Here is a 55,993-nt window from a genome sequence, read left to right on the forward strand (position 1 = left end):
CAATACCACGGCACCACCTTGGGAAAACCCCGCGATAAAGATGCGCGAGGCGTCTATTCCGCTGGCCTTCTGCTCTTCGATCAAATCAAAGACCCGTTGCGCGGACGTTTCCAACTGCTCGCGGCTGATCGCGCGCGCCGGGCTCATGGCCAATATGTCGTACCAACTCGGCATTTCGTAGCCGCCATTGATGGTGACAGCACGGGTCGGAGCTTGAGGCAATACGAAGCGGGTAGTCAGCAGGCTTTCCTGCAGCGCTTCGGCCACCGGCAAAAAGTCGTAGCGGTCGGCGCCCAGCCCGTGCAGCCAGATAACGCAGGCGTCTGCGGGCTTGACGGGTTGAAGAATCAAGGGCTCGGTCATGGGTGCTCCATATTTGTGCATGCGCTTTCATTTAAGTGCGAGGTTGGAGTGCGCAATGGGTTGATTAGTTAAAAAGATGTCGCAAGGCTGAAAGTTTTGCTATTGACCTGTCGCTGAATCGCTTTGGCGAGCGGTCTGGTACGGGCTTTGCTATAGGGATACCTGTGCAACCAATCTTATGCCTGGCGGTAACACTATCAGTGTACGGCTGGTCGTGGGATAGCAAAGAATCCGGTGATGGATGTTCGCCAAGGGCCGCTACGGGCTTCGCGAACGTGAAAGGGCTACCGCCCGTTCGGCCGATTGGTGAGAAGGGAGTTATCCATGATGTGGATTTTCTCCTACTAGACTCATAGCGACGGTCCTGCATCGGTTGACCCTAAAAAAAGCCAACACGGGTCAACAACGCCTCATAAGGGTGCGACAGGGCTCAAGCTCCGACACAACAAGAGCAAAACTGGAGGTTTGAATGAAGATGTTGAAATCCACCCTGGCCATCGTGACTGCAGCCGCAGTGCTCGGTGTCAGTGGGTTCGCTCAGGCGGGTGCAACCCTGGATGCAGTGCAGAAGAAAGGTTTCGTACAGTGTGGCGTGAGTGACGGTCTGCCGGGTTTCTCGGTTCCGGACTCTACCGGCAAGATTGTGGGTATCGATGCTGACTTCTGCCGCGCTGTGGCTGCTGCCGTATTCGGCGACGCGACCAAGGTCAAATTCAGCCAGTTGAATGCCAAGGAGCGTTTCACTGCTCTGCAATCCGGCGAAATCGACGTGCTGTCGCGCAACTCCACCATGACCAGTTCCCGTGACGCGGGCATGGGCCTGAAGTTTCCTGGCTTCATCACTTATTACGACGGCGTAGGCTTCCTGGCCAACAGCAAGCTGGGCGTGAAAAGTGCCAAGGAACTGGATGGCGCGACCATCTGTATTCAAGCCGGTACCACCACCGAGCTGAACGTGTCCGACTACTTCCGCGCCAATGGCCTGAAGTACACCCCGATCACCTTCGACACCTCCGATGAAAGCGCCAAGTCGCTGGAATCCGGTCGTTGCGACGTACTGACCTCCGACAAGTCCCAGTTGTACGCACAGCGCAGCAAACTGGCCTCGCCAAAAGACTACGTCGTTCTGCCGGAAACCATTTCCAAAGAGCCTTTGGGTCCGGTCGTGCGTAATGGCGACGATGAGTGGCTGGCAATCGTGCGCTGGACGGGTTACGCCATGCTCAACGCTGAAGAAGCCGGTATCACTTCGAAAAACGTCGAGGCTGAAGCCAAATCGACCAAGAACCCGGACGTCGCCCGTCTGCTGGGCGCTGATGGTGAATACGGCAAGGATCTGAAACTGCCGAAAGACTGGGTGGTTAAAATCGTCAAGCAAGTCGGTAACTACGGCGAAGTCTTCGATAGAAACCTCGGCAAGAGTACTGCGCTGGAAATCGACCGTGGCTTGAACGCCCTGTGGACCAACGGCGGCATTCAATACGCACCACCAGTGCGCTGATGGTTCTATCACCCGGTGGGCCAACCACCGGGTGATGTTCTGTTCCATTATTTCCGGGGCACTTCATGCAAAATTCAATCGGCGCACCAAAGCAGAGGCTCAGTCTCAGCGATCCGCGAGTGCGTGCGTGGCTGTTTCAGATCATCACGGTTATCGCCGTGGTCTCGATGGGCTGGTATCTGTTCGATAACACCCAGACCAACCTTCAGCACCGGGGCATTACCTCCGGCTTCAGCTTTCTGGAGCGCAGTGCCGGGTTCGGCATCGCTCAACACCTGATCGACTACACCGAATCGGACAGCTATGCCCGGGTGTTTGTCATCGGCTTGCTCAACACGTTGTTGGTGACCTTCATCGGCGTGATCCTGGCGACGATTCTCGGGTTCATCGTCGGTGTGTCACGGCTGTCGAAGAACTGGATCATCAGCAAGCTGGCGACGGTTTACGTGGAAGTCTTCCGTAACATTCCGCCACTGCTGCAAATCCTGTTCTGGTACTTCGCGGTGTTCCTGAGCATGCCGGGGCCGCGCAACAGCCATAACTTCGGCGATACCTTCTTCGTCAGCAGCCGTGGCCTTAACATGCCGGCGGCATTGATGGCGGACGGTTTCTGGCCGTTTGTGGCCAGCATCGTCGTGGCCATCGTCGCGATCGTGCTGATGAGCCGCTGGGCCACCAAACGTTTCGAAGCGACCGGCGTACCGTTTCACAAGTTCTGGGCAGGGCTGGCGCTGTTTCTGGTGATCCCTGCGCTGTGCGCATTGATCTTCGGTGCGCCAGTGCACTGGGAAATGCCGAAGCTGCAAGGCTTCAACTTCGTGGGTGGCTGGGTGCTGATCCCGGAACTGCTGGCATTGACTCTGGCCCTGACGGTGTACACCGCGGCGTTCATTGCCGAGATCGTGCGTTCGGGCATCAAGTCGGTCAGTCATGGCCAGACCGAAGCGGCGCACTCGTTGGGTTTGCGCAACGGTCCGACCCTGCGCAAGGTGATCATCCCGCAAGCTCTGCGGGTGATCATTCCGCCGTTGACCAGCCAATACCTGAACCTGGCGAAGAACTCCTCGCTGGCGGCCGGTATCGGTTATCCGGAGATGGTGTCGTTGTTTGCCGGTACGGTGCTGAACCAGACCGGGCAGGCGATCGAAGTCATTGCCATCACCATGAGCGTGTACCTGGCGATCAGTATCAGCATTTCCCTGCTGATGAACTGGTACAACAAGCGCATTGCGCTGATCGAGCGGTAAGGAAGAGCGCATGACCACTCATACTTTCAAACCCGACATGCCACCACCGAGCAGCAGCATCGGTATCGTGGCGTGGATGCGGGCGCACATGTTCTCCAGCTGGATCAACACCCTGCTGACGCTGTTCGCGTTCTATCTGATTTACCTGATCGTTCCCCCTATCTTGAGCTGGGCGATTCTCGACGCCAACTGGGTCGGTACCACCCGCGCCGATTGCACCAAGGAGGGCGCCTGCTGGGTGTTCATCCAGCAGCGCTTCGGTCAGTTCATGTATGGCTACTACCCGACGGACTTGCGCTGGCGCGTGGACCTGACCGTGTGGCTGGCGGTGATTGGCGTGGCACCGTTGTTCATCGCACGGGTTCCACGCAAGGCAGTTTACGGCCTGAGCTTTCTGGTGCTCTATCCGATCATTGCCTACTTTCTGCTGCACGGTGGCTTATTCGGTCTGAGCACCGTGGCGAGCAGCCAGTGGGGCGGCCTGATGCTGACCCTGGTAATTGCTACCGTCGGTATCGTCGGCGCACTGCCGCTGGGTATCGTTCTGGCCTTGGGCCGTCGTTCGAACATGCCGGCGATTCGTGTGGTCTGCGTGACCTTCATCGAATTCTGGCGCGGCGTGCCGTTGATCACGGTACTGTTCATGTCTTCGGTGATGTTGCCGTTGTTCCTGCCTGAAGGCATGAACTTCGACAAACTGCTGCGGGCGCTGATCGGCGTGATCCTGTTCCAGTCGGCCTACATCGCTGAAGTGGTGCGTGGCGGTCTGCAAGCGATCCCCAAAGGTCAGTACGAAGCGGCGGCAGCGATGGGCCTCGGTTACTGGCGCAGCATGGGCCTGGTGATTCTGCCGCAAGCCCTGAAGCTGGTGATCCCTGGCATCGTCAACACCTTCATTGCGCTGTTCAAGGACACGAGCCTGGTGATCATCATCGGCCTGTTCGACCTGCTCAACAGCGTCAAGCAAGCCGCCGCCGACCCGAAATGGCTGGGCATGGCCACTGAAGGCTATGTGTTCGCGGCCCTGGTGTTCTGGATTTTCTGTTTTGGTATGTCCCGCTATTCCATGCATTTGGAACGCAAGCTGGACACTGGCCACAAGCGCTAAAGCAGTACCTAATTTAGGAAGTTCTCTGATGAGCGAAGCAATCAAAAAGACAGTGAGCCCCGAAGGCATTATTCAGATGCAGGGCGTGAACAAGTGGTACGGCCAGTTCCACGTGTTGAAAGACATCAACCTGAACGTCAAGCAAGGCGAGCGTATCGTTTTGTGCGGCCCGTCGGGTTCCGGCAAATCCACCACCATCCGTTGCCTCAACCGTCTGGAAGAGCACCAGCAGGGCCGCATCGTGGTCGATGGCGTGGAACTGACCAACGACCTCAAGCAGATCGAAGCGATCCGCCGTGAAGTCGGCATGGTGTTCCAGCACTTCAACCTGTTCCCGCACCTGACCATCCTGCAGAACTGCACCCTGGCGCCGATGTGGGTACGCAAGATGCCCAAGCGCAAGGCCGAAGAAATCGCCATGCATTACCTGGAACGCGTACGCATTCCGGAGCAGGCGAACAAATACCCGGGGCAACTGTCGGGCGGTCAGCAACAGCGTGTGGCCATTGCCCGTGCCCTGTGCATGAAACCGAAAATCATGCTGTTCGACGAACCGACTTCGGCACTCGACCCAGAGATGGTGAAAGAGGTTCTGGACACCATGATCGGCCTGGCCGAAGACGGCATGACCATGCTCTGCGTGACCCACGAAATGGGCTTCGCCCGTACCGTGGCCAACCGCGTGATCTTCATGGACAAGGGTGAGATCGTCGAACAGGCTGCGCCGAATGACTTCTTCGACAACCCGCAGAACGAGCGTACGAAGCTGTTCTTGAGCCAGATTCTGCATTGATTGGCGCCAGGCAGTGAAATAAACCCGGACTATGTTCCGGGTTTATTTTTGTCTGGGTTATTGCGTCAGGACGGTTTCTTGTTCTGGATAACGTGTCGCCAACAGCTGCTTTAAATCGGCGCCCTCGCTGAGCGCGTGCACCTCGGCCATCAGGTGTGGGTGACGGTCAAGCAAGCGCATCAGCGTAAACAGCGGCTGAGGCGGGGCTAACTCGCCGCGCTCATAGCGGGAAAAAGCATTGTGCCCACCACCGGAGAGTAGCTTCACCGCTTCTTTCTGTGTGAGGTGCAATTTGCGGCGGATACGTTTTATCTCGGACCCCATGATTTGAAAGCAGTCTTCCAGCAGCTTGTCGCCTGTATCGACATATCGCTGGGCGCTGTCTGTGGTGTCATCGAAGATGATTTCACCGCACACCTTGCACTCCCACCCAGCAAGATCAGGCACCAGTCGCGACATTTGTTTGTAATTGACGGTGAGACTGCGATCGACGAAGTGATGCATGCCGTCGTGGGCGCCACAGCTCATGCATTGCCGTATGTTCATTGGTTTTTCTCCTTAAAGGAGATCACTGGGGCGCCACCGCCAGGGCAGTAGGTCACTTTAATGTAAATCTCCTGATCATTAAGTTGCGTGTGGTAGACGTCCTGCCAGGTTCGGTGATCCAAATAAGTGGTCATGGATTTGTAGAGCATCCTTCTCTCCAATGCATAAATGACCTTTTGCATGCTCTGGTAAGTGAGTCCCATGCTCCGGCCTGTCTCCAACGCTTTGTTAGTAAAAGCGTGGACCCCCATCCTGGCAACCTCCGCCTTGACCACCGCCAAGTCGTAGTGAGGTGTGTTCTTTTCCATAAGACACTTCAACTCCGAGATGAAAATTACCCTTAAAGGGTAATTTTAACAATCGAAAATCCCGCTCCGTTTCCTGCCTTCTAACCCTAGGCGGTTGTCCTTTCGGACGAAGCTGACTAGCATGTCAGAAAATTCATCCTATGATTGGATGAAAGGGCGAATTCCATGTCAGACATTTCTCCATTAATTAAACGATCCTTGGTCGATCAGGCCCTGGACCAGTTACGCCTGCGCATCAATCAAGGTGTCTGGACGGTCGGCCAGCGCTTGCCCACCGAGCCGGAACTGGCGACTGAGCTGGGCATCAGCCGCAACACCGTGCGTGAAGCCATGCGTGTGTTGGCGTTTTCCGGGTTGATCGAGATTCGTCAGGGCGACGGCAGTTATCTGCGAGCGGTGGTCGATCCGCTGGACACCCTGAAGGCGCTGTCCCGTTGCTCTCAGGAACAGGCTCGGGAAACCCGGCACATTCTGGAAGTCGAAGCCATTGGTCTGGCGGCGCTACGCCGTACCGATGAAGACCTGGTGGCATTGCGCGAAGCGCTAGGCGTCAGCGGCAGTCACTACCATGGCGATCTGGACACCTACATTGCTTGCGATCTGGTGTTCCACCGTCGACTGGTGGATGCGGCGCACAACCCGACCCTCAGCGAGCTGTATCGCTACTTCTCCAGCATCGTCGGTGCGCACTTGCGTCAGACCCTGAACGTCACTCCCCGCCGCCAAGCGGTGTTCGACCTGCATATCGAACTGCTCGATGCTGTGGAACAACGCGACCCGGAGCGGGCCAAAGCCCTGACGAGGCAGTTGATCAATGAACCTTGAAACCGAGGGCGCCATGTCCAGCCAGCAGGCCAGCAACAGCAACATCACTGAGCTAAAACGCACGGCGGAGCTCGAAGAGTTGCTGATCGACGCTGAGGCCGATGATGCAGAGGTCCAGCAAAGTCATCCGATTCTGAGGCGGCCATGGCTGTTGTTGCTCGGCCTGATTCTGGTGGCGTTGAACCTGCGTCCAGCGCTGTCGAGCATGGCGCCGATGCTCAGCGAAATCTCTAAGACGCTGGGGCTATCGGCTGCCCAGGCCGGTTTGCTGACGACCTTGCCGGTACTTTGCCTCGGGTTGTTCGCGCCATTGGCGCCGGTGCTGGCGCGCCGTTTTGGTGCCGAACGGGTGGTGTTGGGGGTTCTTCTGATGCTGGCCGGCGGGATCATTTTGCGCAGTTCGTTCGGCGAGGTCGGCCTGTTCGCCGGTAGCGTGCTGGCCGGCGCCAGCATCGGGGTGATCGGCGTATTGTTGCCCGGTATCGTCAAACGCGACTTCCCGAAACAGGCCGGCACCATGACCGGCGTCTACACCATGGCGCTGTGCCTGGGCGCGGCCATGGCGGCTGGCGCGACCGTGCCGTTGAGCGAACATTTCGACAAAAGCTGGGCCCTGGGTCTTGGCTTCTGGGTGGTTCCAGCGTTGGTCGCGGCGATTTTCTGGCTGCCGCAAGTCGGTCAGAAACACGGCGCGCATCACGTTGCCTATCGAGTCCGAGGCCTGTTGCGCGATCCGCTGGCCTGGCAAGTGACCTTGTACATGGGCCTGCAATCTTCTTTGGCCTACATCGTGTTCGGTTGGCTACCGTCGATCCTGATCGGGCGGGGGCTGACACCGACGCAGGCCGGTCTGGTGCTCTCGGGCTCGGTGATTGTCCAGTTGATCAGCTCGCTGGCAGCGCCATGGCTGGCGACCCGTGGCAAGGATCAGCGACTGGCGATCGTGATCGTGATGGCAATGACGCTCGGCGGTTTGTTCGGTTGCCTCTATGCACCGATCGATGGCCTGTGGGGTTGGGCGATCCTGCTGGGGTTGGGGCAGGGCGCTACGTTCAGCCTGGCCTTGACCCTGATCGTGCTGCGCTCGCGCGATGCTCATGTCGCGGCCAACCTGTCGAGCATGGCCCAAGGCTTCGGATACACCCTGGCGTCCATGGGCCCGTTCGCGGTCGGTGTGGTGCATGACTGGACCGGCGGCTGGAGCGCCTTGGGCTGGATTTTCGGCGTGATCGGCCTCGGCGCGATCATCGCCGGACTCGGTGCCGGGCGTTCGCTATACGTTCAGGTTCAAAGCGAGAAAGTCTGACACTGTCGCACTGTCGGTATTCGGGCCACGAATGCCGATAGTGTTCCGCGCATTTGTTGACTATCGTGCAGGCAATCTTTCGTAGCGCATTTTGCGCATCTATTTGCACATCCAGAGGGAGCCTGTCCATGAGTGATGCCCACAACGCCTTGATCACCCGCTTCTACCAAGCTTTCCAGCGACTGGATGCCGAAGCCATGAGCGCCTGCTACACCGACGACGTGGTGTTCAGTGATCCGGCGTTCGGCGAGCTGCGCGGGCGCGATGCCGGCGACATGTGGCGCATGCTCACCACCCGGGCCAAGGATTTCTCCCTGACCTTCGATAACGTGCGCAGCGATGAGCGCACCGGCGGTGCCCATTGGGTGGCGACGTACCTGTTCAGCCAGACCGGCAATATCGTGGTCAACGACATTCAGGCGCGTTTCGTGTTTCGCGACGGCAAAATCTGTGAGCACCACGACAGTTTTGATCTGTGGCGCTGGTCCCGTCAGGCGCTGGGCTTCAAAGGGCTGTTGTTGGGCTGGACCCCGGTGGTGAGAAACGCCGTTCGGGCCCAGGCGTTGAAGGGGCTGAAGGCATTCCAGGCCAGTCGCTGATAAGATCGCGGCTTGTTTTCTTTCAAGCCTTGATCGTCACGTGAGCACCTCGAGCGAATCTTCCGTCATTGCCGCCGAACCGTCGGTGCCCGCCAGCAAACCCTGGTTCGTCTACCTCGTTCGCGCGGCCAACGGTTCGCTCTATTGCGGGATCAGTGATGATCCGGTCCGCCGCTTCGCCACCCACCAAAGTGGCAAAGGCGCGCGCTTCTTCCTGTCCAGTCCGGCCGTGGCATTGGTCTACACCGAAGCCTGCCGCGATAAAAGCGAAGCACTGCGCCAGGAACGCTTGATCAAAAAACTCAAGAAAAGCGCCAAGGAATGTCTGGTGGCGAGCGCGGCTGCGGGCTTATCAATCTGACTGATAAGCGCCCATCAGGCAGATGGGTAGGCTGCTTGCCGATTGCGCGCTAAGCTGCGGGTTCCTTATCCGAGCGGCGGAGCCGAGCATGTCCGAGTTGATTCTGCATCATTACCCGACGTCCCCTTTCGCTGAAAAAGCCCGCTTGCTGCTGGGCTTCAAGGGGCTGTCCTGGCGTTCTGTGATGATCTCGCCGGTGATGCCCAAACCCGATCTGACGGCCCTGACCGGCGGCTACCGCAAGACGCCGGTCTTGCAGATCGGTGCTGATGTCTATTGCGACACCGCGTTGATCGCTCGTCGTCTGGAGCAGGAAAAGGCTTCACCGGCGTTTTTCCCGGAAGGCCAGGAAATGGTCACGGCGACCTTCGCAGCGTGGGCCGATTCGGTGGTGTTCCAGCATGCGGTCAGCCTGGTGTTCCAGCCAGAGTCGGTGGCGGTGCGCTTCGGCAAATTATCGCCGGAAGCGATCAAGGCATTCCTGGCCGATCGCGTCGGCTTGTTCAGCGGTGGCAGCGCCATACGGCCGTCTGCCGAACAGGCTCGGCATCAATGGCCAACGATCATGGCGCGTCTGGAGCAGCAGCTTCAGCGCGAACAAGGGGACTTCCTGTTCGGCGAGCCGTCGATTGCCGACTTCGCCCTGGCTCACTCGCTGTGGTTCCTCAAGGCGACGCACGTGACGTCACCGTTGGTGGAGGCTTATCCGGCCGTTTCGGCATGGTTTGGCCGTGTGATGGGCTTTGGTCATGGCGCGTTCAGCGAGATGACGGCCGAGCAAGCGCTAGAGATTGCCCGCAATGCCACACCGGCCGCGTTACCAGATGAGCAGTTTGATGAGCCGAACGGATTCGAGGTCGGCCAGCAGGTGGTGATTGCAGCGACCGATTACGGGGTTGATCCGGTGGCGGGTGAGTTGCTGTTTGCGGGCAGCGAAGAATTGATTCTGCGTCGTGAAGACAAACGGGCCGGCGTCGTGCATGTGCACTTTCCGCGGTTCGGGTTTCGCATCGACGCGCAGTAACCTGACATCGCGGATGATTGGGTTTGTTTCGACCTGTGGCGAGGGAGCTTGCTCCCGCTGGGCTGCGTAGCAGGCCCAACTATCTTGTGAGCGCTGCGCACTCAAGCGGGAGCAAGCTCCCTCGCCACAAGGATTGTGTGAAGCTGATGGTTATTTCAACGCAGCGAGAACCTGGTCCGGGTCATACCCGCGGATCAACGTTCCATTCACATCGATCAACGGAATCCCGCGTCCCCCCAGCGCCTCATAAGCTTTGCGCGCCACGGCATCCTTCTCGATATCGAACTCCTTGTACGGAATGCCCTTCTGGTCGAGAAAGCGCCGGGTCAGCTTGCAGTAGCCGCACCAATCGGTGGCATAGAGCACGACGTTGGCCTTGGCCTGGGTCTGCTCGGACACCACTTGGGAGGGGTGAAGCACCCGCTCGATCTTTCCCCAGTTCTGGTAAACAACGACCACCAGCAGGATCAGCAGGCATTTCTTCAACACGCCGCCGAGCATCAGTTGCGTCGCTTGAGCTGGTCGGTCAATTGGGTCGGCAGGCCCTTGATGATCAGCGTGCCGGCTTCTTCGTCATATTCGATCTTCGAGCCGAGCAGGTGCGCTTCGAAGCTGATGGACAAGCCCTCGGCGCGGCCGGTGAAGCGGCGGAACTGGTTCAGGGTGCGCTTATCCGCCGGAATCTCGGGAGACAGGCCGTAATCCTTGTTGCGGATGTGATCGTAGAACGCCTTCGGGCGTTCTTCGTCGATCAGCTCCGAGAGTTCTTCCAGGCCCATCGGTTCGCCGAGTTTGGCCTGACTGCTGGCGTAATCCACCAGGGTCTTGGTCTTTTCGCGGGCAGACTCTTCCGGCAGGTCTTCGCTTTCGACGAAGTCACTGAAGGCCTTGAGCAGGGTGCGGGTTTCGCCGGGGCCGTCGACGCCTTCCTGGCAGCCGATGAAGTCGCGGAAGTACTCCGAAACCTTCTTGCCGTTCTTGCCTTTGATGAACGAGATGTATTGCTTGGACTGCTTGTTATTCTGCCACTCGGAGACGTTGATCCGCGCTGCCAGGTGCAGTTGGCCCAGATCCAGGTGCCGGGACGGGGTCACGTCCAGTTGATCGGTCACGGCCACGCCTTCGCTGTGGTGCAGCAGGGCGATGGCCAGGTAATCGGTCATGCCTTGCTGGTAATGCGCGAACAGCACATGACCACCGACCGAGAGGTTGGATTCTTCCATCAGCTTTTGCAGATGTTCTACCGCAACACGGCTGAAGGCCGTGAAATCCTTACCGCCATCGAGGTACTCCTTCAGCCAGCCGCTGAACGGAAACGCGCCGGACTCTGGATGGAACAGTCCCCAGGCTTTGCCCTGTTTGGCGTTATAGCTTTCGTTCAGGTCGGCGAGCATGTTCTCGATGGCCGCGGATTCAGCCAGTTCAGAGTCGCGTGCGTGAAGAACTGCGGGTGTGCCGTCGGGTTTTTTGTCGATCAGGTGGACGATGCAATGACGGATCGGCATGGGCTTCTCGGCTGGTTGAAGAGAGGAGGGCGTGCTCCCCCGAAAAAGCGCCCAGTGTACCGCAATCTCTGGTTTTGGCGCTGTAACCACGCCGTAGCGTGTCCCCGTAGGAGCTGCCGAAGGCTGCGATCCTTTGACTTTGATTTTAAAAACAAGATCAAAAGATCGCAGCCTTCGACAGCTCCTGCGGGGAGGGTGAAGGGCAAATCCGGGGCGCGCGGCGGTCCTTATGCAGTTTTTTCCTGTTTTAGAGCAATAAAGCTGACCAAATGGCTAGCAAGAAGCGGATATTTCCCCGTCTCTGTGCTAGTTTTGCCCGGTCTTACGCGAAGTCACTGCGTTAAGCGTGCATTCAGCATTTGTCAGGTCGAACCAAACCCTGATTTCGGTATCTATAACCCCGACTCTTCGTGGTTATGCCCGAGGGTGCCAGATCCAGAAGATCGGGCTCGATGGCTGACACTGCACTCTGCAATCCATATGAATTTGATAGGGAAGGAACACTACATGGCTCTTACTAAAGACCAACTGATCGCCGACATCGCTGAAGCTATCGACGCGCCAAAAACCACCGCGCGTAACGCTCTGGACCAACTGGGCCAAATCGTTGCCGATCAGCTGGAAAACGGCGGCGAAATCACTCTGCCAGGTATCGGCAAGCTGAAAGTGACCTCGCGTCCTGCCCGCACTGGCCGTAACCCTTCGACTGGCGCAGCCATCGAAATCCCGGCCAAGAATGTTATCAAGCTGGTTGTGGCCAAAGGCCTGACCGACGCTGTTAACAAGTAAGATTTATTAAAAAAACCGTGCTCCGGAGCAATCCGGGCACGGTTTTTTTGTGCCATAAATTCTTCAAACACCACTGATCCTTGTGGGAGCGGCGGTGCGACGATTCGACTTGCCCGCGATGGCGGCGTGTCAGTCGCCTTCTTTGACGCCTGACACACTGCCTTCGCGGGCAAGCCCGCTCCCACAGGGATTTCAGCGCTCAGACATTTGGCTTGTCAGCAGTTAATCAGCTTTTACGCGCCCAACGTTCGCGCCAGACCTGCTGCTCGCTTTTAGTCTGGAACGTCCAGGCGACAAAGCGGCTCTGCTTCTGCCCTTGGGACATTTCCACGACCTGGCTTTCCAGTACGCCGGCCTTTTTCAGCGCCGTCTGGATCGCCGGCAGGTTTGAGGCTTTTGAGACCAGGGTGCTGAACCAAAGCACTTTGTGTTGAAAGTGCGCGCTCTCGGCGATCAGTTGCGTTACAAACCGTGCTTCGCCACCTTCACACCACAGTTCGGCCGATTGACCGCCAAAGTTCAGTACCGGCAGTTTGCGTTTTGGGTCGGCGCGACCCAGCGCGCGCCATTTACGCTCGCTGCCCTTGGTTGCCTCGTCCATCGAGGCGTGGAACGGCGGGTTGCACATGGTCAGGTCAAAGCGTTCGCCGGGCTCGAGCAGGCCCAGCAGAATGTGCTTGGGGTTGCTTTGCTGGCGTAGCTGGATGGCTTTGTTCAACCCGTTGGACTGCACGATGGCTTTGGCGGAGGCCACCGCCGTCGGGTCGATTTCCGAGCCGAGGAAGTGCCAGCGATAGTCGCTGTAGCCGATCAGCGGATAGACGCAGTTGGCGCCCATGCCGATATCGAGCACCTTGACCGGCGCGCCGCGAGGGATTTCGCCGTCGTTGACGCTGGCCAGCAAGTCGGCCAGGAAGTGAACGTAGTCGGCCCGGCCCGGAACCGGCGGGCACAGGTAATCGGCCGGGATGTCCCAATGGGCGATGCCGTAGAACGACTTGAGCAGCGCCCGGTTGAACACCCGAACCGCATCCGGGCTGGCGAAGTCGATGCTTTCCTTGCCGTACGGGTTGATGATCACGAACTTCGCCAGTTCCGGCGTGCTCTTGATCAGCGCCGGGAAGTCGTAACGACCCTGGTGGCGATTGCGCGGATGCAGGCTAGCCTTCTCGCGGGGCTCCATGGCTTTGGCCGGGGTCGCGGATTCAGGCTTTTTACGCGCAGGTTTGGGTGTGCGGGGGGCGTTCATGGGCGTGATCGATTCGGGTATGGCTAAAAGTGGCGGGTATTGTCCCACATCGGCTCGGTATTGATGACAAAAGTGCGGGCAACGCCGATCAAGTGTGGGAGCGGTGTTTGGGGGAAAGGGGCGGACATGAAAAAGGGAGGCCACATGGGCCTCCCTGTTTCATTGCGACGTGCCGTTACAGGCTGGCAATCCGCGCATGCTGCTCGGCCAGTTTGCCCAAAGCCTGTTCAGCTTCGGCCAGTTTGGCGCGTTCCTTCTCGATGACTTCGGCCGGGGCCTTATCAACGAAACCGGCGTTGGACAGCTTGCCGCCCACGCGCTGCACTTCGCCCTGCAGACGCAGGATTTCCTTGTCCAGACGGGCCAGTTCGGCGTCCTTGTCGATCAGACCGGCCATCGGCACCAACACTTCCATCTCGCCGACCAGTGCGGTGGCGGACAGCGGTGCTTCTTCGCCAGCAGCCAACACAGTGATCGATTCGAGGCGCGCCAGTTTCTTCAGCAGGGCTTCGTTCTCGGTGAGGCGGCGCTGATCCTCGGCGCTGACGTTTTTCAGGAACAGGTTCAGCGGCTTGCCCGGGCCGATGTTCATTTCGCCACGGATGTTGCGCGTGCCGAGCATCAGGCCCTTGAGCCATTCGATGTCGTCTTCGGCGGCCTGATCGATGCGTGCCTCAACGGCCACTGGCCACGCTTGCAGCATGATCGTCTTGCCTTCGATACCGGCCAGCGGCGCGACGCGCTGCCAGATCTCTTCGGTAATGAACGGCATGAATGGATGCGCCAGACGCAGCGCGACTTCCAGCACGCGAACCAGGGTGCGACGGGTGCCGCGCTGACGTTCGACCGGCGCGTTCTCATCCCACAGCACAGGCTTGGACAGTTCCAGGTACCAGTCGCAATACTGGTTCCAGATGAACTCGTACAAGGCTTGTGCGGCCAGGTCGAAACGGAACTGATCGAGCTGACGGGTCACTTCGGCTTCAGTACGCTGCAACTGCGAGATGATCCAGCGATCCGCCAGAGACAGCTCGTAGGCTTCGCCGTTCTGGCCGCAGTCTTCACCTTTGTCCAGCACGTAGCGCGCGGCGTTCCAGATCTTGTTGCAGAAGTTGCGATAGCCTTCGACGCGGCCCATGTCGAACTTGATGTCGCGGCCGGTGGATGCCAGCGAGCAGAAGGTGAAGCGCAGGGCGTCGGTGCCGTAGCTGGCGATGCCCTCGGCGAACTCGTCGCGGGTCTGCTTCTCGATCTTTTTCGCCAGTTTCGGCTGCATCATGCCAGAGGTGCGTTTCTGCACCAGCGCTTCCAGCTCGATGCCGTCGATGATGTCCAGCGGGTCCAGGACGTTGCCCTTGGACTTGGACATCTTCTGGCCCTGGCCATCACGTACCAGACCGTGCACATAAACAGTCTTGAACGGAACCTGCGGCGTGCCGTCTTCGTTCTTCACCAAGTGCATGGTGAGCATGATCATCCGGGCAACCCAGAAGAAAATGATGTCGAAACCGGTGACCAGCACGTCGGTGGAGTGGAATTTCTTCAGGAATTCGGTCTGCTCCGGCCAGCCGAGCGTGGAGAAGGTCCACAGGCCCGAACTGAACCAGGTATCCAGAACGTCGTTGTCCTGTTGCAGCGCAACGTCGGCGCCCAAATTGTGCTTGGCACGTACTTCGGCTTCGTCGCGACCGACATAGACCTTGCCCGACTCGTCGTACCAGGCCGGAATCCGGTGGCCCCACCACAACTGACGGCTGATGCACCAATCCTGGATGTCGCGCATCCACGAGAAGTACATGTTTTCGTACTGCTTGGGCACGAACTGGATGCGGCCGTCTTCCACCGCAGCGATGGCCGGTTCGGCCAATGGCTTGGTGGAGACGTACCACTGATCGGTCAGCCACGGCTCGATGATGGTGCCGGAGCGGTCGCCTTTCGGTACTTTCAGGGCATGATCGTCGACGCTGACCAGAAGGCCGGCGGCTTCGAACGCGGCCACGATTTCCTTGCGGGCCTGGAAGCGGTTGAGGCCGACGAATTCGGCGGGCAGCGTGCCGTCGATCTGCTCGTTGACGCTGCCATCGAGGTTGAACACCTGGGCTGCCGGCAGCACGTCGGCATTTTTGTCGAAGATGTTCAGCAGTGGCAGGTTGTGGCGTTTGCCGACTTCGTAGTCGTTGAAATCGTGGGCCGGGGTGATTTTCACGCAGCCGGTGCCGAATTCAGGGTCGCAGTAATCGTCGGCGATGATCGGGATGCGACGGCCAACCAGCGGCAGTTCGACGAATTTGCCGATCAAGGCTTGGTAGCGCTCATCGTTCGGGTTAACCGCCACGGCGGAGTCGCCGAGCATGGTTTCCGGGCGAGTGGTCGCGACGATCAGGTAATCCTTGCCTTCAGCGGTTTTGGCGCCGTCGGCCAGCGGGTACTTCAGGTTCCACAGGAAACCTTTCTCGTCATGGTTTTCCACTTCGAGGTCGGAAATCGCCGTGTGCAGCTTGGTGTCCCAGTTGACCAGACGCTTGCCGCGGTAGATCAGGCCGTCTTCGTGCAGGCGCACGAACGCTTCTTTAACCGCTTCCGAGAGACCGTCGTCCATGGTGAAGCGCTCACGGCTCCAGTCCACGGACGAACCGAGGCGGCGGATCTGACGGCTGATGTTGCCGCCGGACTGATCCTTCCATTCCCAGACTTTCTCGAGGAATTTCTCGCGGCCCAGATCGTGGCGATTCTGGCCCTGGGCTTCGAGTTGGCGCTCCACCAGCATTTGCGTGGCGATACCGGCGTGGTCGGTGCCCGGCTGCCACAGGGTGTTGCGACCCTGCATGCGGCGGAAACGGATCAGGGCGTCCATGATCGCGTTGTTGAAGCCGTGACCCATGTGCAGGCTGCCGGTGACGTTCGGCGGCGGGATCATGATGGTGTAGGACTCGCCCTCGCCTTGTGGGGCGAAGTAGTTCTCGGACTCCCAGGTGTTGTACCAGGAAGTTTCAATGGCGTGCGGCTGGTAGGTCTTATCCATGCGCGGCGGGACCCTATTGGCATTTATTCAGGAAAAGCCGGGAAGTATAGCGGGGCATGGGGCGTAGGGCGAGCAGGTGTGGATCGGGCGCAGATTAATGTGTGGAATGGACCTGTGGCGAGGGAGCTTGCTCCCGCTGGGGCGCGAAGCGGCCCCAATATCTGCAAGTCGGGTGTGTCAGGTACATCCCATGCTCAGGCTTTGCGACTGCTTCGCAGCCGAGCGGGAGCAAGCTCCCTCGCCACAGAAGCCCGCTCGACTCAAGTTTATTCGTACTGGCTCAACAACCGTTCCAGCCGCGCATCCAGCCGGCGTTTGATTTCGGTTTCAATGTGCGGCGCGAAGTCGTCGATCACGTCTTGCATGATCAATTGCGCGGCGGCGCGTAGTTCGCTGTCCAGGTGCAGCAGCGCGTCGGGGCCTTTGCTGGCGGCGGGAGCCGGTTGGGCAGCAGGGGCAGGGGGCGGCGGTTCGACCTGCGGCGTATTGCCGAGGGTGTCGAACAGCATGGGAATCTGTTCCTGATCACCTTCAATGACCGTGTCGGTCAGCAAGGGCGGTTGCAGGTTGTCATCGCCGAGCAATTGGCGGATCGACTCGAGGTCATCCAGCAGATGCGCGGACTGTTGCGGCGGTTTTGGAGTGTCCATCGGAATGCTCAGAGTCGCTGTAAACGGTGATCTTGCAGAGGATAGCCCTGTTCGCGGTAGAAACGGAAACTCTCCCGCGCAGCCGCACGAATCGCCGGATCTTCCACCACCACTTCCGCCACGCGGGCGAATTGTTTGGCAAATACCGGGACTTTCAGGTCGAGATTGACCAGCAGATCCTGATGTTGACCGCAGTCATCGCCAAGACCCAGGACAATCAAACCTTCCGGCTCGCTTTCGGCGGGGCCGTGGGGCACGAAGCTTTCGCCCTTGAACGCCCACAAACGCGCATCGAGATCGTCACGCTGGGTGGCATCGCTGCAATGCAGGTAAATGCGGTGGCCCATGCGCCAGGCTTTTTCGGTGAGCTTGCAGGCGAAATCCAGCCGCGCCGAAGGATCGGCGCTGGGCAGGATATAGAAGTCGACTTTGGTCATTGCGGTTCCTGAGCCCTGAGTGGCGTCACCGGAAAGTGACGCTGCTCAAGGTCATCGGTTTCAGGCTTTGGCGCGGTCCAGCAGGTATTGGGTCAGCAGGGGAACCGGACGGCCAGTGGCGCCCTTGTCCTTGCCGCCGCTGGTCCAGGCTGTGCCGGCGATGTCCAGGTGCGCCCAGTTCAGGTTCTTGGTGAAGCGCGACAGGAAGCAGGCGGCGGTGATGGCGCCGGCTTTCGGGCCGCCAATGTTGGCGATGTCGGCGAACGGGCTGTCCAGCTGTTCTTGATATTCATCGAACAGCGGCAGTTGCCAGGCGCGGTCGTCGGCGGATTGGCCGGCGCTCAGCAGTTGGCCGATCAGCTCGTCGTTGTTGCCCAGCAGGCCCGAGGTGTGAGAGCCCAGTGCGACGACACAAGCGCCGGTCAGGGTGGCGATGTCGATCACCGCTTGCGGCTTGAAGCGTTCGGAGTAGGTCAGGGCATCGCACAGCACCAGACGACCTTCGGCGTCGGTGTTGAGGATTTCCACGGTCTGGCCGCTCATGGTGGTGACGATGTCGCCCGGACGCGCAGCGTTGCCGCTCGGCATGTTCTCGGCGCAGGCCAGGATGCACACCAGGTTGATCGGCAATTTCAGCTCAAGCACGGCACGCAGGGTGCCGAACACGCTGGCGGAGCCGCCCATGTCGTACTTCATTTCATCCATGCCGGCGCCGGGCTTGAGGCTGATGCCGCCGGTGTCGAAGGTGATGCCTTTGCCGACTAGTGCGTACGGCTTCTCGGATTTCTTGCCGCCGTTGTATTGCATGACGATCAGGCGCGGTGGCTGGGCGCTGCCCTGGCCGACGGCGTAGAACGAGCCCATGCCCAGGTCCTTGATCTTCTTCTCATCGAGGACTTCGACTTTCAGGTTCTTGAATTCTTTGCCCAGGCCCTTGGCTTGCTCGCCAAGGAACGTCGGGTGGCAGATGTTGGGCGGCAGGTTGCCCAGATTACGGGTGAAGGCCATGCCGTTGGCGATCGCGGTGGCGTGGGCCACCGCGCGTTCGACTTCAGCCTGTGCAGCCTTGATGGTCACTAGAGTGACCTTCTTCAGGGAGCGCGGGTCGGCTTTCTGGCTCTTGAACTGGTCGAAGGTGTACTCGCCGTCCACCAGGGTTTCGGCCAGCAGGCGGGTCTTGCCATAGCTGTCACGACCCTTGACCACCACTTCGTCCAGCGCCAGCACTGCATCGCTGCCACCCAGGCCTTTCAGGGTATTGAGGATGCCGGCGATGATTTTGCGGAACGGGCGATCGCCCAGTTCTTCATCCTTGCCCACGCCCACCAGCAGCACGCGTTCGGCCTTGAGGTTGGGCAGGCTGTGCAGCAACAGGCTTTGGCCGACTTTGCCGGCCAGGTCGCCGCGCTTGAGCACCGCACTGATGGCGCCGCCGCTCAGTTCGTCGAGTTGTTTGGCAACGCTGCCGAGCTTGCGGTCTTCGCGGACGGAGACCACCAGTGTGGCGGTCTTCAACGTTTCCGGGCTAACGCTTTTTACAACCAGTTCCATGTCCGGGTCCCTGAATTAATGGTCAAAGTGCGCGACGCGCAGAGGCTTGCTTATAAGTAGAAAGAAGCCGGTGCATTGCCCGCGACAAAGGCCGCAGTTTGAACCTCGCTGCCTGCGCCTGACAACCCTCGGTTGCGCGAACTTCAGTGGTTCAGGCGCCTGCTTGAGCATGCGCAGTGACAGGCGCACCCAATCACAGGATAATGCGCCATCTTTTTCGGCGGCTCTGCCCTGCGGGCCGGCTGATATGTTTGTTTGTTTGGCCGCTTAGCCTGACAACCCTGGAGTGTCTGGTTTGATTGTCTTCCGTTATCTATCCCGCGAAGTCCTGTTGACCTTGAGCGCCGTCAGCGCCGTGCTGCTGGTCATCATCATGAGCGGACGCTTTATCAAATACCTCGCCCAGGCGGCCTCAGGCCTTCTGGATCCTGGGTCGTTGTTCCTGATCATGGGGTTCCGTCTGCCGGGTTTCCTGCAGTTGATCCTGCCTTTGGGGTTGTTTCTCGGGATTTTGCTGGCCTACGGTCGTCTTTATCTTGAAAGTGAAATGACCGTGTTGTCTGCCACTGGCATGAGTCAGCAGCGTCTGTTCGCCATGACCCTTTTTCCGGCCACCCTGGTTGCGCTGGTGGTGGCATGGCTGAGCCTGAGCCTGGCGCCACAAGGTGCCAACCAGTTCCAGCTGCTGCTGAACAAGCAGGACGCGATGACTGAGTTCGATACCCTCGAACCAGGCCGCTTCCAGGCCTTGCGCGACGGCACTCGAGTGACCTACACCGAACAGCTGTCGGATGACCGCATCAATCTGGGCGGCGTGTTCATTTCGCAAAAAAATATAAATTCCGACAAAAAGGATCGCGGGATTTCCGTGCTGGTGGCCGAGAAGGGCCGTCAGGAAATTCGCCCCGACGGCAATCGGTATCTGATTCTCGACAACGGCTACCGCTACGACGGTAATCCGGGGCAGGCCGACTACCGCGCCATCAAATACGACGAGTACGGTGTATTGCTGCCCAAGCCGGAAGTCAGTGACGAAGTGACCGACCGCGATGCGATGCCCACCAGCTCCTTGCTGGGCAGTGATGACCTCCGCTCGCGTACCGAACTGCAATGGCGTCTGTCCCTGCCGTTGCTGGTCTTCATCGTGACCCTGATGGCGGTGCCGCTGTCGCGCGTCAATCCGCGTCAGGGCCGTTTCCTCAAGCTGCTGCCGGCGATTCTTCTTTATATGGCTTACCTGACCATCCTGATTGCCGCTCGCGGTGCCCTCGAGAAGGGCAAGATCCCGTCAGCATTGGGCTTGTGGTGGGTGCATGCGATCTTCCTGGCCATCGGCCTGGGCTTGCTGTACTGGGAGCCGCTGCGCTTGAAAATGGCGAGTCGCCGCAGTGCGCTGGAGGTGGCCCGTGGATAAGCTCGATCGCTACATCGGTAGCAGCGTGTTCGTCGCGATCCTGGCAGTGCTGGGGATCATCCTCGGTCTGGCCACGCTGTTTGCCTTCATCGATGAAATGAGTGAGGTCAGCGATACCTACACGCTGATGGATGTCCTGAGCTATGTGCTGTTGACCGCTCCACGCCGTCTGTACGACATGTTGCCGATGGCGGCGCTGATCGGTTGCCTGATCGGCCTCGGCAGCCTGGCCAGCCACAGCGAGCTGACCATCATGCGCGCCGCGGGCGTGTCGCTCGGGCGGATCGTCTGGGCTGTCATGAAGCCGATGCTGCTTTTGATGGCGGTGGGGCTGGTGATTGGCGAATACGTCGCGCCGGCCACGGAAGTCACCGCTCAGGCCAACCGCTCGCTGGCCCAGGGCAGTGGCGATGCGCAAAGCGCCAAGCACGGTCTGTGGCATCGCCAGGGTGACGAGTTCATTCACGTCAACTCTGTGCAACCTAATGGTTTGCTGTATGGCGTGACCCGTTATCGCTTCGACGATCAACGCCACATGTTGTCTTCGAGCTTCGCCAAACGCGCGGAATTCGACACGGATCACTGGCAGCTGACGGATGTCACGACCACGTTGTTCCATGACAAGAGCACCGAAGTGGTGACTGCCCCGGTAGAGCGCTGGGAAGTAGCCCTGAGCCCGCAGCTGCTGAGTACCGTGGTAATGGCGCCCGAGTCGTTGTCGATCAGCGGTCTGTGGAGTTATATCCACTACCTGGCTGACCAGGGGCTGAGCAACGGTCGTTACTGGCTGGCGTTTTGGGTCAAGGTGTTGCAGCCGCTGGTGACCGCTGCATTGGTGTTGATGGCGATTTCCTTCATCTTCGGTCCGCTGCGTTCGGTAACCCTTGGTCAGCGGGTCTTCACCGGCGTGCTGGTTGGCTTCACCTTCCGCATCGTCCAGGATTTGCTCGGGCCTTCGAGCCAGGTATTCGGTTTCTCGCCGCTGTTTGCGGTGCTGGTGCCGGCCGGTGTCTGCGCCCTGGCCGGGGTCTGGTTGTTGCGTCGGGCCGGTTGATCGCGGGTTTTCCCGGTCTTGCTTGTCACTCAAAACGCCCCTGTCGCAAGACCGGGGCGTTTTTGTAGGCGCCGTCTGACCTGCGAACGTGACGCTTGCGCCGTGGATCAGGTACAATTCCCGGCTATTTTTCGGCGGGCTATGCCTGCAGCCTTTTTGAGTGTTGATCCGTGAGTGATTTGAGTCATATCCGCAATTTCTCCATCATCGCCCACATTGACCATGGCAAGTCGACGCTGGCCGATCGCTTCATCCAGATGTGTGGCGGCCTTGCCGAGCGCGAAATGGAAGCCCAGGTGCTGGACTCCATGGACCTGGAACGTGAACGCGGGATCACCATCAAGGCCCACAGCGTCACCCTGTATTACAAAGCCCGCGATGGCATCAACTACCAGCTGAACTTCATTGACACCCCCGGCCACGTCGACTTCACCTATGAAGTCAGCCGGTCGCTGGCGGCCTGTGAAGGTGCGTTGCTGGTGGTCGATGCCGGTCAGGGCGTCGAGGCTCAATCGGTTGCCAACTGCTACACGGCGATCGAGCAGGGCCTGGAAGTCATGCCGGTCCTGAACAAGATCGACCTGCCGCAGGCCGATCCGGACCGTGTCAAAGAAGAAATCGAAAAAATCATCGGCATCGATGCCACCGACGCGGTCACGTGCAGTGCCAAGACCGGTCTGGGCGTCGATGAAGTGCTCGAGCGCCTGGTTCACACCATTCCCGCGCCGACGGGCAACATCGAAGACCCGCTGCAAGCGTTGATCATCGACTCCTGGTTCGACAACTACCTGGGTGTTGTTTCCCTGGTCCGCGTGCGCCACGGTCGTGTGAAGAAGGGCGACAAGATTCTGGTCAAGTCCACCGGCAAGATCCACCTGGTGGACAGCGTCGGTGTCTTCAACCCGAAACACACTGCCACCGTGGACCTGAAGGCCGGCGAAGTAGGCTTCATCATTGCCGGTATCAAAGACATTCACGGTGCGCCGGTGGGTGACACCCTGACCTTGAGCTCCACGCCGGACGTCGACGTGCTGCCAGGCTTCAAACGCATCCAGCCGCAGGTCTACGCCGGTCTGTTCCCGGTCAGCTCCGACGACTTCGAAGATTTCCGTGAAGCCCTGCAAAAGCTCACGCTGAACGACTCGTCCTTGCAGTACACCCCGGAAAGCTCCGACGCCCTGGGCTTCGGCTTCCGTTGCGGGTTCCTCGGCATGCTGCATATGGAGATCATCCAGGAGCGCCTGGAGCGCGAGTACGACCTGGACCTGATCACCACGGCGCCGACGGTAATCTTCGAGCTGCTGCTCAAGACTGGCGAAACGATCTACGTCGACAACCCGTCGAAGCTGCCGGATATTTCTTCGATCGAAGACATGCGCGAACCGATCGTGCGGGCCAATATTCTTGTGCCGCAAGAGCATTTGGGCAACGTCATTACCCTGTGCATCGAGAAGCGTGGCATTCAGCATGACATGCTGTTCCTCGGCACCCAGGTCCAGGTGACCTACGATCTGCCGATGAACGAAGTGGTCCTCGACTTCTTCGACCGCCTGAAGTCCACCAGCCGTGGCTATGCTTCGCTGGATTACCATTTCGATCGTTACCAATCGGCTAATCTGGTGAAACTGGATGTGCTGATCAACGGCGATAAGGTCGACGCCCTGGCGTTGATCGTGCACCGTGACAATGCGCATTACAAAGGTCGCCAGTTGACCGAGAAGATGAAAGAGCTGATTCCGCGGCAGATGTTCGACGTGGCAATCCAGGCCGCCATTGGCGGGCAGATTGTGGCGCGGACAACCGTCAAGGCACTCAGAAAGAACGTATTGGCCAAATGCTACGGTGGTGACGTTAGCCGTAAGCGCAAGCTGTTGGAAAAGCAAAAGGCCGGTAAAAAACGCATGAAGCAGGTCGGTAACGTGGAAATTCCACAAGAAGCCTTCCTTGCAGTGCTCAGGTTGGATAGTTAGGTCCTATGTCACTAAATTTCCCGCTGTTGCTGGTCATCGCCGTGTTCGTCTGCGGCCTGTTGGCGTTGCTCGATCTGTTGTTCCTGGCGCCACGGCGCCGGGCTGCCATCAACTCTTATCAGGGTAGCGTCAGCCAGGCTGACATGGTGGTGGTCGAGAAACTGAACAAAGAGCCGCTGCTGGTTGAATACGGCAAGTCGTTCTTCCCGGTGTTGTTCATCGTGCTGGTGCTGCGTTCGTTCCTGGTGGAGCCATTCCAGATTCCGTCCGGCTCGATGAAACCGACTCTGGACGTCGGCGACTTCATTCTGGTGAACAAGTTTTCTTACGGGATCCGCTTGCCGGTGATCGACAAGAAAGTCATCGAAGTCGGTGATCCGCAGCGCGGTGATGTGATGGTGTTCCGCTACCCGAGCGACCCGAACGTCAACTACATCAAGCGTGTGGTGGGCCTGCCGGGCGACCAGATTCGCTACACCGCTGACAAGCGCCTGTTCGTCAACGGTGAGTCGATCGCCGAACAACTGGTCGGCTCCGAGCCGGGTACGTTGGGCAGCGCCGAGCTCTACAAGGAAAAACTCGGCGTCGCCGAGCACTTGATCCGCAAGGAAATGAGCCGCTATCGCGCAACGCCGGATCATTCGTGGACCGTGCCTGCCGGGCACTACTTCATGATGGGCGACAACCGCGACAACTCGAACGACAGTCGCTACTGGGATGATCCGAGCATTCCCAAGGATCTGCTGGGCATGGTTCCCGACAAGAATATCGTCGGCAAGGCCTTCGCAGTCTGGATGAGCTGGCCGGAACCCAAACTCAGTCACCTGCCGAATTTCTCGCGGGTTGGCCTGATCAAGTAATCACACACGGCGCTGTTGAACACAGCGCCGAATGCATTTCTGGAGTCGGCACAATCGGCGGCAGAAGCATGAAAACAACGATATTCAGGACGTTATTTTTGAACACAGCGTTAATTGTCCCAAGCCTGCGCCGCATCAAAGCCCAGGCGGTGGAATCCAACCACGAACTCAGCGTGGGTAAACCGTGAGCGTCTCCTTAAGCCGTCTAGAGCGTCAGCTCGGCTACACCTTCAAGGATCAGGAGCTGATGGTCCTGGCCCTGACTCACCGCAGCTTTGCCGGGCGCAACAACGAACGCCTGGAATTCCTCGGTGATGCCATCCTCAATTTCGTCGCTGGCGAGGCGCTGTTCGATCGCTTCCCGCTGGCCCGCGAAGGCCAGTTGTCGCGTTTGCGCGCACGCCTGGTGAAAGGTGAGACCCTGGCCGTACTGGCCCGTGGTTTCGACCTGGGCGAATACCTGCGCCTGGGCTCCGGCGAATTAAAAAGCGGTGGTTTCCGTCGTGAGTCGATTCTGGCTGATGCCCTCGAGGCGCTGATCGGTGCGATCTACCTGGACGCCGGCATGGACATGGCGCGCGAGCGCGTGCTGGCCTGGCTGGCCGGAGAGTTCGAAGGCCTGACGCTGGTCGACACCAACAAAGATCCGAAAACCCGCCTGCAGGAATTCCTGCAGTCCCGTGGTTGTGAGCTGCCGCGTTACGAAGTGGTGGATATCCAGGGTGAACCACATTGCCGGACGTTCTTCGTCGAATGTGAAATCATCTTACTGAATGAAAAAAGCCGAGGTCAGGGTGTGAGTCGTCGTATTGCCGAACAGGTAGCGGCCGCCGCAGCACTGATTGCCCTGGGTGTGGAGAATGGCAATGACTGATTCAACCGCAACTCGCTGTGGCTATGTTGCCATCGTCGGCCGTCCCAACGTGGGCAAGTCCACGCTGCTGAACCACATTCTGGGTCAGAAACTGGCGATCACCTCGCGCAAGCCTCAGACCACCCGTCACAACATGCTCGGCATCAAGACCGAAGGCGCCGTTCAAGCGATTTACGTCGACACACCGGGCATGCACAAGGGCGGCGAAAAGGCCCTGAACCGTTACATGAACAAGACCGCTTCGGCGGCGTTGAAAGACGTCGATGTAGTGATCTTCGTGGTTGACCGCACCAAGTGGACCGACGAAGACCAGATGGTCCTCGAGCGCGTCCAGTATGTGACCGGCCCGCTGATCGTGGCGCTGAACAAGACCGACCGCATCGAAGACAAATCCGAGCTGATGCCGCACCTGACCTGGTTGCAGGAACAGTTGCCGAACGCGCAAATCATGCCGATCTCGGCCCAGCACGGGCACAACCTCGACACGCTGGAGCGAGTGATCGCCGAGCACCTGCCGGAAAACGATCACTTCTTCCCGGAAGACCAGATCACCGACCGCAGCAGCCGCTTCCTCGCCGCAGAACTGGTGCGCGAGAAAATCATGCGCCAGTTGGGCGCCGAGCTGCCGTACCAGATCACCGTGGAAATCGAAGAGTTCAAGCAGCAAGGCAAAACCCTGCACATTCATGCCTTGATCCTTGTCGAGCGTGACGGCCAGAAGAAAATCATCATTGGTGACAAGGGCGAGCGCATCAAGCGCATCGGCACCGAGGCGCGCAAGGACATGGAGCTGCTGTTCGACTCCAAGATCATGCTCAACCTCTGGGTCAAAGTGAAAGGCGGCTGGTCCGATGACGAGCGCGCCCTGCGTTCGCTGGGTTACGGCGACCTGTAAACCCGGTCTGCGCTGCACCGTAGAACCTTGTGGGAGCGGGCTTGCCCGCGATGAGGATGTAACATTCAGCAGAGATGTTGAATGTAAGTCCGCCATCGCGGGCAAGCCCGCTCCCACATTGGTTTTGGTTGTTTGTAGAACTGCGCTCTTTCATTGAGAACTGCGATTTCCATGTCGACCACCGCGCCAATCGCCCAACCCGCCTACGTGCTCCACTCCCGCGCCTACCGCGAAAGCAGTGCGTTGGTGGATTTCCTTACGCCGCAAGGTCGGCTGCGGGCGGTGCTACGCAGTGCGCGGGGCAAGGCCGGGACGTTGGCGCGGCCGTTCGTGCCGCTGGAAGTCGAGTTTCGGGGGCGGGGTGAACTGAAAAATGTCGGCCGCATGGAAAGCGCCGGTGTTTCCACCTGGCTCAACGGCGAGGCGCTGTTCAGCGGGCTCTATCTCAACGAATTGCTGATTCGCCTGCTGCCCGCCGAAGACCCGCATCCCGCCGTCTTCGATCACTACGCCGCGACCTTGCTCGCTCTGGCCGAAGGCCGTCCGCTGGAGCCGTTGCTGCGCTCCTTCGAATGGCGTTTGCTCGACGACCTCGGTTATGGCTTTGCCCTGAACGCCGACATCCACGGCGACCCCATCGCACCGGACGGCCTCTATCGGTTGCAAGTGGATGCAGGCCTGGAGCGGGTCTATCTGTTGCAGCCGGGCCTGTTCAATGGCGCCGAACTGTTGGCCATGGCTGACGCCGACTGGTCCGCGCCCGGTGCGCTGTCCGCCGCCAAGCGTTTGATGCGTCAGGCATTGGCCGTTCATCTGGGTGGTCGTCCTCTAGTCAGTCGCGAGTTGTTTCGAAAGCCGTAGTCTCCCCGTATGCTGTGCACCGAATCTTTAAACTCAGGAGCGCTTCCGTGACCACCAGCAATCGCATTCTTCTTGGCGTGAACATCGACCACGTTGCCACCCTGCGTCAGGCCCGGGGTACTCGCTACCCGGATCCGGTCAAGGCAGCGCTGGACGCGGAAGAGGCGGGCGCTGACGGTATCACCGTGCACCTGCGCGAAGACCGTCGGCACATCCAGGAGCGCGATGTGCTGCTGCTCAAGGACGTGCTGCAAACCCGCATGAACTTCGAAATGGGCGTCACCGAAGAAATGATGGCGTTCGCCGAGCGCATCCGCCCGGCACACATTTGCCTGGTCCCGGAAACCCGTCAGGAGCTGACCACTGAAGGCGGTCTGGATGTGGCGGGGCAGGAGGCGCGGATCAAGGCGGCGGTGGATCGCCTGGCGAAGATCGGCTGTGAAGTGTCGCTGTTCATCGACGCTGACGAGCGGCAGATCGAAGCATCCCGCCGTGTCGGGGCGCCGGCCATTGAATTGCACACCGGGCGTTATGCGGACGCCGAGACGCCAACCGACGTCGCCGAAGAGCTCAAGCGCGTGGCGGATGGCGTGGCATTCGGTCTGGCCCAGGGCCTCATCGTCAACGCGGGCCACGGTCTGCACTATCACAACGTCGAAGCGGTTGCGGCGATCAAAGGCATCAACGAACTGAACATCGGCCATGCGTTGGTGGCCCATGCGTTGTTCGTCGGGTTCAAGTCGGCTGTATCGGAAATGAAGGCGCTGATTCTGGCGGCTGCGTTGAAAGGCTAGATCGGCGGCGCTGCCTTCGCGGGCAAGCCACGCTCCCACAGGTCCGAGTTGAACGACAGTTGAATATTCGACGCGGACCTGTGGGAGCGTGGCTTGCCCGCGATGGCGTCTTTGAAGGCAGCAAAGACTTAAAGCGGCGGGGTTTCCTGGCTTGGCTTGGTCTTGTCGACCCCCGGCACGTGCAGGTTGCCTTCAGCGACCTGATTGCCTTCAAGCTGCGGCTGCGTGACCCACGTCAGGATGTCGTAGTAGCGACGGATGTTCGCCACGAAATGCACCGGCTCGCCGCCACGGGCGTAGCCATAACGGGTTTTGCTGAACCACTTTTTCTCGGACAGACGCGGCAGGATCTTCTTCACGTCCAGCCACTTGTCCGGGTTCAGTCCTTCCTTGGCCGCCAGTTTGCGCGCGTCATCCAGATGACCGCTGCCGACGTTGTAGGCCGCCAGTGCAAACCATGTGCGATCTGGCTCCTGGATCGACTCATCCAACTGATCCTTCATGTAGGCGAGGTACTTGGCGCCACCCATGATGCTTTGTTTAGGGTCCAGTCGGTTGGAGACGCCCATGGCCTGCGCCGTGTTCTGGGTCAGCATCATCAGGCCGCGCACGCCGGTCTTCGACGTGACGGCCGCTTGCCACAGCGACTCCTGATAACCGATCGCCGCCAGCAGGCGCCAGTCGACTTTCTCTTTCTTGGCGTACGCCTTGAAATGCTGTTCGTATTTAGGCAAGCGTTGCTGCAAGTGTTGGGCGAAGGTGGTGGCGCCCATGTAGCCCAGTACGTCGACGTGCCCGTAATAGCGGTCTTTGAGACGTTGCAAGGTGCCGTTTTTCTTCACCTTGTCGAGGTAGGCATTGATCTCGTTGAGCAAGCTGTTGTCGTCGCCAGCGGCCACCGCCCAGCTCTGGTTGCTGGCATCACCGAGGTCGAAGGCCACTTGTATGTTGGGGAAGTAGACCTGGTTCATCGCGACTTCATTTGAATCGACCAGGGTCAGATCGATCTGACCTTCGTCCACCATCCGCAACAGGTCGACGACTTCAACCGCGTCGGACTCTTCGTATTCGATACCGGGAAGTTTCTTTTTCAGCTCCGCCAATTGCTCGGCGTGGGTGCTGCCCTTGAGCACCATGATCTTCTTGCCCACCAGATCCTTCTCGTCTGTCGGCCGCGATTGGCCGTTGCGATAGATGATCTGCGGAGTGACCTCGAGATAGGAGTGGGAAAACCGCACCTGTTTTTTGCGTTCCTCGCTGCTGACCAGGCCGGCAGCCGCCAGCACCGGGCCATTCGGCTTGCCCACCTGATTGAACAGGTCGTCGAGGTTGTCGGCGGTTTCGATCTTGAGTTCGACCCCCAGATCGTCGGCGAAGCGCTTCACCAGCTCGTATTCGAAGCCGGTTTCACCGTTGCGATCCTGAAAGTAGGTGGCGGGACTGTTACGGGTAACCACCCGCAGCACGCCATCCTCCTTTACGCGCTCCAGCGTGTTGGGTTTATCAACACAGCCACTGAGCATCAGGAAGAGTCCGGTTGCGATCAGCCATTTGGCGTACCGCGGACGCAAAGCCGTTGGGGAAAACATTTGCGCAGTATACGCAAAGGACCACGAGCGCCATATATCGACAGCGAAGGGCTTGTCTGCTAGAGAGTCTAAAACCCGCTTGGAGCCCACAGGAATGGCCCCGGACCGCATTTTGTGGCTGAAAAAATAACCCTCGGCGCGCCCCTGCTCAAGGCCCGAATACCCGGCCCGACGTTCGGGTACAGCCGCGTGTACCGTTTCGGGTGATGTCGCGGGCGGTTTAGGCTAGAATGCACGGCCTCAAAGCACACCCCTTCCCGAGGCTGTCCCGAAGATGTTGATCCTGCGCGGCGCTCCTGCCCTTTCTGCCTTTCGCCACAGCAAACTCCTTGAGCAACTGAGCCAGAAGGTTCCAGCTGTCAGCGGCTTGTATGCTGAATTCGCTCACTTCGCCGAAGTTGCCGGCGTCCTGACCGGCGACGAACAGCAGGTGCTCGCGCGCCTTCTGAAGTACGGTCCTAGCGTTCCGGTACAAGAGCCCACCGGTCGTCTGTTCCTGGTGTTGCCGCGTTTCGGCACCATCTCGCCGTGGTCCAGTAAAGCCAGCGACATCGCTCGCAACTGCGGCCTGACCAAGATCCAGCGCCTGGAGCGCGGTATCGCGTTCTACGTCGCCGGCCAGTTCAGCGATGCCGAAGCGCAGCTGATCGCAGGCGCCTTGCATGACCGCATGACCCAGATCGTATTGGACAACCTTGAACAAGCCGCCGGCCTGTTCAGCCACGCCGAGCCAAAACCGCTGACCGCGATCGACGTGCTGGGCGGCGGCCGCGCCGCGCTGGAAAAAGCCAACACCGAGCTGGGCCTGGCCCTGGCCGAAGACGAAATCGACTACCTGGTCAACGCCTTCGTTGGTTTGAAGCGCAACCCGCACGACATCGAACTGATGATGTTCGCCCAGGCCAACTCCGAGCATTGCCGTCACAAGATCTTCAACGCCAGTTGGGACATCGACGGTCAGAGCCAGGAAAAAAGCCTGTTTGGCATGATCAAGAACACCTACCAGATGCACAGCGAAGGTGTTTTGTCGGCTTATAAGGACAACGCCTCGGTCATCGTCGGCTCCGTCGCCGGCCGTTTCTTCCCGGACCCTGAAACCCGCCAGTACGGCGCGGTGCAGGAGCCGGTGCACATCCTGATGAAAGTTGAAACTCACAACCACCCGACCGCGATTGCCCCGTTCCCGGGCGCATCCACCGGTTCCGGTGGCGAGATTCGCGACGAAGGCGCCACCGGACGCGGCGCCAAGCCAAAGGCTGGCCTGACCGGTTTCACCGTGTCGAACCTGCAGATCCCGGGCTTCGAACAGCCGTGGGAAGTGCCGTACGGCAAACCCGAGCGCATCGTTACCGCGCTGGACATCATGATCGAAGGTCCGTTGGGCGGCGCTGCATTCAACAATGAATTCGGTCGTCCGGCGCTGACCGGCTACTTCCGTACGTTCGAACAGTCGATTACCACGCCTCATGGCGACGAAGTTCGCGGTTACCACAAGCCGATCATGCTGGCCGGCGGTATGGGCAACATCCGTGAAGAACACGTCCAGAAAGGCGAAATCGTCGTGGGCTCCAAGCTGATCGTGCTCGGCGGCCCGGCGATGCTGATCGGTCTGGGCGGCGGTGCTGCCTCTTCCATGGCCACCGGCACCAGCTCGGCGGACCTGGACTTCGCTTCCGTACAACGTGAAAACCCGGAAATGGAACGCCGCTGCCAGGAAGTCATCGACCGTTGCTGGCAGTTGGGTGAGCACAACCCGATCAGCTTCATCCACGACGTCGGCGCGGGCGGTCTGTCCAACGCCTTCCCGGAACTGGTCAACGATGGCGACCGTGGTGGCCGTTTCGAACTGCGCAACATTCCAAACGACGAGCCGGGCATGGCCCCGCACGAAATCTGGAGTAACGAATCCCAGGAGCGCTACGTTCTGGCGGTGGGGCCTGCGGACTTCGAACGCTTCCAGGCGATCTGCGAACGTGAGCGTTGCCCGTTTGCCGTGGTCGGCGAAGCCACTGCCGAGCCGCAACTGACCGTGACCGACAGCCACTTCGGCAACAGCCCGGTGGACATGCCGCTGGAAGTGCTGCTGGGTAAAGCCCCGCGCATGCACCGTTCGGTGGTTCGTGAAAACGAGCTAGGCGACGATTTCGATCCGTCGACCCTCGACATCGCCAACTGCGTCGAGCGCGTCCTGCATCACCCGGCCGTGGCCAGCAAGAGCTTCCTGATCACCATCGGCGACCGTACCATCACCGGCCTCGTGGCCCGTGATCAGATGGTCGGCCCTTGGCAGGTTCCGGTGGCCGACGTTGCCGTCACTGCGACCAGCTTCGACGTCTACACCGGTGAAGCCATGGCGATGGGCGAGCGCACTCCGCTGGCCCTGCTGGACGCTCCGGCGTCGGGCCGCATGGCCATCGGCGAAACCCTGACCAACATCGCGGCTTCGCGCATCGCCAAGATCTCCGACATCAAACTGTCGGCGAACTGGATGTCTGCCGCCGGTCACCCGGGTGAAGACGCGCGTCTGTACGACACCGTGAAAGCGGTCGGCATGGAGCTGTGCCCTGAGCTGGGTATTACCATTCCGGTGGGCAAGGATTCCATGTCCATGGCCACCCGCTGGAACGACGAAGGTGTCGATAAGGCGGTAACTTCGCCGATGTCGCTGATCGTGACCGGTTTCGCGCCAGTGGCTGACATCCGTCAGACCCTGACCCCGCAACTGCGCATGGACAAGGGCACCACCGACCTGATCCTGATCGACCTCGGTCGTGGTCAGAACCGCATGGGTGCCTCGATCCTCGCTCAGGTTCACGGCAAGCTCGGCAAACAGGCACCGGACGTCGATGACGCCGAAGACCTGAAAGCCTTCTTCGCCGTGATCCAGGGCCTCAACGCCGACGGTCACCTGCTGGCTTACCACGACCGTTCCGACGGTGGTCTGCTGACCAGCGTGGTGGAAATGGCGTTTGCCGGCCACTGCGGTCTGAGCCTGAACCTCGACGGTCTGGCAGAAACCTCCGCCGACATCGCCGCGATCCTGTTCAACGAAGAGCTGGGCGCTGTGATCCAGGTTCGCCAGGACGCCACCGCGGACATCCTCGCGCAGTTCAGCGCCGCTGGCCTGGGCGATTGCGTGTCGGTGATCGGTCAGCCGATGAACAACGGCGAGATCAGCATCACTTTCAACGGCGATACCGTATTCGAAGGTCAACGCCGTCTGTTGCAACGTCAGTGGGCTGAAACCAGCTACCAGATCCAGCGTCTGCGTGATAACGCCGACTGCGCCGAACAAGAGTTCGACGTGCTGCTGGAAGAAGACAACCCGGGCCTGAGCGTCAAGCTCAGCTACGACGTCAACCAGGACGTTGCGGCGCCTTACATCAAGAAAGGCATCCGCCCACAGGTTGCCGTGCTGCGTGAGCAGGGCGTCAACGGTCAGGTGGAAATGGCGGCCGCGTTCGACCGCGCCGGTTTCAACGCGATCGACGTGCACATGAGCGACATTCTGGCCGGCCGCGTCGACCTGAACGAGTTCAAAGGTCTGGTGGCTTGCGGCGGTTTCTCCTACGGCGACGTACTGGGTGCCGGTGAAGGCTGGGCCAAATCCGCGCTGTTCAATAGCCGCGCTCGCGATGCCTTCCAGGGCTTCTTCGAACGCACCGACAGCTTTACCCTCGGCGTGTGCAATGGTTGCCAGATGATGTCGAACCTGCACGAGCTGATCCCGGGCAGCGAGTTCTGGCCGCACTTCGTGCGTAACCGTTCCGAGCAGTTCGAAGCCCGCGTGGCCATGGTACAGATCCAGGAGTCGAACTCGATCTTCCTGCAGGGCATGGCCGGTTCGCGCATGCCGATCGCCATCGCCCACGGTGAAGGCCATGCCGAATTCGCCAGCGAAGAAGCGTTGCTGCAAGCCGATCTGTCGGGTTGCGTGGCAATGCGTTTCGTCGACAACCACGGCAAGGTCACCGAGAAGTACCCGGCCAACCCGAACGGCTCGCCGCGCGGGATCACCGGTTTGACCAGCCGCGACGGTCGCGTGACCATCATGATGCCGCATCCGGAGCGTGTGTTCCGCGCGGTGCAGAACTCGTGGCGTTCGGAAGACTGGAACGAAGACGCACCTTGGATGCGTATGTTCCGTAACGCTCGCGTCTGGGTTAACTAAGAGCAGGTGAGCCAAGCGCCATGTACAAGCTATGCTTTTTTGTTCCGGCCAGTCATGTCGAGGTGGTCAAAAGCGCTGTGTTCGCCGCCGGTGGCGGGCGGATCGGGGCTTATGATCATTGCGCCTGGCAGGTGTTTGGCTTGGGTCAGTTTCGTCCATTGGATGGCAGTCAGCCGTTCATTGGCGAGGCTGGTCAGGTCGAGCAGATTGAGGAATGGAAGGTTGAGCTGGTGGTCAGCGATGAGTTGATTCGGGCGGTGGTGGTGGCTCTGAAAGAGAGCCATCCCTACGAAGTACCGGCATACGAGGTGTGGCGGTTGGAAGACTTCTGATTCTTCTGACTGCTGAATGAGAAACCCGCTGAAGTGATTTCAGCGGGTTTTTTGTTGTCCGGGATTTGACTGCTGTGCCTGATCTTCGATCTTTTGATCTTGGCGGCCTTCTAGCCGACCAATTTATTGCAGACTTGCTCCGTTCCACTGTGGGAGCGAGCCTGCTCGCGATGACGGTCTGTTAGTCAGTGATGTTTATTGCCAAGACAAAACAGCAGAACCTTCCCACAAAACTTTCAGGTTGTCCGTCGGAAGTGGCCTCTCTAACCTTTGGCTGTCGCTGCCAATTCAGCGACCGGGACTGCAAGCCCGAAGAATTGTTAGGCGCTTACAGGCGCCGCATCAATGAGTGATGTCGGTCGCTCCAATTTTTCAGGAGCTCCAGCGTGATCAAAGACAATCCCAATCTCCCGGAAACAGACGTAGAAGATGTGGAAACAAACATGGAAACCGACTCCGTTTCCCCCTACACCTGCCTCAATTCCCAAAAACTCCACGACGCCGCAATCCGTGCCCTCGATCACTATCTCGCGCCACCTTCCGAGAAGAAGGCCAAAGCCAACCAGCGTCCAAGCACGATTTTCGTCATCGCCCCCAACGTCGATTCCGAAACCCTGCTGGCCCATGCCTGTGAAACCCTGGCCTCGGCGGATGTCATGGCCAGTGAGTTGGCGTTCGATCTCACCGGGCCGACATGCAATCTGGCATTAGGGATTCAGTAGATGATTTCCCTGGCGGAGTTGTCGGTGAATCGGGTGCTGGATCAGGTGTGTCCGCAGGGATAACCGGGCATGAAAAAGCCCGCTGAAGATATGATTTTCAGCGGGCTTTTTGCGGTGTGTTGCCTCGAAAAGATCGCAGCTTCTACAGAGTGTTGTGTACCTATATAGGAGCTGCCACAGGCAAGCCCTCTAGCCACAAAAGCTCTTCACGATGCTGTGAATTTTGGGGTTACGGGCGGATTTCGATCATCGTGCCGTCAGACACCAAGCCCCAGACTTCGCGCATGTCCATGTTACGCATGGCGATGCAGCCGTCGGTCCAGTCCAGCGTGTGGAACAGGTCTTCAGGGTTCTCTTCGGTGTCCGGAGTGCCATGGATCATGATCATGCCGCCAGGCTCGACACCGTCGCGCCGGGCGCGGGCAGAGTCGCTGATATTAGGGTAGGAAATGTGCATCGCCAGGTTGAAACGGTCGCTGATCTTGCGCCAGTCCACCCAGTAAAAGCCTTCGGGGGTGCGTTTATCACCTTCCATCAGTTTTGGGCCGATGGGGCGTTTGCCCAGGGAAATGCGATAGGTCTTGATCGGCTTGCCGTCGTTGATCAATTGCAATTGGTGGGCGGACTTGAGAACCAGAACTTTTTCGATGACTTTGCCGTCCAGGGTTTCCGCAACGGAAGCCTGGGAGATGGCGACGAACGACAAGCAAAACAGGGCAAGCAACCAGCGCATTGAAACGATATCCCTAGAAGTGTCGCGACTATTTTAGTTATAGATGTTTTTGCAGGAGCTGCCGAAGGCTGCAATCTTTTAGCGCCTGCAAAGAGGCCGACATTGAAATCAAGTGATGACAGCCTGAACAAGCGGCGGGATCGATTCGGACCGCACGGGGTAGACCTCGGCCCGCCGGTCAGCGAAGAAGCATTCTAAAGTACGGCCCACCGTGCGGAAAGCCAGTTCGCCCCAAGGAATGTCGGCTTCTTCGAAAAGTTGCACTTCCAGGCTCTCGGGGCCGGCGGCAAAATCCAGGTCTATCAGCTCGGCGCGAAAGAATACATGCACCTGGCTGATGTGTGGCACGTCGATCAGCGTATAGATGCTCAGGTTACGTACCCGGGCACAAGCTTCTTCGGCGGTCTCGCGAATGGCGGCCTGTTCGATGGTCTCACCGTTTTCCATGAAACCGGCGGGCAGGGTCCAGTAACCGAGCCGTGGCTCGATGGCGCGACGGCACAGCAACACCTTCGAGCCCCAGGTCGGCACGCAACCGGCCACGATATTGGGGTTCTGGTAATGAATGGTATGACAGCTGTCGCAGACAAAACGCAGGCGCGAATCGCCTTCGGGAATGCGCTGGGTCACCGGGTTGCCGCATTGACTGCAAAATTTCATGCTTGGGTTCCTGAATGCTGCGCCTATCTTGGCGTGCAGCGGTGTCGGTCGGCAAGTTGTCGTTTCGCGACATGAGGCTGTTCGGGGCTTGGGCGGCCGATGCGATTGGTGCATGATGCAGGGTAAGGCACAGATCGAGAAGACTCATGCTGGACGAGCTACTGCACCGGGTAAGCAATTACACGCCGCGTACGCTGGAAACCGACCTGCGTTTCCCCGAAGCCGCGGTATTGGTGCCTATCACGCGCAGTGACGAACCGGAACTGGTCCTGACCCTTCGTGCCAGCGGGCTCTCGACCCATGGCGGCGAAGTTGCCTTCCCCGGCGGTCGACGAGACCCCGAAGACCCTGACCTGATTTTTACCGCCTTGCGCGAAGCCGAAGAAGAAATCGGCCTGCCACCGGGGCTGGTCGAAGTGATCGGCCCGCTGAGCCCACTGATCTCCCTGCACGGTATCAAGGTCACGCCCTATGTCGGCGTGATTCCGGATTTCGTCGAATACCTGGCCAACGATGCAGAGATCGCCGCAGTGTTCAGCGTGCCGCTGGAGTTCTTCCGCAAGGACCCGCGAGAGCACACTCACCGCATCGACTATCAGGGCCACAGTTGGTACGTGCCGAGCTACCGTTATGGCGAGTACAAGATCTGGGGGCTGACGGCAATCATGATTGTTGAGTTGATCAACTTGCTCTATGACGCGAAAATCAGCCTGCATCAACCACCCAAGAGTTTTATCAAAACCTGAAGCCATCGCTCGTATGGTTTGAATCCTGCTTTTCGCTAGTGAGCCTGCCTGGCCCTGAGGACAACAAGATGAAATATCGCCTGGGCGACGCCCGCGTCGACACCCATCCGCAGAGCTGGGTCGCACCCAATGCCGTGCTGGTGGGCAAGGTCAAACTGGAAGAGGGCGCCAACGTCTGGTTCAACGCCGTGTTGCGGGGCGACAACGAACTGATCCTGATCGGCAAGAACAGCAACGTGCAGGACGGCACCGTGATGCACACCGACATGGGCTACCCGCTGACCATCGGCACCGGCGTGACCATCGGCCACAACGCCATGCTCCACGGCTGTACGGTGGGTGATTACAGCCTGATCGGTATCAACGCGGTGATCCTCAACGGCGCGAAAATCGGCAAGAACTGCATCATTGGCGCCAATTCGCTGATCGGCGAGGGCAAGGAAATTCCGGATGGTTCACTGGTCATGGGTTCGCCGGGCAAGGTGGTGCGCGAGTTGACCGAGCCGCAAAAGAAGATGCTCGAAGCCAGCGCCGCCCACTATGTGCACAACTCGCAGCGTTATGCCCGCGATCTGGTCGAGCAGGAAGAATGAGCACCACTGAACGACCGGTCCCGTCGCCATGCGTGAGCATTTGTGCGCTGGATGAGGATGACATTTGCACCGGGTGTCAACGCACGGTGGAAGAAATCACCCGCTGGAGCCGGATGGACAACGCAGAGCGGCGCAAGGTGTTGGGGTTGTGTCATGAGCGGGCCAAATCGAGTGGGTTGATCTGGATGTTGCCCTCCAAATCCTGAGTCATTTGGTGCTTTTGTGGCGAGGGAGCTTGCTCCCGCCGGGCTGCGAAGCAGCCCCTAAACCGACGACGTTCTAGCTGACACACCGCGTCCGCTGATTTCAGGGCCGCTTCGCAACCCAGCGGGAGCAAGCTCCCTCGCCACAGGTTATCTGTGCGCTGAAGATGGAGTACCCTGTGCACAAAATTGACAGGTATCCCACGCCCCATGCTCTTCCTGATCGCCTACATCGGCAGCGTCGTGCTGATCAATTACGCCTTTTCCACCGCCCCGCACCTGGACATTATCTGGTCGGCCTGGGGTGGTCTGGTGTTCGTGCTGCGCGACATGGTGCAAACCCGCTTCGGCCACGGTGCGATCGCGGCGATGCTGGTGGCGCTGGTGCTGTCCTACGTCACCTCCGATCCGTCCATTGCACTCGCCAGCGCCACGGGGTTTGCGGTGTCCGAGTGTATCGACTGGCTGGTGTTCAGCATCACCCGGCGTCCGTTGCACGACCGCCTGTGGATAAGTTCGGCCCTGAGCATCCCGCTGGACACTTTCATCTTCTTCGGCATGATCGATGCGTTCACTCCGGGCGTGATCATCACTGCGCTGGGCTCGAAGTTCGCGGGCGTCACTGTGGTCTGGTTGGCCATGGCCTGGCGTCTGCGCAAACAGGCCGTCGCCAGCTGAAGCCAAACCCTCAGGTTCATGTAAAATGCCGCGCTTTCTCCCCACGGGAAGCGTGCTTCCCTCGATGATCCGCTTCTTGAGGACCTGAGATGACCCGTATCGGAACTCCATTGTCGCCAACCGCGACCCGCGTATTGCTGTGTGGCTGTGGTGAGTTGGGCAAGGAAGTGGTGATCGAGCTGCAACGCCTGGGCGTTGAAGTGATTGCCGTGGATCGCTACGCCAACGCGCCGGCCATGCAAGTCGCCCATCGCAGCCATGTGATCAACATGCTCGACGGGGCTGCCCTGCGTGCGGTGATCGAAGCCGAGAAGCCGCACTTCATCGTGCCGGAAATCGAAGCCATCGCCACCGCGACCCTGGTGGAGCTGGAGTCCGAAGGCTTCACCGTGATCCCGACCGCTCGCGCCGCACAGCTGACCATGAACCGCGAAGGCATTCGTCGTCTGGCCGCAGAAGAGCTGGACCTGCCAACGTCGCCGTACCACTTCGCCGACACCTTCGAGGATTACCGCAAGGCAGTCGAAGACCTGGGTTTCCCGTGCGTGGTCAAACCGGTCATGAGTTCCTCGGGCAAAGGCCAGAGCCTGCTGCGCAGCGTCGATGACGTGCAGAAGGCCTGGGATTACGCTCAAGAGGGTGGCCGCGCCGGTAAAGGTCGCGTGATCATCGAAGGTTTCATCGACTTTGACTACGAAATCACCCTGCTGACCGTGCGTCACGTTGGCGGCACGACGTTCTGTGCGCCTGTGGGTCACCGTCAGGAGAAGGGCGACTATCAGGAATCCTGGCAGCCACAAGCCATGAGCCCGGTTGCTCTGGCGGAATCCGAGCGCGTTGCCAAAGCCGTGACCGAAGCCTTGGGCGGCCGTGGTCTGTTTGGCGTCGAGTTGTTCATCAAGGGTGATCAAGTCTGGTTCAGCGAAGTCTCGCCGCGCCCGCATGACACCGGTCTGGTGACCCTGATTTCCCAGGACCTGTCGCAGTTTGCGCTGCACGCACGGGCGATCCTGGGCCTGCCGATTCCATTGATCCGTCAGTTCGGCCCATCGGCTTCGGCAGTGATTCTGGTGGAAGGGCAGTCGACTCAGACTGCATTCGCCAACCTGGGTGCTGCGTTGAGCGAGCCGGATACCGCGTTGCGTCTGTTCGGCAAGCCTGAGGTCAATGGCCAGCGTCGGATGGGGGTGGCGTTGGCGCGGGATGTGTCGATTGAAGCGGCTCGTGCGAAAGCGACCCGCGCTTCTCAGGCTGTTGTTGTAGAGCTCTAAACCGCGTCGCGCCATTCGCGAGCAGGCTCGCTCCCACATTGAACCGCATTCTTTCTGACAGAACGTGGTCCCCTGTGGGAGCGAGCCTACTCGCGATGGCGGCCTGTCAGGCCACCCGATTCAAATCGTTGTTACGCGTCTCCTTCAGGCACAGCACCGCTATCAAGCTCAGCACCGCCGCCCCCGACACATACCCGCCGACATAACTCAAACCGCCCATTGCCACCAGTTTCTGCGCAAAGAACGGCGCCGCCGAGGCTCCGACAATGCCGCCCAGGTTGTAGGCCGCCGATGCGCCGGTATAGCGCACGTGGGTCGGAAACAGCTCCGGCAGCAGCGCGCCCATCGGCGCAAACGTCACGCCCATCAGGAACAGTTCGATGCACAGGAACAGCGCCACGCCCCAGGTCGAGCCTTGGGTCAGCAGCGGTTCCATCAAGAATCCGGACAGAATCGCCAGCACGCCACCGATGATCAGCACCGGTTTACGCCCGAAACGATCACTGGCCCAGGCCGACAGCGGTGTTGCGGCTGCCATGAACAGCACGGCGAAGCACAGCAGGGCGAGGAAGGTTTCGCGGGTGTAACCGAGTGTCGATACGCCGTAACTCAGCGAAAACACCGTTGAGATGTAGAACAGTGCGTAGCACACCACCATCGAGCCGGCCCCCAGCAGCATTGGCGCCCAGTACTGACTGAACAGCTCGACCAGCGGGACCTTCACTCGCTCCTGGCGAGCCATGGCGTTGGCGAACACCGGGGTTTCGTGGAGCTTGAGGCGTACGTACAAGCCCACCATCACCAGCGCGGCACTGAGCAGGAACGGAATCCGCCAGCCCCACGAACGGAACTGCTCGTCGTTCAGACTCATGGCCAAGGTCAGGAACAGGCCGTTGGCCGCCAGAAACCCGATCGACGGGCCGAGTTGCGGGAACATGCCGAACCAGGCGCGCTTGCCTTTGGGCGCGTTCTCCGTGGCCAGCAATGCGGCGCCGCCCCATTCACCGCCCAACCCCAGGCCCTGGCCGAAGCGCAGCACGCAGAGCAGGATCGGCGCCCAGGCGCCAATGCTGTCGTAACCCGGCAACACGCCGATCAGCGTGGTACATACGCCCATCAGCAGCAGGGACGCGACCAGTGTCGATTTACGCCCGATGCGGTCACCGAAGTGGCCGAACAGCGCCGACCCCAGTGGCCGTGCAAGGAAGGCGATACCGAAGGTGAGGAACGCCGACAGCATTTGGGCGGTGCCGGAGGATTGCGGAAAGAACACCGGCCCGATCACCAGCGCCGCGGCAGTGGCATAAACGTAGAAGTCGTAGAACTCGATGGCAGTGCCGATGAAACTCGCAGTGGCCACGCGGGTGGCGGAGTTCGTCGGTTGGGCAGGCGTGGTGTCGCTGAACGTTGTGCTGGTCGTCATGCGGTTATCCCTGACAGTCATGTGGCCCAGTGGAGCGAATTATTATGGTCGAATACCCAGGGATGTGGGGTTAACGCAGAGTGCGGGTAGCACGGGGTATGGCGGGGCTTGGTAAGCCGCTCGATTATAGGAAGGCGGCTAATGATTCAACAAGCGGCTTGGAGGATGCGATGACTTTTGTGGCGAGGGAGCTTGCTCCCGCTCGGGCGGGTAGCGGCCGCAAACGGCTGAATACATTCTCTCAGGGTAATCGCGCTGTCTGTGATCAGGCCTGCTTCAAAGTCCAGCGGGAGCAAGGGATCGTGTCAGATTTTAGAAAGGGCAGGCACTGAGCTGGTATGCCAGATCAGCACGCGCGTGACACGATTCTCTTCCGTCTCCAGAATCTCCAGCCGATATCGGCCGATCTTCAGGCAAACCGCACTGTCCGGAATCGTCTCCAGCGCCTCGGTCACCAACCCGTTGAGGGTTTTCGGGCCGTCGCTGGGCAGGTGCCAGCCGAGGCTCTTGTTCAGCTCGCGGATGGACGCTGCACCGTCAATCACCAGTCGGCCATCGGCCTGCGGGTGGATGTGCGGGTTATCCAGGCTGTGTTGGTTTTCGAACTCACCGACGATTTCTTCAAGAATGTCTTCCAGGGTGACGATGCCCAGCACTTCGCCGTACTCGTCGACCACCATGCCCAAACGCCGTTGCTGCTTGTGGAAATTCAGCAATTGCAGCTGCAACGGGGTGCTTTCCGGCACGAAGTACGGTTCGTGACTGGCCGCCAGCAGTGCTTCCAGTGTGAGGCTTGAATCCGGCAGCAGATGACGGATCTGCCGGGTGTTGAGCACTGCTTCTACCTGGTTGATGTCGCTGTGGAATACCGGCAGGCGGGTGCGCTTGTTGTGACGCAGTTGTTCGATGATTTCTTCGAGGGAGTCGTCCAGGTTGATCCCGTCGACGTCGCTGCGTGGTACCAGAATGTCGTTGACCGTGATGTTATCCAGCGCGTGGATACCTGACAGTGGGCGATAGGCCGCATGTTCGTGATCGTCGTGGCGATCTGCCGGAGCCTCGTCTTCGCTTTGCTGTACCACGCTGACTTTGCGGGCGAACGGCCGCATCAGCAGTTGGCTGATGCCATTGAGCAGCCAGGCGGCTGGGTAGACGATTTTCAACGGTATGCCGAGCAGAGTGTTGCCCAAGGCCACGACAACATCCGGATAGCGGACGGCAAGGGTTCGCGGCAGGTAGTCGGCGAACACCAGCAACACCGCGCCGGCACCGAGGCAGGCAATCCATGGGCCGTTTTGTGCCCAGGTGAAAATCGCCAGCAAGGTGCTGATGACCACCACCAGCGCACGGCACAGGGTGTTGCAGAGGATCAGACTGTTGAGCGGGAAGCTCAGTTTGGCCACCGGTTTGTCGCTGGAGCGCGAGGCCATGCGCTGGGCCAGCAACTGCTGCTGTGCAACTTCGATGGCGGTAAACAGTCCCGACCATAAAGTCAGCAGGGCCAGCACCGCGAGCATCGGCCCTATGGGCAAGTCGTCCATTAATGCCGCCCGTCAGATATGCAGAATGTATTCGCGGACCAGCTTGCTGCCGAAATACGCCAGCATCAGCAGGCAGAAACCGGCAAGGGTCCAGCGGATGGCTTTGTGTCCGCGCCAGCCGAGGCGGTTGCGCCCCCAAAGCAGCACGCTGAATACGATCCAGGCCAGGCACGCCAGCAGGGTTTTATGTACCAGGTGCTGGGCGAACAGGTTCTCGACGAACAGCCAGCCGGAGATCAGCGACAGCGACAGCAGGCTCCAGCCGGCCCAGAGGAAACCGAACAGCAGGCTTTCCATGGTTTGCAGTGGCGGGAAGTTCTTGATCAACCCGGACGGATGCTTGTGTTTGAGCTGATGGTCCTGAACCAGCAGCAGCAAGGCCTGGAACACCGCGATGGTGAACATGCCGTAAGCGAGGATCGACAAGAGGATGTGGGCGAGGATGCCTGGCTCTTCATCAATGATCTGCACCGTGCCGGCGGGGGCGAACTGCGCCAGTAGCACGGTGGCGGCGCCTAGCGGGAACAGCAACAGAAGCAGGTTTTCCACCGGAATCCGCGAGCAGGCCAGCAGGGTCAGGGCAATAACCGCTGCGGCAATCAGGCTGGCGGCGCTGAAAAAGTCCAGGGCCAGGCCGATCGGTGTCAGCAGATAGGTAACCAGGCTGACGCTGTGGGCCAGCAAGGCCAGCACGCCGAGCGTGACCAGCAGGCGCTTGTTCGCCTTGGCGCCGGTGGCCAGACGAGTGCCCTGATAGAGAGTCGCAGCGGCATATAAGCAGGCGGCGGCGAGGGTGGTAAGCAAACTGGGTGACAAGGGGAGCATAAATCCTGTTAGGCAAGCCCGAAAGGCGCTGAGTTTGGCATAGAACCCCCACAGCACGAAAGACCATGCAACCTGACGGCGAGGTGTCCGCCAGACGCAGTCTTCGCTATAATCCGCGACCTGCCCACGCCGCAGGCTCGCCGAGCACATGTTTATTCCGGTCTGGGCCGCCATTATCCCGGTCTACACAGGGCCTGAAAGGATCGCGCAATGTTTGAAAACTTAACCGACCGTCTCTCGCAGACGCTGCGCCATGTCACCGGCAAGGCCAAGCTGACCGAGGACAACATCAAAGACACCCTGCGCGAAGTGCGCATGGCGTTGCTCGAAGCCGACGTCGCCTTGCCGGTGGTCAAAGACTTCGTCAACTCGGTCAAGGAGCGCGCTGTCGGCACCGAGGTGTCGCGCAGCCTGACGCCGGGCCAGGCCTTCGTGAAAATCGTCCAGGCCGAACTCGAAAGCCTGATGGGCGCGGCCAACGAAGACTTGAACCTGAGCGCCGTTCCTCCTGCCGTCGTGTTGATGGCAGGTTTGCAGGGTGCGGGTAAAACCACCACCGCCGGCAAGCTGGCGCGCTTCCTTAAAGAGCGCAAGAAGAAGTCGGTCATGGTCGTGTCCGCGGACGTTTACCGTCCGGCGGCGATCAAGCAGCTGGAAACCCTGGCCAACGACATCGGCGTGACGTTCTTTCCGTCCGACCTTAGCCAGAAGCCGGTCGACATCGCACAAGCGGCTATTAAAGAAGCCAAACTGAAATTCATCGACGTGGTCATCGTCGACACCGCTGGTCGCCTGCACATCGACGAAGAGATGATGGGCGAGATCAAGGCGTTGCACGCCGCGATCAACCCGGTCGAAACCCTGTTCGTGGTCGACGCCATGACCGGCCAGGACGCCGCCAACACGGCCAAGGCCTTTGGCGATGCGCTGCCGCTGACCGGTGTGATCCTGACCAAGGTCGACGGCGATGCCCGTGGCGGTGCCGCGCTGTCGGTGCGAGCCATCACCGGCAAGCCGATCAAGTTCATCGGTATGGGCGAGAAGACCGAAGCGCTCGAACCGTTCCATCCTGAGCGTATTGCTTCGCGCATCCTCGGCATGGGCGACGTGCTCAGTCTGATCGAGCAAGCCGAACAGACCCTCGACAAAGACAAGGCCGATAAACTGGCCAAGAAGCTGAAGAAGGGCAAGGGCTTCGATCTCGAAGACTTCCGTGATCAGCTGCAACAGATGAAAAACATGGGCGGCCTCGGCGGCCTCATGGACAAACTGCCGAACATCGGCGGCGTGAATCTGGCGCAGATGGGCAACGCCCAGGGCGCGGCAGAGAAGCAGTTCAAGCAGATGGAAGCCATCATCAATTCCATGACCCCGGCCGAGCGCCGCGACCCTGAGCTGATCAGCGGTTCGCGCAAGCGCCGGATCGCCATGGGTTCCGGCACTCAGGTGCAGGACATCGGTCGCTTGATCAAGCAGCACAAGCAGATGCAGAAGATGATGAAGAAATTCTCCGCGAAAGGCGGAATGGCCAAAATGATGCGCGGCATGGGCGGTATGTTGCCCGGCGGCGGCATGCCCAAGATGTAAAAGATTCGCGCCGGCAGTGATGTCGGCGCTATCCACGGCAACGTGGATTTTCCAGCAAACCCGCCATTGGCGGGAGCTGACTTGCCGTTTTAACCGACGGCTCTATAGCAAATCTGGATGGCGACCGATAGGTCGCCGGAAAAAGACATTTGCAAAAGTCCGGATATTCCTTAGAATATGCGGCCTTTCGGGCACCTATGCCCGCTGTGCCTTTAGATTTGCAGCACCGACTACAGGAACGATGTTCACATGCTAACAATCCGTCTTGCCCTTGGCGGCTCCAAAAAGCGCCCGTTTTACCACTTGACCGTAACCGACAGCCGCAACCCGCGCGACGGTTCGCACAAGGAACAGGTTGGTTTCTTCAACCCTGTTGCTCGTGGTCAAGAAGTTCGTCTGTCCGTGAACCAAGAGCGCGTAGCCTACTGGCTGAGCGTTGGTGCACAACCTTCTGAGCGCGTTGCTCAGTTGTTGAAGGAATCTGCTAAGGCTGCGGCCTGAGCAATATGAACGCGACGCCGGCTGTTGCCGATGATTTGATCGTTATTGGCAAAATTTATTCTGTTCATGGCGTTCGCGGCGAAGTGAAGGTGTATTCCTTTACTGATCCGATTAAAAACCTGTTGGACTACAAAACCTGGACGCTCAAGCGCGAAGGCAACGTAAAACAGGTCGAGCTGGTCAGCGGACGTGGGAACGACAAGTTCCTGGTCGCAAAGCTCAAGGGTCTTGATGATCGTGAAGAAGCGCGTCTTCTGGCTGGTTATGAGATCTGCGTGCCGCGCAACCTGTTCCCTGAATTGACCGACGGCGAGTACTACTGGTACCAGCTGGAAGGTCTGAAGGTCATCGATACTCACGGGCAATTGTTCGGGAAAATCGATCATCTTCTGGAAACCGGCGCCAATGATGTAGTGGTGGTCAAGCCTTGCGCTGGCAGCCTGGATGATCGCGAACGCTTGTTGCCCTATACGGAGCAATGCGTGTTGGCTGTCGACCTTGCCGCAGGCGAGATGAAGGTGGAATGGGATGCGGACTTCTAAACGTGGCTAACCTGCGCGTAGAAGTGATCAGTTTGTTTCCCGAGATGTTCTCCGCCATCAGCGAGTACGGCATCACCAGTCGGGCGGTGAAGCAGGGGCTGTTGCAGCTCACCTGTTGGAATCCGCGAGACTACACGACGGATCGACATCACACTGTGGATGATCGCCCATTTGGCGGTGGTCCGGGCATGGTGATGAAGATCAAGCCCCTGGAAGATGCTCTGGTTCAGGCCAAGGCAGCAGCCGGGGAGGCGGCGAAGGTAATTTACCTGTCCCCCCAAGGCCGTCAACTGACTCAGTCGGCGGTGCGCGAGTTGGCGAATCTGGATGCATTGATTCTGATTGCCGGCCGCTATGAAGGCATTGACGAGCGTTTTATTGATGCTCATGTCGATGAAGAGTGGTCGATTGGCGACTATGTACTGTCTGGCGGCGAGCTGCCGGCGATGGTCCTGATCGATGCGGTTACACGACTGCTGCCTGGAGCTTTAGGGCATGCGGACTCCGCCGAGGAAGATTCCTTTACGGATGGTTTGCTGGATTGCCCGCACTACACCCGACCGGAGGTGTATGCGGATCAGCGTGTTCCCGACGTATTGCTAAGTGGCAATCACGCGCACATCCGGCGTTGGCGTTTACAGCAGTCCCTTGGTCGGACCTGTGAACGACGCGCCGATCTTCTGGAAAGCCGCTCGCTTTCTGGAGAAGAGAAGAAGCTGCTCGAGGAATACATCCGCGAGCGGGACGATAGTTAACAACGTATCGATGGTAGATCCGACGATTTACCTTAGGAGCACAGCATGACTAACAAAATCATCCTTGCACTCGAAGCAGAGCAGATGACCAAAGAGATCCCTACCTTTGCCCCGGGCGACACCATTGTCGTTCAGGTGAAAGTGAAGGAAGGCGATCGTTCGCGTCTGCAAGCGTTTGAAGGCGTAGTTATCGCCAAGCGTAACCGCGGCGTAAACAGTGCTTTCACCGTTCGTAAAATCTCCAACGGTGTTGGCGTAGAGCGTACTTTCCAGACCTACAGCCCGCAAATCGACAGCATGGCCGTTAAGCGTCGCGGTGACGTACGTAAAGCCAAGCTGTACTACCTGCGTGACCTGTCCGGTAAAGCAGCTCGCATCAAGGAAAAACTGGCTTAAGTCCAGCTTCCGATGCAGAAGAGCCAGCCTGAACAGGCTGGCTCTTCAAGAAAATGCCTCGTATCGAAAGATACGGGGCATTTTTCGTTATGGCTGCATTTAATGCTGGTCATTTAAAGCGCGGAAGCTGTGGGGGCGGGCTTGCTCGCGAAGGCGGGTTGCCAGTCGATACATGTGTTGAATAACACGCTGCCTTCGCGAGCAAGCCCGCTCCCATATGGATGGGGATTTTTTTGCGCAAAAAAACGCCCCGAACAAGTCGGGGCGTTTTCTTGGGGGGGCTTGAGCGCTTAGCGCTTCAGTGAAGCTGGCAGATGCGGCTGGATCGCCGTCAGTACTGCCTTGAAGCACTTGGTGTTGCCGGCGACGACGTGGCCTTTCTCGAGGAAGTCGTGACCACCGGTGAAGTCGCTCACCAGGCCGCCAGCTTCCTGAATCAGCAGGGCGCCTGCGGCCATGTCCCATTCGGACAGGCCCGACTCCCAGAAAGCGTCGAAACGGCCGGCAGCCACGTAGGCCAGGTCCAGGCTCGCCGAGCCGGCACGGCGGATGCCAGCGGTCTGGCCAACCAGGGCGCGGAACATGCCCAGGTAGTTGTCGAGGTTGTCCATCTGGTCATCGCGGAACGGGAAGCCGGTGCCCAGCAGGGCGCCGTCCAGGCTGGTGCGGCCGCTGACGCGCAGGCGACGACCGTTCAGCTGGGCGCCGCGACCACGGCTGGCGGTGAATTCTTCCTGGCGAACCGGGTCCAGAACAACGGCGTGTTCCAGGCGGCCACGGTATTTGCAGGCGATGCTGACCGCGAAGTGAGGAATGCCCCGCAGGAAGTTGGTGGTGCCGTCCAGTGGATCGATAATCCAAAGGTATTCTTCGCCTTCGATACCGCTGCCGGCGTGCATGCCGGTTTCTTCACCCATGATCGAGTGATTTGGGTAGGCCTTGCGCAGCGCATCAATGATTTTCTGTTCGGCGGCGCGATCCACCTCGGATACGTAATCCTTGGCGTCTTTTTCGTCGACCTTGATGGTATCCAGGCGCTCGATGGAGCGGAAGATCAATTCACTGGCGCTGCGGGCGGCGCGCAGCGCGATATTCAGCATGGGCTGCATGGATGTGTCACCTAAGGTTGTTAAAGAAAGCCGGGCATTCTATCAGAAAGTTTCTACAGGTGAAGGTCGGTGTTCGCTTTCATAGCTTAACGGTAGGAGGCGCTGTAAGATTCTGCTCCCTATTAAAGTGTTCGAGAGCGCCTCCCTTGCTGCAAAACATTCGTGTCGTCCTGGTCAATACCAGCCACCCCGGAAATATCGGCGGTGCTGCGCGTGCCATGAAGAACATGGGCCTGTCGCGGCTGGTGCTGGTCGAACCGCGGTTGTTCCCGCACCACGAGGCCGATGCGCGTGCGTCCGGTGCTGGCGACATCCTTGAAAACGCGCAAGTCGTCGCCACCCTGGAAGATGCCTTGGTTGGCTGCAATCTGGTGCTCGGTACCAGCGCTCGTGACCGTCGCATTCCCTGGCCGTTGCTCGATCCCCGCGAATGCGGTGTGAGGGTGGTCGAAGAGGCGGGGCAGGGTGCCGAGATCGCGCTGGTGTTCGGTCGTGAAGACTCCGGCTTGACCAATGAAGAGCTGCAGCGATGTCATTATCACGTGCACATCCCATCAGACCCCGGGTTCAGTTCGTTGAACCTTGGGGCGGCGGTGCAGGTGTTGAGCTATGAAGTGCGTATGTCCTGGCTCGCGGCCGAGGGTCAGCCGAGCAAGGTCGAGAAGGATGAAGTGGCTTCCACCAAAAGTGGTGAGCTGGCGACCATGGATGAGCTGGAGCGATTCTATGAGCACCTGGAACAAACCCTGGTGGCCATCGAATTCCTTGATCCGGAAAAACCACGGCACTTGATGGCGCGCCTGCGCCGGTTGTACGGACGCAGCTCGGTCAGCCGGGCGGAAATGAATATATTGCGTGGCATCCTCACGGAAACCCAGAAAGCGGCCCGTGGCGAGCTTCTACAGCGGAAGGATTAATGATGTTCGAGCGTTTGCGTGAAGATATCCAGAGTGTTTTCCATCGTGATCCGGCGGCGCGTAATGCTTTCGAGGTCCTGACATGCTACCCGGGCATGCACGCCATCTGGATCCATCGTCTGTCGTCGGCGTTGTGGGGCACGGGTTGGAAATGGCTCGCGCGCCTGGTGTCGAACTTCGGTCGCTGGTTGACCGGGATCGAGATTCATCCGGGGGCCAAAGTCGGTCGTCGTTTCTTTATCGACCATGGCATGGGCATCGTTATTGGTGAGACCGCCGAGATTGGCAACGACGTCACCCTTTACCAGGGCGTGACCCTTGGCGGCACCAGTTGGAACAAGGGCAAGCGTCACCCGACTCTGGAGGATGGCGTGGTGGTCGGCGCGGGTGCCAAGGTGCTCGGCCCGTTCACGGTCGGTGCCGGGGCCAAGGTCGGTTCCAATGCAGTGGTCACCAAGGCGGTTCCGCCTGGGGCGACAGTGGTGGGGATTCCGGGGCGGATCATCGTCAAGTCCGATGATGAGCAGGATGCCAAGCGCAAGGCCATGGCCGAGAAGATCGGCTTCGATGCGTACGGCGTCGGCGAGGACATGCCGGACCCGGTGGCGCGGGCGATCGGTCAGCTGCTCGATCACTTGCAGGCGGTCGATGGTCGTCTGGAGGGGATGTGCGGCGCGCTGAAGGATCTGGGTAGCAACTATTGTGCGAAGGATCTGCCTGAGCTGCGCGAAGAAGATTTTGCCTGTGTGAAAGACAAGGATCAGAGTCAGGCCAGTTAAATCGAGCTGGCCCCTTCGCGAGCAAGCCCGCTCCCACACTTGATTTCTGTCGTGCACAAATCTGTACCCACAGACAATCCAATGTGTGGGGCTTGCTCGCGAAGAGCGATAGCGCGCAATTGCTGGCTGTTCGCGGCCAGCCTTTGCTATGATGCGCGCGCTCTTTTGCGGGTAAACCTGAGTAAAGCACTAGGTCTTATAGTTGACTTAAATACTCGGGAATTGCATACTCGCCCCATTCCGAACTCCGTGGTAATTGTCCATGCGACTGACTACAAAAGGCCGATACGCCGTGACCGCCATGCTTGACCTGGCGTTACACGCGCAGCACGGGCCGGTGTCCCTGGCCGATATCTCCGAGCGCCAAGGCATCTCCCTGTCCTACCTCGAGCAGCTATTCGCCAAATTGCGCCGTAGCAATCTGGTGTCCAGTGTTCGCGGTCCGGGCGGTGGCTACCAACTGTCCCGCGACATGCAGGGCATCCAGGTCGCCCAAGTGATCGATGCGGTCAACGAATCGGTCGATGCAACCAAATGCCAGGGCCAGGGTGATTGCCATTCCGGCGACACCTGTCTGACCCACCACTTGTGGTGCGATCTGAGCCTGCAGATTCACGAATTTCTGAGCGGTATCAGCTTGGCTGACCTTGTAACTCGCCGTGAGGTGCAAGAAGTAGCCCAGCGTCAGGACCAGCGCCGTTGCAACAGCAAGGCGCCACGCCTGGACAAGATTGAAGCGTCCGCCGTCGAATGACAGCCAAAGAGCTAGCGGCACGCCAGCCAGCCTGATTAGGAGATAGTCCATGAAATTGCCGATTTACCTTGATTACTCTGCGACCACCCCGGTTGATCCGCGTGTCGCGCAAAAGATGAGTGAATGCCTGCTGGTCGACGGAAACTTCGGTAACCCGGCGTCCCGTTCCCACGTGTTCGGCTGGAAAGCTGAAGAGTCCGTCGAGAACGCTCGCCGTCAGGTCGCTGACCTGGTTAACGCCGACCCGCGTGAAATCGTCTGGACCTCCGGTGCCACCGAATCCGACAACCTGGCAATCAAGGGTGCGGCGCATTTCTACTCCACCAAAGGCAAACACCTGATCACCACCAAGATTGAGCACAAGGCTGTCCTCGACACCATGCGCCAACTGGAGCGTGAAGGTTTCGAAGTGACTTACCTTGATCCTCGCGAAGATGGTCTGGTAACTCCGGAGATGGTCGAAGCTGCCCTGCGCGATGACACGATCCTGGTGTCGATCATGCACGTGAACAACGAAATCGGCACCATCAACGACATCGCAGCCATTGGCGAACTGACCCGCTCCAAGGGGATCCTGTTCCACGTCGACGCCGCTCAGTCCACCGGCAAGGTCGAGATCGACCTGTCGAAACTGAAAGTCGACATGATGTCGTTCTCCGCCCACAAAACCTACGGCCCTAAAGGCATCGGCGCACTGTACGTCAGCCGCAAGCCGCGTGTTCGCATCGAAGCGACCATGCATGGCGGCGGTCACGAACGTGGCATGCGTTCCGGCACCCTGGCGACTCACCAGATCGTCGGCATGGGCGAAGCGTTCCGTGTGGCCAAGGAAGACATGGCTGCCGAGAATGCACGCATCAAAGCCCTGAGCGACCGTTTCTTCAAGCAGGTCGAAGGCCTGGAAGAGCTGTACGTCAACGGCAGCATGACCGCTCGCGTGCCGCACAATCTGAACTTGAGCTTCAACTACGTTGAAGGCGAGTCGCTGATCATGGCGCTCAAGGATCTGGCGGTTTCGTCCGGTTCGGCCTGCACCTCGGCATCGCTTGAGCCTTCGTACGTCCTGCGCGCCCTGGGCCGCAACGACGAACTGGCACACAGCTCGATCCGCTTCACCTTCGGCCGTTTCACCACCGAAGAAGAAATCGACTACGCCGCGCAGAAAGTCTGCGAGGCCGTTACCAAGCTGCGCACTTTGTCGCCGCTGTGGGACATGTACAAAGATGGCGTCGACATTTCGAAAATCGAGTGGGCGGCACACTGATATTCAAGTCGCCGCAACCGGCCCTGCGAATCGACGATTTGCAGGGTTTCAAGAGCGACTCCTGATGAGTGAGGATTAAGAATCATGGCTTACAGCGAAAAGGTCATCGACCACTACGAGAACCCGCGCAACGTCGGCAAGATGGACGCGGAAGATCCTGATGTCGGCACCGGCATGGTCGGCGCACCGGCGTGCGGTGACGTGATGCGTCTGCAGATCAAGGTCAACGAGCAAGGCATCATCGAAGACGCCAAGTTCAAGACTTACGGTTGCGGTTCGGCGATCGCCTCCAGCTCCCTGGCGACCGAGTGGATGAAAGGCAAGACTCTGGATGAAGCAGAGACCATCAAGAACACTCAGCTGGCCGAAGAACTGGCCCTGCCGCCAGTGAAAATTCACTGTTCCGTACTCGCTGAAGACGCTATCAAGGCGGCCGTTCGCGACTACAAGCAGAAGAAAGGCTTGATCTGACTTTCAAGGTTTGGCGACGAGTAAGGAGTCACCGATGGCTATCAGCATGACAGAAGCGGCTGCTCAACACGTGCGACGCTCCCTCGACGGGCGCGGCAAGGGTGATGGGATTCGTCTGGGTGTTCGCACCACGGGCTGTTCCGGCCTTGCCTATGTGCTGGAGTTTGTCGATGAGGTGGGCGCGGACGATCAAGTGTTCGAAAGTCACGGCGAGAAAGTGATCATCGATCCGAAAAGCCTGGCATACCTGGACGGCACCGAGCTCGATTTCGTCAAGGAAGGGTTGAACGAAGGTTTCAAGTTCAACAATCCCAACGTACGCGGTGAATGTGGCTGCGGCGAAAGCTTCAACATCTGAGGCTGCTTGTGGGTACTCCTTGTCATTTCGCTTTATTTGAACTGAAGCCGAGCTTCCGTCTGGATCTCGATCAGTTGGCCACGCGCTATCGTGAGTTGGCGCGCGGTGTTCATCCGGACCGCTTTGCAGACGCTTCCGAGCGTGAGCAGCGGCTGGCGCTAGAGCAATCCGCAAGCCTCAACGAGGCCTACCAGACGCTCAAAAGTCCCCCCAAGCGCGCGCGTTACCTGCTCGCCCTGGGTGGTCGCGAGCTGCCGCTGGAGGTCACGGTGCATGATCCGGAGTTTCTTTTGCAGCAAATGGAGCTGCGTGAAGAGCTCGAAGACCTGCAAGACAGCGCCGACATGGCCGGTATTGCAGCATTCAAGCGCCGCCTGAAAGCAGCCCAGGATGAACTGAACGAAAGCTTCGCAGCCTGTTGGGATGATGCAGCGCAACGTGAGCGGGCCGAACGCCTGATGCGGCGCATGCAGTTCCTCGACAAGCTCACCCACGAAGTGCGCCAGTTAGAAGAGCGCCTCGACGATTAACCCAGTGCCGCTCCGGTCGCACGCCTGATATACAGATAAGTCCTGATCACGATGGCCCTACTGCAGATCGCCGAACCCGGCCAAAGTCCTCAACCGCACCAGCGTCGTCTGGCTGTGGGGATCGACTTGGGCACTACCAATTCGCTGGTCGCTGCATTGCGCAGTGGTCTTTCCGAGCCTCTGGCTGATGCGCAAGGGCGGGTTATCCTGCCGTCGGCTGTGCGCTATCACGCCGATCATGTCGAAGTCGGCGACTCGGCCAAGCTGGCCGCCGCTACCGATCCTTTGAACACTGTGCTGTCGGTCAAGCGCTTGATGGGGCGTGGTTTGTCCGACGTCAAGCAATTGGGCGATCAGCTGCCGTATCGTTTTGTCGATGGCGAGTCGCATATGCCGTTCATCGATACGGTGCAAGGCCCGAAAAGCCCGGTCGAAGTCTCCGCCGATATCCTCAAGGTGCTGCGTCAGCGTGCTGAAGCGACCTTGGGTGGCGAATTGGTCGGCGCGGTGATCACCGTTCCGGCCTATTTCGATGATGCTCAGCGTCAAGCCACCAAAGATGCGGCCAAACTGGCCGGCCTGAACGTGCTGCGCTTGCTCAATGAGCCGACCGCTGCTGCGGTGGCTTACGGTCTGGATCAACAGGCTGAAGGCCTGGTTGCCATTTATGACCTGGGCGGTGGCACCTTCGATATTTCGATTCTGCGTCTGACCGGCGGTGTATTCGAAGTGCTGGCTACCGGCGGCGACAGCGCTTTGGGTGGCGATGACTTCGATCACGCCATTGCTGGCTGGATCATCGAGAGTGCCGGTCTGTCGGCCGACCTCGATCCGGGTGCGCAACGCAATCTGTTGCAAATCGCGTGTGCAGCCAAAGAAGCCCTGACCAACTCCTCGTCCGTTGAAGTCGCGTATGGCGACTGGAAGGCCGGGCTGACCCGTGAAGCGTTCAATGCGCTGATCGAGTCGATGGTTGCTCGCAGCCTGAAAGCCTGTCGCCGCGCGGTGCGTGATTCCGGCATCGAGCTGGACGACGTGCACGCTGTGGTCATGGTCGGCGGCTCGACTCGCGTGCCCCGCGTTCGCGAAGCTGTTGCGCAAGCCTTTGGTCGCGAACCGCTGACCGAAATCGATCCGGATCAAGTGGTGGCCATTGGTGCCGCGATCCAGGCCGATACCCTGGCCGGCAACAAGCGTGACGGCGGCGAACTGCTGTTGCTCGACGTGATCCCGTTGTCCCTAGGGCTGGAAACCATGGGTGGCCTGATGGAGAAGGTGATTCCGCGCAACACCACCATCCCCGTCGCCCGGGCTCAGGACTTCACCACTTATAAAGATGGCCAGTCGGCCATGGCGATTCACGTATTGCAGGGCGAGCGTGAGTTGATCAGCGACTGCCGTTCCCTGGCGCGCTTCGAATTGCGCGGTATTCCGGCGATGGTGGCCGGTGCGGCGAAAATTCGCGTGACCTTCCAGGTCGACGCCGACGGTCTGCTCAGTGTCTCGGCCCGGGAGTTGGGTTCGGGCGTTGAGGCCAGCATCCAGGTCAAGCCGTCCTACGGCCTGACCGACGGCGAAATCGCCAAAATGCTCAAGGATTCGTTCCAGCACGCCAATGACGACAAGGTCGCCCGCGTATTGCGTGAGCAGCAGGTCGATGCCCAGCGCCTGATCGAAGCAGTGCAGGGCGCTCTCGATGTCGACGGCGAACGCCTGCTCGACGCCGAAGAGCGCATGGTCATCGAATTGCAGATGCAGGAACTGACCGAATTGATGAAAGGTACCGATGGTTACGCCATCGAGCAGCAGACCAAGCGTCTGTCGCAAGTGACCGATGCCTTTGCTGCCCGCCGCCTGGACTCGACGGTGAAAGCCGCTCTGGCGGGGCGCAATCTGAATGAAATCGAGGAATAATTGATGCCGCAGGTCATTTTTCTGCCACACGAGAAGTTTTGCCCGGAAGGCATGGTTGTGGAGGCTGAGCCAGGCATCTCCATCCTCGAATTGGCCCATGAACACCATATCGAGATGGAAAGCGCCTGTGGCGGCGTCTGTGCGTGCACCACTTGTCACTGCATCGTTCGCGAAGGTTTCGATTCGCTGGAAGAGGCTGATGAGCTGGAGGAGGACTATCTTGATAAGGCTTGGGGGCTGGAAGCTCAGTCACGCTTGGCCTGTCAGGCAAAAGTCGGGACTGAAGACCTGACCATCGAAATTCCGAAATACTCGCTCAACCATGCAGCCGAAGCGCCGCACTGATTCAAGGAGCTTTCATGAGCCTGAAATGGGTTGATGTGCTGGAAATCGCGATCCAGCTGGCTGAGTCAAAGCCGGATGTGGACCCGCGTTACGTGAACTTCGTCGATCTGCACCAATGGGTGCTGGCATTGCCGGAGTTCAGTGATGATCCAACCCGCGGTGGCGAGAAGGTGCTTGAAGCCATTCAGGCCGCCTGGATCGAAGAAGCAGACTGAGTCTGCACCGTACGCAGTTAGGCAATACCAAAGAACCCGCGTATAATTCGCGGGTTTAATTTTTCACAAATTACCGTTTCTGGAGTTACACCATGGCTGTTCAACGTACTTTCTCCATCATCAAGCCTGACGCTGTTGCAAAAAACGTTATCGGCGAGATCAC

59 protein-coding genes (2 of these 59 cut by a window edge) are annotated in these 55,993 nt (G+C 59.3%); 42 read left to right on the top strand and 17 right to left on the bottom strand.

The window, feature by feature from the left end; genetic code table 11:
* Positions 1-363, bottom strand: partial view of an alpha/beta hydrolase gene (locus AACY49_RS11375; RefSeq protein WP_258697452.1) — the 5' portion only. The gene continues 294 nt to the left of window position 1, outside the view; only the first 363 of its 657 coding nucleotides appear in the window; the start codon lies at positions 361-363; its stop codon lies off the left edge, out of view.
* Between the two features lie 469 nt (positions 364-832).
* Between AACY49_RS11375 and AACY49_RS11380 the strand changes: the two genes are divergently transcribed.
* From AACY49_RS11380 to AACY49_RS11395, 4 genes are all read left to right on the top strand, one after another.
* The gene (locus tag AACY49_RS11380) at positions 833-1,864 is read left to right on the top strand and encodes an amino acid ABC transporter substrate-binding protein (RefSeq protein ID WP_339523758.1); all 1,032 of its coding nucleotides are present in this window, start codon (positions 833-835) and stop codon (positions 1,862-1,864) included.
* Between the two features lie 65 nt (positions 1,865-1,929).
* Entirely contained in the window at positions 1,930-3,111 is a 1,182-nt protein-coding gene (locus AACY49_RS11385; protein WP_339523761.1) for an amino acid ABC transporter permease, read from the top strand.
* Between the two features lie 10 nt (positions 3,112-3,121).
* Positions 3,122-4,219 carry an amino acid ABC transporter permease gene (locus AACY49_RS11390; RefSeq protein WP_339523763.1) on the top strand — a complete coding sequence of 366 codons (1,098 nt, stop codon included), beginning with the start codon at positions 3,122-3,124 and terminating at the stop codon, positions 4,217-4,219.
* A 28-nt stretch (positions 4,220-4,247) separates the two neighbouring features.
* Complete coding sequence (locus AACY49_RS11395; protein ID WP_258697449.1) at positions 4,248-5,012, top strand: amino acid ABC transporter ATP-binding protein; 765 nt, start codon at positions 4,248-4,250, stop codon at positions 5,010-5,012.
* A gap of 57 nt (positions 5,013-5,069) precedes the next feature.
* Here the strand turns inward: AACY49_RS11395 and AACY49_RS11400 are convergent, their stop codons facing one another.
* The gene (locus AACY49_RS11400) at positions 5,070-5,558 is read right to left on the bottom strand and encodes a type II toxin-antitoxin system MqsA family antitoxin (protein ID WP_258697448.1); all 489 of its coding nucleotides are present in this window, start codon (positions 5,556-5,558) and stop codon (positions 5,070-5,072) included.
* Positions 5,555-5,866, bottom strand: coding sequence for a type II toxin-antitoxin system MqsR family toxin (locus AACY49_RS11405; protein WP_258697447.1), 312 nt, complete (start codon positions 5,864-5,866; stop codon positions 5,555-5,557). Before AACY49_RS11405 ends, AACY49_RS11400 begins: the two co-directional genes overlap by 4 nt.
* 165 nt (positions 5,867-6,031) lie before the next feature.
* On the opposite strand from AACY49_RS11405, the gene AACY49_RS11410 reads away from it, so the two are divergent.
* From AACY49_RS11410 to AACY49_RS11430, 5 genes are all read left to right on the top strand, one after another.
* Positions 6,032-6,691 (top strand): FadR/GntR family transcriptional regulator, encoded by a 660-nt coding sequence (locus tag AACY49_RS11410; protein ID WP_258697446.1) that lies wholly within the window; start codon positions 6,032-6,034, stop codon positions 6,689-6,691.
* Complete coding sequence (locus tag AACY49_RS11415; protein WP_339523768.1) at positions 6,681-7,997, top strand: CynX/NimT family MFS transporter; 1,317 nt, start codon at positions 6,681-6,683, stop codon at positions 7,995-7,997. Before AACY49_RS11410 ends, AACY49_RS11415 begins: the two co-directional genes overlap by 11 nt.
* Positions 7,998-8,125: 128 nt before the next feature.
* Entirely contained in the window at positions 8,126-8,596 is a 471-nt protein-coding gene (locus AACY49_RS11420; protein WP_019581088.1) for a nuclear transport factor 2 family protein, read from the top strand.
* Between the two features lie 40 nt (positions 8,597-8,636).
* A complete protein-coding gene (locus AACY49_RS11425; RefSeq protein ID WP_258697443.1) occupies positions 8,637-8,957 on the top strand; it encodes a GIY-YIG nuclease family protein in 321 nt (106 codons plus the stop codon).
* A gap of 88 nt (positions 8,958-9,045) precedes the next feature.
* Positions 9,046-9,981 carry a glutathione S-transferase family protein gene (locus tag AACY49_RS11430; RefSeq protein WP_339523772.1) on the top strand — a complete coding sequence of 312 codons (936 nt, stop codon included), beginning with the start codon at positions 9,046-9,048 and terminating at the stop codon, positions 9,979-9,981.
* A 150-nt stretch (positions 9,982-10,131) separates the two neighbouring features.
* Here the strand turns inward: AACY49_RS11430 and AACY49_RS11435 are convergent, their stop codons facing one another.
* Together AACY49_RS11435 and yejK are read right to left on the bottom strand one after the other, a co-directional pair.
* A complete protein-coding gene (locus tag AACY49_RS11435; RefSeq protein ID WP_253418991.1) occupies positions 10,132-10,482 on the bottom strand; it encodes a glutaredoxin family protein in 351 nt (116 codons plus the stop codon).
* On the bottom strand, positions 10,482-11,486 hold the full coding sequence (yejK, locus tag AACY49_RS11440; protein ID WP_258697440.1) for a nucleoid-associated protein YejK: 1,005 nt from the start codon (positions 11,484-11,486) through the stop codon (positions 10,482-10,484). The genes AACY49_RS11435 and yejK overlap by 1 nt, the downstream gene beginning before the upstream one ends.
* Before the next feature lie 507 nt (positions 11,487-11,993).
* Between yejK and AACY49_RS11445 the strand changes: the two genes are divergently transcribed.
* The gene (locus AACY49_RS11445; protein WP_258697439.1) at positions 11,994-12,275 is read left to right on the top strand and encodes an HU family DNA-binding protein; all 282 of its coding nucleotides are present in this window, start codon (positions 11,994-11,996) and stop codon (positions 12,273-12,275) included.
* A 226-nt stretch (positions 12,276-12,501) separates the two neighbouring features.
* On the opposite strand, the gene rlmF is transcribed toward AACY49_RS11445, so the two are convergent.
* The 5 genes from rlmF to AACY49_RS11470 all read right to left on the bottom strand — a co-directional run bounded on the left by rlmF (position 12,502) and on the right by AACY49_RS11470 (position 19,184).
* Entirely contained in the window at positions 12,502-13,524 is a 1,023-nt protein-coding gene (gene rlmF / locus AACY49_RS11450) for a 23S rRNA (adenine(1618)-N(6))-methyltransferase RlmF (protein WP_320392154.1), read from the bottom strand.
* Positions 13,525-13,699: 175 nt separating this feature from the next.
* Positions 13,700-16,546 (bottom strand): valine--tRNA ligase, encoded by a 2,847-nt coding sequence (locus AACY49_RS11455; protein WP_258697437.1) that lies wholly within the window; start codon positions 16,544-16,546, stop codon positions 13,700-13,702.
* A gap of 266 nt (positions 16,547-16,812) precedes the next feature.
* Positions 16,813-17,196, bottom strand: a complete 384-nt coding sequence (locus AACY49_RS11460; protein WP_320392152.1) for a DNA polymerase III subunit chi — start codon at positions 17,194-17,196, stop codon at positions 16,813-16,815.
* 8 nt (positions 17,197-17,204) lie between these two features.
* Entirely contained in the window at positions 17,205-17,633 is a 429-nt protein-coding gene (locus tag AACY49_RS11465; protein WP_320392151.1) for a DNA polymerase III subunit chi, read from the bottom strand.
* A 60-nt stretch (positions 17,634-17,693) separates the two neighbouring features.
* Positions 17,694-19,184 (bottom strand): leucyl aminopeptidase, encoded by a 1,491-nt coding sequence (locus tag AACY49_RS11470; RefSeq protein ID WP_258697434.1) that lies wholly within the window; start codon positions 19,182-19,184, stop codon positions 17,694-17,696.
* A 295-nt stretch (positions 19,185-19,479) separates the two neighbouring features.
* On the opposite strand from AACY49_RS11470, the gene lptF reads away from it, so the two are divergent.
* The 8 genes from lptF to pdxJ all read left to right on the top strand — a co-directional run bounded on the left by lptF (position 19,480) and on the right by pdxJ (position 27,906).
* Positions 19,480-20,598 carry an LPS export ABC transporter permease LptF gene (gene lptF / locus AACY49_RS11475; RefSeq protein WP_339523775.1) on the top strand — a complete coding sequence of 373 codons (1,119 nt, stop codon included), beginning with the start codon at positions 19,480-19,482 and terminating at the stop codon, positions 20,596-20,598.
* On the top strand, positions 20,591-21,652 hold the full coding sequence (gene lptG / locus AACY49_RS11480; protein ID WP_258697432.1) for an LPS export ABC transporter permease LptG: 1,062 nt from the start codon (positions 20,591-20,593) through the stop codon (positions 21,650-21,652). The genes lptF and lptG overlap by 8 nt, the downstream gene beginning before the upstream one ends.
* A 170-nt stretch (positions 21,653-21,822) precedes the next feature.
* Complete coding sequence (gene lepA / locus AACY49_RS11485) at positions 21,823-23,622, top strand: translation elongation factor 4 (RefSeq protein WP_258697431.1); 1,800 nt, start codon at positions 21,823-21,825, stop codon at positions 23,620-23,622.
* 5 nt (positions 23,623-23,627) lie between these two features.
* Positions 23,628-24,482 (top strand): signal peptidase I, encoded by an 855-nt coding sequence (gene lepB / locus AACY49_RS11490; RefSeq protein WP_109628119.1) that lies wholly within the window; start codon positions 23,628-23,630, stop codon positions 24,480-24,482.
* Positions 24,483-24,666: 184 nt separating this feature from the next.
* Positions 24,667-25,356, top strand: a complete 690-nt coding sequence (gene rnc / locus AACY49_RS11495; RefSeq protein ID WP_007905528.1) for a ribonuclease III — start codon at positions 24,667-24,669, stop codon at positions 25,354-25,356.
* Positions 25,349-26,251 carry a GTPase Era gene (gene era / locus AACY49_RS11500; protein WP_150746885.1) on the top strand — a complete coding sequence of 301 codons (903 nt, stop codon included), beginning with the start codon at positions 25,349-25,351 and terminating at the stop codon, positions 26,249-26,251. Before rnc ends, era begins: the two co-directional genes overlap by 8 nt.
* A 171-nt stretch (positions 26,252-26,422) precedes the next feature.
* Positions 26,423-27,112, top strand: a complete 690-nt coding sequence (gene recO, locus AACY49_RS11505) for a DNA repair protein RecO (RefSeq protein WP_339523782.1) — start codon at positions 26,423-26,425, stop codon at positions 27,110-27,112.
* A gap of 47 nt (positions 27,113-27,159) precedes the next feature.
* A complete protein-coding gene (gene pdxJ, locus AACY49_RS11510; protein ID WP_008151581.1) occupies positions 27,160-27,906 on the top strand; it encodes a pyridoxine 5'-phosphate synthase in 747 nt (248 codons plus the stop codon).
* A gap of 128 nt (positions 27,907-28,034) precedes the next feature.
* Here pdxJ and mltF read toward each other — a convergent pair whose 3' ends face one another.
* On the bottom strand, positions 28,035-29,495 hold the full coding sequence (gene mltF / locus AACY49_RS11515; protein ID WP_258697429.1) for a membrane-bound lytic murein transglycosylase MltF: 1,461 nt from the start codon (positions 29,493-29,495) through the stop codon (positions 28,035-28,037).
* 274 nt (positions 29,496-29,769) lie between these two features.
* On the opposite strand from mltF, the gene purL reads away from it, so the two are divergent.
* The 3 genes from purL (at position 29,770) to AACY49_RS11530 (ending at position 34,720) form a co-directional block, all read left to right on the top strand.
* Entirely contained in the window at positions 29,770-33,666 is a 3,897-nt protein-coding gene (purL, locus tag AACY49_RS11520; protein WP_339523788.1) for a phosphoribosylformylglycinamidine synthase, read from the top strand.
* Between the two features lie 20 nt (positions 33,667-33,686).
* Positions 33,687-33,998: a YqfO family protein gene (locus tag AACY49_RS11525; protein WP_339523791.1), complete on the top strand. Its 312-nt coding sequence runs from the start codon at positions 33,687-33,689 to the stop codon at positions 33,996-33,998.
* Between the two features lie 386 nt (positions 33,999-34,384).
* Positions 34,385-34,720 carry a DUF6124 family protein gene (locus AACY49_RS11530; protein ID WP_445262638.1) on the top strand — a complete coding sequence of 112 codons (336 nt, stop codon included), beginning with the start codon at positions 34,385-34,387 and terminating at the stop codon, positions 34,718-34,720.
* A 229-nt stretch (positions 34,721-34,949) separates the two neighbouring features.
* Here AACY49_RS11530 and AACY49_RS11535 read toward each other — a convergent pair whose 3' ends face one another.
* Positions 34,950-35,453, bottom strand: coding sequence for a L,D-transpeptidase family protein (locus AACY49_RS11535; RefSeq protein WP_258697426.1), 504 nt, complete (start codon positions 35,451-35,453; stop codon positions 34,950-34,952).
* A 108-nt stretch (positions 35,454-35,561) separates the two neighbouring features.
* Positions 35,562-36,113, bottom strand: a complete 552-nt coding sequence (locus AACY49_RS11540; RefSeq protein ID WP_258697425.1) for an NUDIX hydrolase — start codon at positions 36,111-36,113, stop codon at positions 35,562-35,564.
* 146 nt (positions 36,114-36,259) lie between these two features.
* On the opposite strand from AACY49_RS11540, the gene AACY49_RS11545 reads away from it, so the two are divergent.
* From AACY49_RS11545 to purT, 5 genes are all read left to right on the top strand, one after another.
* On the top strand, positions 36,260-36,859 hold the full coding sequence (locus AACY49_RS11545) for a CoA pyrophosphatase (protein WP_339523794.1): 600 nt from the start codon (positions 36,260-36,262) through the stop codon (positions 36,857-36,859).
* Between the two features lie 68 nt (positions 36,860-36,927).
* Positions 36,928-37,452 (top strand): gamma carbonic anhydrase family protein, encoded by a 525-nt coding sequence (locus AACY49_RS11550; protein ID WP_003221962.1) that lies wholly within the window; start codon positions 36,928-36,930, stop codon positions 37,450-37,452.
* Positions 37,449-37,658, top strand: a complete 210-nt coding sequence (locus tag AACY49_RS11555) for a DUF1289 domain-containing protein (protein WP_258697423.1) — start codon at positions 37,449-37,451, stop codon at positions 37,656-37,658. The genes AACY49_RS11550 and AACY49_RS11555 overlap by 4 nt, the downstream gene beginning before the upstream one ends.
* A gap of 207 nt (positions 37,659-37,865) precedes the next feature.
* Positions 37,866-38,333: a preQ0 transporter gene (locus AACY49_RS11560; protein WP_339523798.1), complete on the top strand. Its 468-nt coding sequence runs from the start codon at positions 37,866-37,868 to the stop codon at positions 38,331-38,333.
* Between the two features lie 89 nt (positions 38,334-38,422).
* Positions 38,423-39,604 carry a formate-dependent phosphoribosylglycinamide formyltransferase gene (purT, locus tag AACY49_RS11565; RefSeq protein ID WP_258697421.1) on the top strand — a complete coding sequence of 394 codons (1,182 nt, stop codon included), beginning with the start codon at positions 38,423-38,425 and terminating at the stop codon, positions 39,602-39,604.
* A 106-nt stretch (positions 39,605-39,710) separates the two neighbouring features.
* On the opposite strand, the gene AACY49_RS11570 is transcribed toward purT, so the two are convergent.
* The 3 genes from AACY49_RS11570 to AACY49_RS11580 all read right to left on the bottom strand — a co-directional run bounded on the left by AACY49_RS11570 (position 39,711) and on the right by AACY49_RS11580 (position 43,393).
* The gene (locus tag AACY49_RS11570; protein WP_258697420.1) at positions 39,711-41,027 is read right to left on the bottom strand and encodes an MFS transporter; all 1,317 of its coding nucleotides are present in this window, start codon (positions 41,025-41,027) and stop codon (positions 39,711-39,713) included.
* A gap of 305 nt (positions 41,028-41,332) precedes the next feature.
* Entirely contained in the window at positions 41,333-42,568 is a 1,236-nt protein-coding gene (locus AACY49_RS11575; protein WP_339523804.1) for a transporter associated domain-containing protein, read from the bottom strand.
* A 12-nt stretch (positions 42,569-42,580) separates the two neighbouring features.
* Positions 42,581-43,393 (bottom strand): cytochrome C assembly family protein, encoded by an 813-nt coding sequence (locus AACY49_RS11580; protein WP_258697418.1) that lies wholly within the window; start codon positions 43,391-43,393, stop codon positions 42,581-42,583.
* Between the two features lie 210 nt (positions 43,394-43,603).
* Here AACY49_RS11580 and ffh point away from each other — a divergent pair, with 210 nt between their 5' ends.
* The 5 genes from ffh (at position 43,604) to rplS (ending at position 47,174) form a co-directional block, all read left to right on the top strand.
* On the top strand, positions 43,604-44,980 hold the full coding sequence (ffh, locus tag AACY49_RS11585) for a signal recognition particle protein (protein WP_095051275.1): 1,377 nt from the start codon (positions 43,604-43,606) through the stop codon (positions 44,978-44,980).
* 249 nt (positions 44,981-45,229) lie between these two features.
* Positions 45,230-45,481: a 30S ribosomal protein S16 gene (rpsP, locus tag AACY49_RS11590; protein ID WP_003198088.1), complete on the top strand. Its 252-nt coding sequence runs from the start codon at positions 45,230-45,232 to the stop codon at positions 45,479-45,481.
* A gap of 5 nt (positions 45,482-45,486) precedes the next feature.
* Positions 45,487-46,023, top strand: a complete 537-nt coding sequence (gene rimM, locus AACY49_RS11595; RefSeq protein WP_339523813.1) for a ribosome maturation factor RimM — start codon at positions 45,487-45,489, stop codon at positions 46,021-46,023.
* Positions 46,005-46,778 carry a tRNA (guanosine(37)-N1)-methyltransferase TrmD gene (gene trmD / locus AACY49_RS11600; protein WP_339523815.1) on the top strand — a complete coding sequence of 258 codons (774 nt, stop codon included), beginning with the start codon at positions 46,005-46,007 and terminating at the stop codon, positions 46,776-46,778. The genes rimM and trmD overlap by 19 nt, the downstream gene beginning before the upstream one ends.
* Before the next feature lie 45 nt (positions 46,779-46,823).
* The gene (gene rplS / locus AACY49_RS11605) at positions 46,824-47,174 is read left to right on the top strand and encodes a 50S ribosomal protein L19 (RefSeq protein ID WP_003175895.1); all 351 of its coding nucleotides are present in this window, start codon (positions 46,824-46,826) and stop codon (positions 47,172-47,174) included.
* A 290-nt stretch (positions 47,175-47,464) separates the two neighbouring features.
* Here rplS and suhB read toward each other — a convergent pair whose 3' ends face one another.
* Positions 47,465-48,283 carry a type III secretion system regulator SuhB gene (gene suhB / locus AACY49_RS11610; RefSeq protein WP_085709393.1) on the bottom strand — a complete coding sequence of 273 codons (819 nt, stop codon included), beginning with the start codon at positions 48,281-48,283 and terminating at the stop codon, positions 47,465-47,467.
* 146 nt (positions 48,284-48,429) lie between these two features.
* Between suhB and trmJ the strand changes: the two genes are divergently transcribed.
* The 11 genes from trmJ to ndk form a co-directional block, all read left to right on the top strand.
* Positions 48,430-49,200, top strand: coding sequence for a tRNA (cytosine(32)/uridine(32)-2'-O)-methyltransferase TrmJ (gene trmJ, locus AACY49_RS11615; protein WP_339523822.1), 771 nt, complete (start codon positions 48,430-48,432; stop codon positions 49,198-49,200).
* A 2-nt stretch (positions 49,201-49,202) separates the two neighbouring features.
* Complete coding sequence (cysE, locus tag AACY49_RS11620) at positions 49,203-49,979, top strand: serine O-acetyltransferase (RefSeq protein ID WP_339523824.1); 777 nt, start codon at positions 49,203-49,205, stop codon at positions 49,977-49,979.
* Positions 49,980-50,241: 262 nt separating this feature from the next.
* Positions 50,242-50,733 (top strand): Fe-S cluster assembly transcriptional regulator IscR, encoded by a 492-nt coding sequence (gene iscR, locus AACY49_RS11625; RefSeq protein WP_003227911.1) that lies wholly within the window; start codon positions 50,242-50,244, stop codon positions 50,731-50,733.
* Between the two features lie 49 nt (positions 50,734-50,782).
* Complete coding sequence (locus AACY49_RS11630; protein WP_258697415.1) at positions 50,783-51,997, top strand: IscS subfamily cysteine desulfurase; 1,215 nt, start codon at positions 50,783-50,785, stop codon at positions 51,995-51,997.
* A gap of 84 nt (positions 51,998-52,081) precedes the next feature.
* Positions 52,082-52,468, top strand: a complete 387-nt coding sequence (gene iscU / locus AACY49_RS11635; RefSeq protein WP_003443374.1) for a Fe-S cluster assembly scaffold IscU — start codon at positions 52,082-52,084, stop codon at positions 52,466-52,468.
* A 34-nt stretch (positions 52,469-52,502) separates the two neighbouring features.
* Entirely contained in the window at positions 52,503-52,826 is a 324-nt protein-coding gene (gene iscA / locus AACY49_RS11640) for an iron-sulfur cluster assembly protein IscA (RefSeq protein WP_123425091.1), read from the top strand.
* An 8-nt stretch (positions 52,827-52,834) separates the two neighbouring features.
* Positions 52,835-53,356: a co-chaperone HscB gene (gene hscB, locus AACY49_RS11645; protein WP_258700789.1), complete on the top strand. Its 522-nt coding sequence runs from the start codon at positions 52,835-52,837 to the stop codon at positions 53,354-53,356.
* 51 nt (positions 53,357-53,407) lie between these two features.
* Positions 53,408-55,270 carry a Fe-S protein assembly chaperone HscA gene (gene hscA, locus AACY49_RS11650; protein WP_339523832.1) on the top strand — a complete coding sequence of 621 codons (1,863 nt, stop codon included), beginning with the start codon at positions 53,408-53,410 and terminating at the stop codon, positions 55,268-55,270.
* A gap of 3 nt (positions 55,271-55,273) precedes the next feature.
* Positions 55,274-55,615: an ISC system 2Fe-2S type ferredoxin gene (gene fdx, locus AACY49_RS11655; protein ID WP_008070976.1), complete on the top strand. Its 342-nt coding sequence runs from the start codon at positions 55,274-55,276 to the stop codon at positions 55,613-55,615.
* Between the two features lie 14 nt (positions 55,616-55,629).
* A complete protein-coding gene (gene iscX, locus AACY49_RS11660; RefSeq protein ID WP_007941386.1) occupies positions 55,630-55,830 on the top strand; it encodes a Fe-S cluster assembly protein IscX in 201 nt (66 codons plus the stop codon).
* A gap of 92 nt (positions 55,831-55,922) precedes the next feature.
* A protein-coding gene (gene ndk, locus AACY49_RS11665) for a nucleoside-diphosphate kinase (protein ID WP_007903599.1) crosses the window boundary here: on the top strand, positions 55,923-55,993 show its 5' end (the start). The gene runs 355 nt beyond the window's last position; the window shows 71 of its 426 coding nt (coding positions 1-71); it begins with the start codon at positions 55,923-55,925; the stop codon falls past the right edge of the window.

It is taken from the genome of Pseudomonas sp. EL_65y_Pfl2_R96 (assembly GCF_963970905.1).
Taxonomy (GTDB): domain Bacteria; phylum Pseudomonadota; class Gammaproteobacteria; order Pseudomonadales; family Pseudomonadaceae; genus Aquipseudomonas.

Coding starts and splice junctions, on each gene's coding strand:
- AACY49_RS11575 (WP_339523804.1), bottom strand. CDS start 42,568: ATGGACGACTTGCCCATAGGGCCGATGCTCGCGGTGCTGGCCCTGCTG.
- recO (WP_339523782.1), top strand. CDS start 26,423: ATGTCGACCACCGCGCCAATCGCCCAACCCGCCTACGTGCTCCACTCC.
- lepB (WP_109628119.1), top strand. CDS start 23,628: ATGTCACTAAATTTCCCGCTGTTGCTGGTCATCGCCGTGTTCGTCTGC.
- AACY49_RS11410 (WP_258697446.1), top strand. CDS start 6,032: ATGTCAGACATTTCTCCATTAATTAAACGATCCTTGGTCGATCAGGCC.
- AACY49_RS11540 (WP_258697425.1), bottom strand. CDS start 36,113: ATGAAATTTTGCAGTCAATGCGGCAACCCGGTGACCCAGCGCATTCCC.
- purT (WP_258697421.1), top strand. CDS start 38,423: ATGACCCGTATCGGAACTCCATTGTCGCCAACCGCGACCCGCGTATTG.
- AACY49_RS11430 (WP_339523772.1), top strand. CDS start 9,046: ATGTCCGAGTTGATTCTGCATCATTACCCGACGTCCCCTTTCGCTGAA.
- suhB (WP_085709393.1), bottom strand. CDS start 48,283: ATGCAGCCCATGCTGAATATCGCGCTGCGCGCCGCCCGCAGCGCCAGT.
- AACY49_RS11525 (WP_339523791.1), top strand. CDS start 33,687: ATGTACAAGCTATGCTTTTTTGTTCCGGCCAGTCATGTCGAGGTGGTC.
- AACY49_RS11445 (WP_258697439.1), top strand. CDS start 11,994: ATGGCTCTTACTAAAGACCAACTGATCGCCGACATCGCTGAAGCTATC.
- iscA (WP_123425091.1), top strand. CDS start 52,503: ATGGCTATCAGCATGACAGAAGCGGCTGCTCAACACGTGCGACGCTCC.
- AACY49_RS11400 (WP_258697448.1), bottom strand. CDS start 5,558: ATGAACATACGGCAATGCATGAGCTGTGGCGCCCACGACGGCATGCAT.
- AACY49_RS11390 (WP_339523763.1), top strand. CDS start 3,122: ATGACCACTCATACTTTCAAACCCGACATGCCACCACCGAGCAGCAGC.
- AACY49_RS11395 (WP_258697449.1), top strand. CDS start 4,248: ATGAGCGAAGCAATCAAAAAGACAGTGAGCCCCGAAGGCATTATTCAG.
- AACY49_RS11385 (WP_339523761.1), top strand. CDS start 1,930: ATGCAAAATTCAATCGGCGCACCAAAGCAGAGGCTCAGTCTCAGCGAT.
- cysE (WP_339523824.1), top strand. CDS start 49,203: ATGTTCGAGCGTTTGCGTGAAGATATCCAGAGTGTTTTCCATCGTGAT.
- AACY49_RS11580 (WP_258697418.1), bottom strand. CDS start 43,393: ATGCTCCCCTTGTCACCCAGTTTGCTTACCACCCTCGCCGCCGCCTGC.
- rlmF (WP_320392154.1), bottom strand. CDS start 13,524: ATGAACGCCCCCCGCACACCCAAACCTGCGCGTAAAAAGCCTGAATCC.
- AACY49_RS11465 (WP_320392151.1), bottom strand. CDS start 17,633: ATGACCAAAGTCGACTTCTATATCCTGCCCAGCGCCGATCCTTCGGCG.
- AACY49_RS11405 (WP_258697447.1), bottom strand. CDS start 5,866: ATGGAAAAGAACACACCTCACTACGACTTGGCGGTGGTCAAGGCGGAG.
- yejK (WP_258697440.1), bottom strand. CDS start 11,486: ATGCCGATCCGTCATTGCATCGTCCACCTGATCGACAAAAAACCCGAC.
- rpsP (WP_003198088.1), top strand. CDS start 45,230: ATGCTAACAATCCGTCTTGCCCTTGGCGGCTCCAAAAAGCGCCCGTTT.
- AACY49_RS11455 (WP_258697437.1), bottom strand. CDS start 16,546: ATGGATAAGACCTACCAGCCGCACGCCATTGAAACTTCCTGGTACAAC.
- AACY49_RS11560 (WP_339523798.1), top strand. CDS start 37,866: ATGCTCTTCCTGATCGCCTACATCGGCAGCGTCGTGCTGATCAATTAC.
- AACY49_RS11545 (WP_339523794.1), top strand. CDS start 36,260: ATGCTGGACGAGCTACTGCACCGGGTAAGCAATTACACGCCGCGTACG.
- iscX (WP_007941386.1), top strand. CDS start 55,630: ATGAGCCTGAAATGGGTTGATGTGCTGGAAATCGCGATCCAGCTGGCT.
- era (WP_150746885.1), top strand. CDS start 25,349: ATGACTGATTCAACCGCAACTCGCTGTGGCTATGTTGCCATCGTCGGC.
- AACY49_RS11415 (WP_339523768.1), top strand. CDS start 6,681: ATGAACCTTGAAACCGAGGGCGCCATGTCCAGCCAGCAGGCCAGCAAC.
- AACY49_RS11630 (WP_258697415.1), top strand. CDS start 50,783: ATGAAATTGCCGATTTACCTTGATTACTCTGCGACCACCCCGGTTGAT.
- AACY49_RS11570 (WP_258697420.1), bottom strand. CDS start 41,027: ATGACGACCAGCACAACGTTCAGCGACACCACGCCTGCCCAACCGACG.
- mltF (WP_258697429.1), bottom strand. CDS start 29,495: ATGTTTTCCCCAACGGCTTTGCGTCCGCGGTACGCCAAATGGCTGATC.
- ffh (WP_095051275.1), top strand. CDS start 43,604: ATGTTTGAAAACTTAACCGACCGTCTCTCGCAGACGCTGCGCCATGTC.
- AACY49_RS11470 (WP_258697434.1), bottom strand. CDS start 19,184: ATGGAACTGGTTGTAAAAAGCGTTAGCCCGGAAACGTTGAAGACCGCC.
- rplS (WP_003175895.1), top strand. CDS start 46,824: ATGACTAACAAAATCATCCTTGCACTCGAAGCAGAGCAGATGACCAAA.
- hscA (WP_339523832.1), top strand. CDS start 53,408: ATGGCCCTACTGCAGATCGCCGAACCCGGCCAAAGTCCTCAACCGCAC.
- purL (WP_339523788.1), top strand. CDS start 29,770: ATGTTGATCCTGCGCGGCGCTCCTGCCCTTTCTGCCTTTCGCCACAGC.
- iscU (WP_003443374.1), top strand. CDS start 52,082: ATGGCTTACAGCGAAAAGGTCATCGACCACTACGAGAACCCGCGCAAC.
- AACY49_RS11435 (WP_253418991.1), bottom strand. CDS start 10,482: ATGCTCGGCGGCGTGTTGAAGAAATGCCTGCTGATCCTGCTGGTGGTC.
- trmD (WP_339523815.1), top strand. CDS start 46,005: ATGGGATGCGGACTTCTAAACGTGGCTAACCTGCGCGTAGAAGTGATC.
- AACY49_RS11535 (WP_258697426.1), bottom strand. CDS start 35,453: ATGCGCTGGTTGCTTGCCCTGTTTTGCTTGTCGTTCGTCGCCATCTCC.
- fdx (WP_008070976.1), top strand. CDS start 55,274: ATGCCGCAGGTCATTTTTCTGCCACACGAGAAGTTTTGCCCGGAAGGC.
- rimM (WP_339523813.1), top strand. CDS start 45,487: ATGAACGCGACGCCGGCTGTTGCCGATGATTTGATCGTTATTGGCAAA.
- AACY49_RS11460 (WP_320392152.1), bottom strand. CDS start 17,196: ATGGACACTCCAAAACCGCCGCAACAGTCCGCGCATCTGCTGGATGAC.
- AACY49_RS11555 (WP_258697423.1), top strand. CDS start 37,449: ATGAGCACCACTGAACGACCGGTCCCGTCGCCATGCGTGAGCATTTGT.
- iscR (WP_003227911.1), top strand. CDS start 50,242: ATGCGACTGACTACAAAAGGCCGATACGCCGTGACCGCCATGCTTGAC.
- AACY49_RS11420 (WP_019581088.1), top strand. CDS start 8,126: ATGAGTGATGCCCACAACGCCTTGATCACCCGCTTCTACCAAGCTTTC.
- AACY49_RS11550 (WP_003221962.1), top strand. CDS start 36,928: ATGAAATATCGCCTGGGCGACGCCCGCGTCGACACCCATCCGCAGAGC.
- AACY49_RS11380 (WP_339523758.1), top strand. CDS start 833: ATGAAGATGTTGAAATCCACCCTGGCCATCGTGACTGCAGCCGCAGTG.